This window comes from Trinickia sp. (assembly GCF_051953405.1).
Classification (GTDB): Bacteria; Pseudomonadota; Gammaproteobacteria; order Burkholderiales; family Burkholderiaceae; genus Trinickia.
Genome location: NZ_JBQCIV010000006.1, coordinates 57,672 through 115,342, shown reverse-complemented (window position 1 = coordinate 115,342; position 57,671 = coordinate 57,672). Strand labels below are relative to the sequence as shown.

The following is a 57,671-nucleotide window of genomic DNA, read 5'->3' as shown; positions in this document are numbered from 1 at the left end:
CGCGCCGAAGGCGGCGCCGATCAACAGCACCACCGGGGCGACGGCATAGATCGGCCAGTGCCAATGTTCGGCACACACGGCGCAGACGATCGTCGTGAAGGCCACCACCGCGCCGACCGACAAGTCGATCCCGCCCGACAGAATCACGAACGTCGTGCCGATCGCCACGATCAACAGGAACGAATTGTCGACCAAAAGGCCCAGCAAAACTTGGAGCGAGCCGAAGCCCGTATACATGAACGAGCCGAAGCCGAACAACGCGGCGAACAGGGCGATCGTGACGACGATCGGCAGCGTGCGGGGATCGAGAAGACGACGAATGAACGCGCTCATTGCACCTCCGGCCGGGCGCGAGTGGAGGAAGCGGACAGCCGCATGGCGAGACCGGCAAGCAGCTCGCGAGCGCGCGCCGATTGAATGACGCTGACCACGATCACGACGAACGCTTTGACGACGAGTGTCGCCTCGGGCGGCACGCCGATCGAGTAAGTGGTGTACGTGAGCGTCTGGATGATCAGCGCGCCGAGCACGGTGCCGGCCAGCGAGAACCGGCCGCCCATCAACGACGTACCGCCCAGGGTTACCGCGAGGATCGCATCGAGTTCGAGCAGCAGGCCGGCGTTGTTGCCGTCGGCGCTGCGTACGTTCGAACTCGTCAAGATGCCGGCGATGGCCGCGGACAACCCGCAAAACACATAAATACCGAACGTGATCGCGGTCGAGCGCAAGCCGACGAGCCGCGCCGCGACAGGGTTGACGCCGATCGAACGCACGAGCAGCCCGAGCGCCGTCCGATTGACGAGCAGCGACGTGGCGACGAAAACAGCCGCGGCGATCCAGACCGAGCACGGCACCATGGCGAGGTAGCCGTCGCCGAGGCGCAGATACCCGCGCGCGCCGATCGGAATGATTTGGCCGCCGGTCAGCAACTGCGCGACGCCGCGTCCGGCCACCATGAGAATCAGCGTCGCGATGATCGGCTGCATGCCGATGAGCGCCGCGAGCAGGCCGTTCCACGCACCGGCCAGCAGACCGACGCCGAGCGCCGCGGCGATCGCGAGGCCGACGTGGGTCGGATCGGCCGCGAGGATGATCGCTGCGGTCGCGCCCGCAATGGCGACGATGGTTCCCACGGAAATATCGATGCCGCGCGTCGCGATCACGAGCGTCATGCCGAGCGAGACGACGACGAGCGGCGCCGCGCGGTTCAAGATATCGATCGGCGCACCGAAGAAGTGGCCGTCGAGCACGGTGATCGCCAAGAAATCGTGCCGATGCACGACATCGAGGGCGAACAACAGCAGTAGCGTAACGACGGGCCACACCAGCGGATGGCGCGCGATCGCCTGCAAGGGGCGGGCGGTCATGATTGGCCTCCGGCGATGAGTCGGTAGACAGCTTGCTCGTCGAGCGCATCGCCCGAGAGTTCGGCCACTTTGCGGCGATCGCGCAGCACGGCGATGCGGTCGCTAATGCGCAGCACCTCCGGGATTTCCGAGGAAATCAGCAAGATGCCGAGCCCTTTCGCGCACAGCTTACCGACGTAATCCATGATTTCGAACTTCGCCGCGACGTCGATGCCGCGGGTGGGTTCGTCGAGTATCAGCATTTTCGGATCGGTGGCCAGCCACCGGGCGAGCAGCGCCTTTTGCTGATTGCCGCCCGAGAGCAGTTCGATCGGCTGCTCGATATCGCGTGCGCGAATACCGAGCGCTTTGACATAGTGTTCGGCAATCCGCCTTTCCTTGGCGCGCCCGAGCGGACGCCACCAGCCGCGCCGCGCTTGCAATGCGAGGATGATGTTTTCGCGCACCGACAACGCGCCGACGATGCCTTCCTTCTTGCGATCCTCGGGGCAATACGCGATCCCGTGCCGCACGGCATGCCGCGGCGAGCCGAGTTTGATCGGCTTGCCGCCGGCCGTGATCGTGCCGGTATCCGCGCGATCGGCGCCGAACAGCAGCCGCGCCGTTTCCGTGCGCCCGGAGCCGAGCAGCCCGGCCAGGCCGACGATACGGCCGGGTTCGAGCGTGAGATCGATCGGTTGGACGGCACCGCGCCGGCCCACGCCGCGCATGTCGAAGGCGCCGGCGGAGGCGGCCGCAGCATCGGCTTGCGCTTTCGAGGTGGTGCGTTCGCCGGCCACGGGCACATTGCCGACCATCTTGTGCACGAGTTCGTCGACGGGCAAATCCTTCGCCAGATATTCGCCTTCGCGTTCGCCGTTGCGCATGACGGTGATGCGATCGGAGATCGCATACGTCTGCTCAAGAAAGTGCGTGACGAAGAGAATCGCCATGCCCGAGGCTTTGAGCCGGCGAATCACTTCGAACAATTTGGCCACTTCGGAATCGTCGAGACTCGAAGTGGGTTCGTCGAGAATCAATACGCGCGCCTCGACGCTGACCGCTCGCGCGATCGCCACCATTTGTTGCACGGCGATCGGGTACGTATCGAGCGATTGCGTGACGTCGAGCGAGAGATTGAGTTGGTCGAGCGCCTTGCGGGCGCCCGCGTTGATGGCCTTCCAATCGATCGCTCCGCGGCGGCGCGGCTGGCGCCCCGCGAAGATGTTTTCCGCGACCGAAAGGTTGGGGCAGAGGTTGACTTCCTGATACAGCGTGCGGATGCCCGCGCCTTCTGCTTCGAGCGGCGCCGCGAAGCGAACGCTGCGGCCGTCGATGCGGATGTCGCCCGCATCGTGCGCATGCACGCCGGTCAGGACGTTGATCAGCGTCGATTTGCCGGCGCCGTTCTGGCCCATCAACGTGTGCACTTCGCCGGCGTACAGGCGAAAGTCGACACCCTTGAGCGCGTGAACGCCGGGAAACGACTTCGTCAGGCCTTGCGTTTCGAGTACGAGGGTGCCGGTCATGGGCGTCGCTCGCTTAGCAGTTGGCGGGGGGGCGGGATCAGTACTTACGCGTCGGCAGAACTTGCGCCGCCACGTTTTCCGGGAACACCGTTTCCTTCGTCACGATGCGCTTGGGCAGCGTCTTGCCGGCGACGATGTCCTTCACCGCGCTCATCAACTGCGGCCCCAGCAGCGGGCTGCATTCGACGTCGACATTGATCTTGCCCGCGATCATGGCTTGGAAGCCACCCTTGGTCGCGTCGAACGAAACGACCTTGGGATCCGTGCCCGGCTTCATGCCGGCTTCTTCCATGGCTTGAATCGCGCCGAGCGCCATGTCGTCGTTGTGAGCATAGACGACGTTGATCTGCTTGCCGTACGTCTTCGCGAACGCTTCCATCACTTGCTTGCCGCCGGCGAGCGTGAAGTCGCCGCTTTGCGAAGCGATGATCTTGAACTTCGGATCGTTCTTGATGATTTCCATGAGACCGGCATGGCGATCGTTCGCCGGCGCCGAGCCCACCGTGCCTTGCAGTTCGGCGATGTTGATCGGGCCCGGGTTGTTCTTGTATTCCTCTTCGAGCCAACGGCCCGCACGGCGGCCTTCTTCGAGGAAGTCGGAACCGATCATCGTCGTATAGAGCGACGTGTCCTTCACGTCGATCGCGCGGTCGGTCAGGATCACGGGAATCCCGGCCTTCTTAGCTTCCGTCAGTACCGGCTCCCAGCCCGATTCGACCACCGGGGAGAAGGCGATGACGTTCACTTTCTGAGCGATATACGAGCGAATCGCGCGGATCTGGTTCTCCTGCTTTTGCTGCGCATCGGAGAATTTCAGATTGATGCCGGCGTCTTTCGCCGCTTCCTTGACGGAGACCGTGTTTGCGGTCCGCCACGCGCTTTCGGCGCCGACCTGCGCGAAGCCGAGGGTGATCTTCTTGTCTTGTGCGTGGCCATCCACGACGAGCGACATGGCGAGTGCCGCTCCGAGAAATGCGTTCAGCGCCAACCGTACTGTACGTCCCATGCTTGTCTCCGTTTGTCTTTGGTGCGTGCTTGGTTTTGCTACTAAGAACGAACTACGTCACTTCACTTCGGTTCACTTCGAATTCCGTGCGCCGGACGCCCCTTGTGACGGGTTGTCGCGCTGTGTTGCCTTCCAAATAGCCATACTATAGGCACGGTGTAGACCCGAATCGATTGGCGTTTTCCCCAGCTTCGCGACTCCAATAGTCATGCTATTTCTATTTGGAATCTGGCAAGAAGCGGCCGGAAAGGCGTAAGATTGTGCCAACATGTGGGACGTCGCCGGGATATGTATGAGTTGAATCATCATCTTATGCGTCCGGCGGGCCTTGATGGTGGAAAATTCAATCGTTTTACTATATCTGCCTCAAGCAGGCATCGAGCAATGACAGACAAATCACGTAAGCTCCGCTCCGCCCAGTGGTTCGGCACGGCCGACAAGAACGGCTTCATGTACCGCAGCTGGATGAAGAACCAGGGCATCCCCGATCACGAATTTCAGGGTAAGCCGATCATCGGCATCTGCAACACGTGGTCGGAGCTGACGCCTTGCAATGCGCACTTCCGCAAGCTGGCGGAGCACGTCAAGCGCGGCGTGTTCGAGGCGGGCGGATTCCCGGTCGAATTTCCCGTGTTCTCGAACGGGGAATCGAACCTGCGCCCAACGGCGATGTTCACGCGCAACCTCGCTAGCATGGATGTCGAGGAATCGATTCGCGGCAACCCGATCGACGCCGTGGTGCTGTTGGCGGGGTGCGACAAGACCACGCCAGCGCTGCTGATGGGCGCGGCCAGTTGCGACGTGCCGGCGATCGTCGTGAGCGGCGGCCCCATGCTGAACGGCAAACACGAAGGGCGCGATATCGGCTCCGGTACGGTCGTGTGGCAGTTGAGCGAACAGGTGAAGGCCGGCCGCATCACGTTGCACGAGTTCATGGCCGCCGAGGCGGGGATGTCGCGCTCGGCCGGTACCTGCAACACAATGGGCACCGCATCGACCATGGCCTGTATGGCGGAAGCACTGGGCGTCACGCTGCCGCACAACGCCGCGATTCCGGCGGTCGATTCGCGCCGCTATGTCTTGGCGCATTTGTCGGGTATGCGGATCGTGGAGATGGCGTTGGAAGATGTCCGTCTGTCGAAGCTGCTGACGCGCGAGGCATTCGAAAATGCGATTCGCGCGAACGCGGCGATCGGCGGCTCGACCAATGCGGCGATCCATTTGAAAGCGATCGCCGGGCGCATCGGCGTGTCCCTCGACCTGGACGATTGGACGCGCGTGGGACGCGGGACGCCGACGCTCGTCGATCTGCAGCCGTCCGGGCGCTTCCTGATGGAAGAGTTCTATTACGCAGGCGGGCTGCCGGCCGTGCTGCGTCGTCTCGGCGAAGCGGGCTTGCTGCCGCATCCGGATGCGCTGACGGCCAATGGGCACTCGCTGTGGGAGAACTGCAAGGAAGCGCCGATCTATAACGATGAGGTCATCCGCCCGCTCGATAAGCCGCTCGTCTCCGACGGTGGGCTATGCGTGCTGCGCGGCAATTTGGCGCCGCGCGGCGCAGTGCTCAAGCCCTCGGCGGCCACCGCGTCGTTGCTCAAGCATCGCGGGCGCGCGGTCGTCTTCGAGAACTTCGACGACTATAAGGCGCGCATTGCGGACCCGGACCTCGATGTGACGGCCGATTCGGTGCTCGTCATGAAAAATTGCGGGCCGAAGGGCTACCCCGGCATGGCCGAGGTGGGCAACATGGGCTTGCCGCCGAAGGTGCTCGCGCAGGGCGTGACCGATATGGTGCGCATTTCGGACGCGCGCATGAGCGGGACCGCATACGGGACCGTGGTGCTGCACGTGGCGCCGGAAGCACGGGCGGGCGGGCCGCTTGCCGTGGTGCGCAACGGCGATTGGATCGAACTCGACTGCGAGTCGGGCCGCTTGCAGCTCGATATCGGCGAGGAAGAACTGGCGCAGCGCTTGGCGGCATGGCGCGAGACGAATGCGCAGCGCAATCCGGCCGACCTCAGCGGCTATCGCAATCTGTATGTCGACCATGTGCTGCAGGCGGACGAAGGATGCGACTTCGATTTCCTAGTGGGTTGCCGTGGAGCCGAGGTGCCGCCGCATTCGCATTGATCGAGACGATGGGCCCGGCCGGTTGGGCGGGCCCGATCGAATCGTCTAACGTTCGGCACGCGCGCCGATGACGAGGATAGTCTCGGCATCGGCTTTTGCGTTTTCCAGTTGGACGAGGCTCGCTTGCCGCGCCCCGAGCGGATCGCGATGCTCGATCGCCGTCAGGATCGCCCTGTGCCGCGGCAGCGACAAGGCATGTGTATCGGGGTGGCGGCTCGTCAGTTTGATCGATTCGCTCAATGCCATCGACATCATATTGCCGATGAAGGCGAGCATGTCGTTGTGCGTGGCAGCCATCACGGCGCGGTGGAACTCGAGATCGGGTTCGAGCAGTGCGTCCGACGTTTGCGCGTTTTCCATCTGCTCATAACAGCGACGAATACGCACGACATCCTCTTCCGTCGCATTCGTGGCGGCCAGTGCGGCCGCTGCCGGTTCGATAATGCGGCGTACCGTCAGCAACGAACGAAAGAACTCCCCCTCAGGCGTGACGCTGATCGTCCAGAACAGGACGTCCGGATCGAGCATGTGCCACTCTTCGCGCGGACGCACGACGCTGCCGACGCGCGGCTTCGATACGACGAGCCCTTTGGCGACGAGCACACGAGTCGCCTCGCGTAACACGGGGCGGCTAACGCCATACGATTCGCAAAGCGTGGGTTCGGGCGGCAGCCTATCGCCGGGAGCGAACTTGCCGCTGACGATCTCGATGCCGAGTTCCTGCACGATCCGCGCGTGCATGCTCTTGCGGTTCTTGAGATGTCGATAGTCCATAGGGAGGGGGTCATGTCGCCTTCGCGCCGACTCGGGCCGCGAAGTGTCTGCCAGCATAGCACAGGGGATATGCCCCTTACTATTGATCGATGCCTGGAATAAACCATCATTGTGCTCCGTTCGTTCTCATGTGGGGCATCGGAACGAGGATCGCGATAAAGCGCCGAATGTGGGAACGCAGTGCCGGCGCGTGACATCTATCGCGGCAAGACCCTCCCGTTCGCATCGCCGAACGGACAGCCGGTCCGTTTCCCGATAGGAGAAAAGCATGCCGAACCATAGCACTCTGAAATCCATGCCTAAGCTGGCCCTTGCGACCGCCTTGGCCGCGGCGGCAATGGGCGTTCAAGCGCAGGGCGCCGGAGCGCCCACCGACCCGCAGATCGCCGCGATCGTCGTCACCGCCAATCAGGTCGACATCGATGCCGGCAAGCTGGCGATGCAAAAGAGCGCAAGCAAAGAGGTCAAAGCCTTTGCCCAAACGATGGTGCGCGATCACACCGGCGTCAACCAAGCGGCGACCGATCTCGTGCACAAGCTGAACGTGACGCCCGAGCCGAACGCGACGAGCGAATCGCTGCAAAAAGGAGGCGACGATAACTTAGCCAAGTTGAAGGGATTGAGCGGCAAGGCCTTCGACAAGGCTTACATCGATCATGAAGTGGCCTACCATCAGGCTGTCATCGACGCGATGGACAAAACGCTGATTCCCGATGCGAGCAATGCCGAGTTGAAAGCACTGCTGGTGAAGGTTCGCCCGGCCTTCGTCGCGCACCTCGATCACGCCAAGCACCTGGATGCCGAACTCAATGACAGCGGCGGCTATTGAACACGGACGAGGCAAGCGAGCCGCGGCCATCGTGCTGTGCCTCGGCGCGTTGACCGCGCTTGCGCTGCCCGCGGAGGCGAAAACATGGACCGTCAAGATTGCCGGCATGCGGTTCGATCCTGCCACCGTGACCGTCGCGCGCGGCGACACGGTCGTGTGGTTCAACGAAGACCCGTTCCCGCACACGGTGACGTCGGCCGATGCCGGACGCTTCGATTCGCACGCGATCGCGCCCGGCGCTAGTTGGCAATATCGGGCGAAGACGCTCGGACGTTACGCCTATGCCTGTACGTTTCATCCGACGATGCAAGCGACGCTGGTCGTGAAGGGGAAACCATGAGTGTGGAGTCGACATCCCCCGGCCCCGCCTCGCGCGATTGGCAATATGCCGACGATCGCGCGCTGGCGGCAGCCGTCGGCGCGGGTGAGCGCGACGCGTTCGTGCACTTGATGCGCCGCTACAACCGGCGCTTGTATCGGCTCGCGCGGGCGACGCTGCGCAATGATGCCGACGCGCAAGACGCGCTGCAGGACGCCTATCTGGCGGCCTATCGCGGGATCGGTACGTTTCGTGGCGATGCGCAGTTGTCGACTTGGCTATCGCGGCTCGTGGCGAACGCCTGCTTGGCCCGGTTGCGGCGCGACGCGCGAAGACATGCGCGTGCGCCCATGGTGAGCGTATCGGCGAACGACGAACCGGATCGCGAGCTTATGGATTTGTCTCATGATGCATCGCCCGACGATGCCTTGATGCGCGCCCAGGTTCGCGCGTTGCTCGAACGCAAGCTCGATGCGCTACCCGAAGTTTTTCGCGTCGTATTCGTGCTGCGCTGTGTCGAGGAACTCAGCGTGGAGGAAACGGCACAGTCGCTCGGCATCCCCGAAGCGACGGTGCGGACGCGGCAGTTTCGCGCGCGCAGCCTACTGCGCGAATCGCTGGCGCAAGAACTCGATTTGGCCGAGCGGGACGTGTTCTCGTTCGACGGCGTGCGCTGCGACGGCATCGTTGCCGCCGTACTCGCTCGTCTGGATGCGGACGAAGGTTGACCCGTGTCTCCTTGAAGCGGTAAGCGAGCGTTGCGTGCCGCCGTGCCTACACCGTTTCGGCACGGCGTTTTTCGCCAGCGGCGCGCGAAATGCATGCTGCATTGTTTCGTTACGGCTGTTATAGAAGGTTCACGCTCGCGCTTCTCGATTTGTACTATCCTCGTTCGATCGATTTTCCGATGGGCCGGTATTCGCGGCGAATGGCCGTGAGTGCATGGCGGTGGAAAACGCGGTATCGAACGATGAACGAGGAAGCGATGGGTAAAGTCTTCAGCGCGTCGGCTTCGTCGCGCGGATTCACGGTCAAGGCGTATTCGGGCGACGGCTGCGCGATGCTCGCCTTCGATCTGGCGGATCACCTGACCGATAAGCTGGCGGGATTTTCGATTCGCCGCAAAGACGCAGGCGATCAGGGATGGACATGGCTCGGCAATCGGCTATCTTTCGCGGGCGACTACACGGCAAGCGGCGGCAAATTCTTTCCATCCAACGTCGCGCCGTTTCAGAAATTCTGGTGGCTCGATTTTCCGCCGGGCAACCCGCACGGAACGTTTGACTACGAAGTGATCGTCAAGCGTTTCGCCGAAGACAAATCGAGCCAACTCCAAGACGATCAAACTGTCACCGTCACGCTCGATGTCGGGCCCTTTGTTACGGGCGGGATCGAAGTGGCCTTTACGCGCGGCTATCTCTCGTCGCAGGCTTACGCGGACGAATTCGACAACAAATTGTACGAACCGAAGGTAACGGCCGGCGAGTGGAAGTTCGATTGGACGCCTTACGAGGCGCAATGGGCTTGGCTCGGCGCGCATGCACGCACGGCGATCGAAAGCTTCCTAACCGAGTGCTATCAGGACCCGCACGCTACAGTGGATGCGTTCGTCTATGACCTGAACGAGCCGGCGATCATCACGGCGTTGATCGAGCTGGCCAGTATGGGCAAGCTGCGATTGTTGGCCGACGACGCCACGTTGCACGGCGAGGGCACAGCTGCTGCGAAGGCCTTTTCCGACATCCAGTCGGCCGCCACGGAGGCGACCCGCGCCGGGTTCATGCGCGGAAAATTCAAGCGCTATCAGCACAACAAAGTGCTCGTCAAAAAGGTGGGCGGCGTCGCCCAGAAAGTGCTGACCGGCTCGACGAATTATTCGATCACAGGGCTCTACGTCAATGCGAATCACGTATTCGTGTTCGACGATGCAGCCGTGGCCGCGCAATACGAAGCGGCATTCGAGACTGCGCTCAACGACAAGCTGCAGGCCGCCGATTTCTATAAGCAAGCGATCTCGACACAAGAGTTCCCGATCGATCGCCCCGGGATGCCGCCCATCGTTGTGTCGTTCGCACCGCATCGCGACCCGCAGGTTGGGCTCAAGCGGCTCTTGAATGCGATCGACAGTGCCGACAGTTCGGTGATCTTCGCGGTTATGGATTTGAACGGGTCGGGCGAAGTGCTCAAAGCGCTGGCCCAACTGCACACGAATCAAAAAGTCTTTTCGTACGGCATTTCCGATTCGGTCGATCCCGCGGACGATACGATCGACGGGACCACCGTCTATACGCCCACGTCGATAGGTGGCGAACTCGTTTATTCGAAGGCCGATCCCGAACGGTTTCCGCCGCCGTTTTCGATGGAACGGGAGGTGCATGGGCCGGCCGCGCATATCGTTCATCACAAGTTCGTCGTCGTCGATTTCAACGGCACGAACCCCGTCGTGTTCGGCGGATCGTCGAACCTAGCCGAGGGCGGGGAAAGTTCGAACGGCGACAACCTGGTGGCGATCTACGATCGGGCGATCGCGACCGCGTTCGCCATCGAGGGCATACGGCTGGTCGATCACTACGCCTTCGCCGCCGCGCTGAAGAAAGCGGGCGCGAACCAGCAGCCGCTGCGCTTGAAGTACGACGGCGAGAAATGGTGGCTGCGGTATTACACAGCCGGCGACATTCGCGAGAAGGAACGGCAGCTCTTCAGTCGTTAGGCGGCGTTGTACGGCTACGGCTTACGGCTGCAGCGCCGCCAGCGTGTGCACGATTTCGACGTGGGAGACGGATGCCTCGGATGCCTGCGCTGCATCCGCTGCATCGGTACCCAGCCCCCGGGCCACGGCGAGCAGCGCCTGGCGCTGCGAGGCCGACTGCGCAGTCGAAAAATAGGCGATCCGGCCGCGCGCTTGGGCAGCGGCGGTCAAGCCGCCTTCCCGCAACAGCGCATCGACGCGCCGCGCGATGGCCGAGCCCGTCTCGATCAACGTGAAGCGTTCGCCGAATAAATGCCGGATACGGTGCGCCAGCAACACGAAATGCGTCGAACCGAGAATGACGGTATCGGCGCCTGCGTTCGCCATCGGCGTGAGATAGCGCAGGAGCAAATCGTCGACGATCGCTCCGCCGAGATGGCCTTGCTCGATTTGTTCCACGAGCCCGTGGCCGGCCTGGCAGACGAAGCGGCATTGCGATTCGTATTCGGCGATCAGCGTCTTGAACCGGTCGCTGCGCAACGTCGCGGCCGTGGCCAGGACGCCCACGACGCGGCTCGCCGTGGCGAGTGCCGCGGGTTTGATGCCGGGCTCGACGCCGACGATCGGGACCGGCACGGTGGCGCGCAAATAGCCAATAGCGTGCGTCGTCGCGGTGTTGCATGGGATGACGATCAGCTTCGCGCCGCGTTCGACGAGCCAATCGGCGATGGCCTTGCTGCGTTCGCGGATAAACGCATCCGTTTTCTCGCCGTAGGGAGCGTAGCCGGAATCGGCGACATACAGCATCGACTCGCTCGGCAGCCTTTCGCGCATTGCGTCGAGAACGGACAGGCCGCCCAGCCCTGAGTCGAAAAGGCCGATCGGCGCATGGTGGGTCGTCATCTGAATTTCCGAATGAAATCCGAAGCACGCGCGCGCGGCGCGGGCATAGAGCGCCGGACGGGCGGCGCAGCGATTCGACCGCCATGATACACAGAAGCGCGCGCACGCGTCCGTCGATTCGATCATCCTGCGATCGACTGACGCTCGCGGATGGGGGATTATCGATTGGCGTCCACGGCCCTAGCATGGGTCCTCCTGACGGTGTTGCCGGGTGTCGGCCACCTTTCGCCGCTCGAGGCGCCGACCGAGAGGGCGTCGCTGATCGACGGGTTGGTCGACGAACACTGCATACGCGCTATCTCGCCCCGTTGAGGGGCGTGCGGCAGGATTGAGCCGCACGCCCGTCGAAAACGCGATCAGTTGACTTTGGCCCACTCCGCGCGAATTAGTGCGCGGAACTCGATGTATTCCCAATCCGAGTCGGGCGTGAAATGCTTGATCTGATTGCCGTCGATGTAGTCGAAGTACTCCCAATGAATCGTGTCGTTGTCGGGGTATCGGTAGCACTGAATCGTTGCCGTCATGTGCCCCGGAGGATTGCGGTTCACTAATTTATGGACTTGGTAGTACTCGGGCGTCAGGTAGGTTACTTCGCCTTGGTGGAAGACCGCCTCCGTGAAAAAGGCAGTGACGCTCGGGCTGAGTTCGGGATACAACTCGACCCAGATGTCGCCGTGCAACACCTTAATGACGGCGCACGCCTCGCCGTGATCGTGAATCGGCGAATAGTGATTGCCTGGCCAGATTTCTAGAACGTAGGGGGAGCCCGGCGAGTCGCCCTTATTAGGGCCGATCGTGATCCGCAGATAGGTTTCGTTCGGGTCGTTGCTCCCGAATTCGGTGGCCTTTCGCTGCAGCTTTTCATAGCAGATGCAGCCCGGCGTAATGATGCTGTAGTTGATTGCCTCGGCGAAATCGGGGAAATCCGGTGTGTTGAGTTCGACGGCGGGGCCCGCGACGTTACCGTACAGCACTTGGCATGCGTCCGGCAGACTCGCTACAACCGTCGCTTCGTTGCGCGCGATCATATCGAGCGAAATTCGCTCGCTCGGCACTAGGACGGGCGGCGGGGCGAGTACCACCGGCAGCGGCCACAACAGGTGCGCGGCCGCGACCGGCAATGGGGTGCCAGCTTGGGTCGCCAGCCCGATGTAGCGTAACTGCTTGTAGTCTCCCGCCGCTTCGATCGCGGCTTGCTTGCGTGCCTCTCTGCGCGCTTTGGCGGTTGCCGCTGCCGGCAGCATCGGGGCGGGCGCGGGCGCGATCGGGAGGGGTGCCTCGAATACGACGAGCTGCGGCAGCATTTCGCCTTTGCCGAATCGAACTCGCGCGTTGAGGTAGTCCAGGCTCACCCAGTACGAAATGGCGATGCCGGGATCGAGCAACGCCTTCTTCGCTGCGGTTTCGGCGATGATGCCTTCGGAGCCCGTGCCATTGTCGCGGCGCAATGACGTTTTTTGCAGACCGACCTCCAGCACCAGCAACGTGCTGTTCACGTTCTTTTCCGAGCTCAGCACGATACGGAAAGGCCGATCGGTATTAAAGGTAAACGAAATCGTGCCTTGGCCATGCACGGGAAATTCATAGTTGGTAAAGGCGACGGGCCAGGCGGCGTCGAATGCGGCGCCAACCGGTTCCGAGGTGCGAGTGGGAAACAACTGTCGCAACGGAGCGCGAGTTTGCGGGACCAGCTTCATGGATTTGTCCTCCAAGTCTCATGAGGGTTCGGTGATTCGTGTCAGCCATGGTGCCGGTCTTGTGCATGCTTATGTTCGGCTCGGTCGGAAACGAAACGACGATGGCTTAAACCAGTATCGCAGTTGGATTGGTCAGCCGGTCCTGTCAGAAATGACGGTATGGGTTCCCCGGTTTGTCGATGACTATCCGTTGGTCTGGCGCGATATTGCCGTCGCGCGCGGTCAGACGTCCCCCGCGCACATCGTCCTTGCCCCTTTTTCGTGCCGCCAAAGCCGTGCTTGGGGTTAGAGGCGCCTAAGCTCATGCATCGCGCCATGCAACGTCATCGAGACGCGCCGGCGTGAGATGGGGAATATCGCTTTCCACAATACCGTGCCATTGCCAGAGGGCATCACGTGCATCGCGCTTTTATAGGTGTTTTATAGATTGGACCGGATATCGGTTATGATGCCTTTCGTTCTGGCGCGATTTTATACGGAAATCAAACCATGTCCTACATTCTTTATTACGCGCCGGGTGCGGCAAGTATGGCAGTGCATTGGATGTTGCTTGAGTTGGGCGTGCCCTTCGAAACCAGACTCGTCGAAATCGATTCCGGCGCTCAACACTGCGAGGAATATTTGCGTCTGAATCCAACGGGCCGCGTGCCGACGTTGGTTGTCGATGGCATACCCCGGCGGGAATCGGCCGCGTTATTGATGCTGCTCGCTGAACGGCATCTCGAGGCGGGGCTGGCGCCGGCTCAGAGTGCGCCCGCACGCGGCGAGTGGTACGAAATGATGGTTTATCTGGCCAATTCCGTGTTGCCGGCAATGCGCAACTGGTTCTATGCGGAAGAGGATGGCGATCCGAAGTACGCGGATGCGGTGAAAGCGTTTTCACGCGAGCAAATTGAAGGATCGATGGAATACCTTGATGGTTTGCTCAGCGACGGTCGCTCCCATCTGATGGGCAATCAATTGAGTACGGCGGATCTGCTCGCCGTGATTCTTATGCGTTGGACTAGAAATATGCCGCGCCCAGCAACGTCCTGGCCCAATCTTGCTCGGTATATCCATAGACTTCGTGCGATGCCGACGTTTTTGGAACTCAATGCACGCGAGGGATTGACGGAGTGGATGAATCCTCGAACGAGATGACGGCAACGCGCTGTCCATTGGCGATGCGTCTGTTTGTGACCGCCGAAATAGAAGTGGCGTTCGGTCCCGCCATGCGTTCAGAATTAGGGGGCATCGGCAACCGTTACCCCTCCGCCACCGCCAGCACCTGCTCCCGAAGGATCGTTTCTCCGATCGTCGATGCAAGATCGGGATTCGCATAGAGCCCGGCGAAGATGACGACGACGAGCTGCATCTCGGGCACAACATAGAGCCGCTGCCCGCCATAGCCAAGCGCTCCGATCCAATCGACCTGTTTGCCGTCCACGAGCAACCGTCCGAGCCACCAGTGGAATGCGTACGACACGGGACCGTTTGCTCGAACATGGTCCGCCGTGCTCTCGCGTACCCAAGCGCAAGACACAATCCGCCGGCCTGCCCACGCGCCGCCGTCGAGCATCAACTGACCGAACTTCGCGACGTCCGGCGCACGCATGCGTAGGCCCGACGTCGCATTAGGCGTCCCGTCCGGGTGGCGGAGCCACTCGACATCGGCAATGCCCAGCGGTTCGAACAATACCTCGGAAGCGATAACGTCGAGCGGTCGGCCGGCGCTGCGTTCGACGAATTCGGCGAGCAAGGTCGTGAGTCCGCCGTTGTAGCAAAAGAGGCCGCCCGGCGTATGCACGGCCGGTTGGTCGAGCACGAAGCGGCTCCTGTCGGTCGCATCGTTCATCCGCCGCTCGTTATTACGAGGATCGGAGTAGGGCAAAGCCTCGTTCCAGGCAAGTCCCGCGGACATCGTCAATAGATGCCTCAGCGTGAGTGCGCTCGCCGCTGTGGCTTGCAGGTCGCCGTATTCGGGAAAGACCGATAGGACAGGCACATCGACATGCCGAATCCAACCCCTGTCGATCGCGATACCGACGATAAGCGAGACGACGCTCTTCGTGATCGAGCGCAAGTCATGCTTCGTCGACGCATCGTACGAGACGAGACCCAGCGGCTCGCCGTAACGCTCATCTTCACCGCGAAAATAGCGTTCATCGGCGACGCGCCCGTGGCGGTGGACGACGATCGCGTGCACATTCGCTTCGGTGTGGGCTTCGTACCGCGCTGCACTACCTTCCATGCGCTTCTCCGACGGGCCAAGATGCCGCGCGCTACTGCGCCTCGAAACCTCGCCGCGAATATACCGTGACGCTCAGCAAACCTCGAACCGATACGCCAACGTGACCGGCGCGGCGGGGTCGAGCGCCACAGCCGTCGCCACGCCCTGTGCATTGATCGGATTCGCGGCAAGCGAGGCCTGACAGCCCAATTCGAACGCCCCGGCGATCGGCTCGACGCCCACGCACAAATTGCGTCCATTCCACGGCGCGTAACGTCGCCCGCGGTTGCTGATCCATAGCAGCAGCGACGGCAGCACCGTTGCATCCCATTTGAGCCGATAGGCGACGCCGGCCGCATCGTCGGTCATCGTGACGCGCCCATCCACGCCGCAAAGCTGAAGGATCTCCTCGGTATCTTCCGCAAGCGGAAGACGATCGAACGCCGCATGCCCGCCCGCGCCGAGCGGTACATGGTCCAGCCTTGAAAATTGTGCCCCTGCGCGCGCCCGCGATACGCCGGGCTCCGGGCCACCCGGGTGAACCATGCCGAAGGCGAACGCGCCAGGATCGATGCGCAGCGCACCTGCGAGCGAAGGCAATGCAAGGTTCGGATGCAGCCCAAGCGGGCGCGAGGTCTGACGCCGCGCCTCGATATGCAGCGCAAAATCGATGGCGGGCGCGGCGAGATCGGCACGGATCACGCGCGTCACCCGAGCAATCGCAGACGACGCGGGGTAATCGATCGCAATGCGGATTTCGTCGGCGCGCTGCGCGACGAGTTTCCATTCGCCGATCGCGCCGTAGCCGTGCAGCAGATCGTCGCTGCCCTCCGTTTCGGGATCGAAGTGGGCGGCTGAATCGGATAAGGCAGCCCGCCACGGTTCGCCGACCTGCTCCGGCCGATAGGGCACGCCGAACGGCACGCAGGGAAACTCGCTGCGCATGTGCGCAACCAACCCCTGCGCGCCGGCGGCATCGGCCGCCTCCAGCCAAGGCACTTCATAGAATGGCCGAACCCGACGGCCAGCATGTTTAAACTCGACGTTGCCGAGCATGCCGCCCTTCGCATAGACGGCGAGCGAGCCGTGGGGCCATTCGAGATGCCAACGTTCGTTCATGGTTATCGGTGAGGTTCGATGAGACAGGCAGCGCGACGACGTTCGCGTTCGCCTCGTTCAATTTTCTTCTTCGATCCAGCAGGTTTCGTGGCGAGCCAGCAGCGCGCTCGCGGCGGCCGGCCCCCAGGTGCCCGCGGCATACGGCTTCGGGACTGCATCGGGCGAGCGCCAGGCATCGAGGATCGGCGCCACCCAGCGCCATGCGGCCTCCTGCTCGTCGCGACGCACGAAGAGCGCGAGACGCCCGGCGATGACGTCGAGCAGCAGGCGTTGATACGCTTCCATGCGGTCCTGCTGGAAGAACTGGTCGAATGCGAGATCGAGAAAAACGCCGCGCAGGTTCATCCCCATGCCGGGCTGCTTCGCAAGCGCATTCAAGCGGATCGATTCGTTCGGCTGCAAACGGATCGTCAGGCGATTCGAGCCCGAACGCAGCGGCTGCGCGCCGAGGGCGGAATGGGGCACCGGGCGGAAGTTGACGACGATCTCGGCCACCCGTCCGGCAAGCCGTTTGCCCGTGCGCAGAAAGAACGGCACGCCGGCCCACCGCCAGTTTTCCACTTCGACTTTCAACGCAACGAACGTTTCCGTCGTGCTGCCTGGCCGTACGCCGGGCTCGCCGAGGTAGCCGTTCACGGGTAATCCGTCGATCGCCCCGGCGTGATACTGGCCGCGCACGACGTTGCGCCGGATGTCTTCTGCGCCAAGCGGTTTGAGCGAGCGCAGCACGCGCAGCTTCTCGCCGCGGACGGCATCGGCATCCATCGATTGCGGCGGCTCCATCGCGATGATCGAAAGCAATTGCAGCAGATGGTTCTGAACCATATCGCGCAGTGTGCCGGTTTGATCGTAGAAGCTGCCGCGCGCCTCGACGCCGAGCTGTTCGGCCACGGTAATCTGGATGCTTTCCACCCATTCGCGACGCCACAGCGGCTCGAACAGCGAATTGCCGAAGCGCAGCGCGAACAGATTCTGCACGGCCTCTTTGCCGAGGTAGTGATCGATGCGATAAATCTGGTCTTCGGCGAAGATGCTGCCGACGGCATCGTTGATCGCATTCGACGAAGCCAAATCGTAGCCGAGCGGCTTTTCGAGCACGACGCGTGCGCCGTCGGTCAACCCGGCCGCGGCTAAACCTTCGCAAATCGGCACGAACAGCGAAGGCCCCGTTGCCAGGTAGAAGATCCGCGTACCTTGCAGCGAATCGCGCATCTCCCGCAAGGCGGCGAATGCGTCGGGTTGGCTCGCGTCGAGTTGCAGATAGTCGAGGCGCGCGCGAAACGCTTCCCACTGCGCGTCGCTCGAGCGCGCGGTAGCGATGTGCGGCCGCACGTGCTCGTCGGCCCAGCGCAGATACGCGTTGCGATCGAGCGGCGTGTGGGCCACGGCGAGAATGCGGCCGTCGGGGCCGAGCGAGCCATCGCAATGCGCCGCGTGCAGCGCGGGCAAAATCTTGCGCAGCGCGAGATCGCCCGTGCCGCCGAACAGCACGAACGAGAACGGACTGCTCGCGGCGGGTTTCGCTCGTTTGCTCATGATTGCCGAGGGCCCGGCGCGGCGGGTATGGCGCGGCGTGCTTTAAAGCGGTTGATCAAATTGTTCGTCGAGCTATCGTGCGTATCGATCGTGCCCGGCGCCGCGATCTCGCGCTCGATCTCGACCGCCAGCCGCTTGCCGAGCTCGACACCCCACTGGTCGAACGAGTTGATCTGCCAGAGCGCCCCTTGCACGAACACCTTGTGTTCGTAGAGCGCGATCAGCGCGCCGAGCGTCGCCGGTTCGAGCCGATCGACGCACAGCGTATTCGTCGGCCGATTACCCTCGAAGTGACGATGGGGGGCGGCGGGAGACGGCGAACCGTTCATCAACGCTTCGGTCTGCGCGAAGCAGTTCGCAAGCAAGATGGCGTGGTGCGTATCGAGCGAATGGTGCGGCTGCATGCAGGCAATGAAATCGGCCGGGATCAGCGCGCTGCCCTGGTGCAGCAATTGGAAGAACGCATGCTGGCCGTTCGTGCCGGGTTCGCCCCAAATCACGGGGCCCGTTGCATAGTCGACGCGTTCGCCGCTCAGCGTGACGGTTTTACCGTTGCTCTCCATGTCGAGCTGCTGTAAGTACGCCGGCAGCCGATGAAGATAGCGATCATAGGGCGCGACGAGGTGGCTCGCCGCGCCGAAAAAATTCGTGTACCACACGCCGATCAGTGCGAGCAGCGCGGGCAGGTTGCGTTCGAGCGGTGCGGTGGCGAAATGCCGATCCATCGCGTGCGCACCCGCGAGCAGCGAGGCAAACGCATCGGCGCCGATGTAGAGCGCGATCGGTAGACCGATGGCGGACCACAGCGAATATCGGCCGCCTACCCAGTCCCAAAACGCGAACATATTGTCGGTGTCGATGCCGAATGCGCGGACTGCTTCCGCGTTGGTCGAGACCGCGACGAAATGCCGAGCGACGGCGGATTCGGCGGCGCCGCTCGCGAGCAGCCAAGCGCGCGCGGTATGCGCGTTCTGCAGCGTTTCGCGCGTCGTGAAGGTTTTCGAGGCGACGATGAAGAGCGTTGTCGCCGGATCGACCGCGCGCAGCACTTCATCGATATCGGCGCCGTCGACGTTCGAGACGAAATGCATCCGCAAGCGCGCGTGACCGTACGGCCGCAACGCTTCGCAGACCATGCGCGGGCCGAGATCCGAACCCCCGATCCCGATGTTGACGATATCCGTGATGGCGCGGCCCGTATGGCCGTGCCAAGCTCCGTCGCGCACGGCATCGGCGAAGCGGTGCATGTGGGCGAGGACTGTGTGTACCTGCGGCACGACGTCGATCCCATCGACAAAGATCGACGTGTCGGCCGGTGCGCGCAACGCGATATGCAGCACCGGCCGGCCTTCCGTCGTGTTGATCCGCTCGCCCTTGAACATCGCGTCGCGCCGCGTCTCCACGCCGGCTTCGCGCGCGAGCCCCGTCAACAGCGAGATCGTTTCGTCGGTCAGCAGGTTCTTCGAGAAATCGGCGAAGAGCCCTGCCGCTTCGAGCGAGAAACGATCGGCTCGCGACGCGTCCGCGTCGAAGAGGGCGCGGATGGACGTGCCCGAAAGCGCGTCGCGATGGCGCGCGAGCGCCTGCCAAGCGGGAGACTGTGTGAGCTTCGACATCGTGTTCATTTGAGCGAGTGGAAGAACGAAAAAGATGCCCTTAGCGCGGCGACGACCAGCCCTTATAGCTGCCGACGTTTTGACGCGTCACGAGCGTGGAAGGCAACAGCGTGGTGGGGTTCGCGGGCGGGTGGCCGTTCATGATGCCGTAGCCCACTTCGACGGCCTTTTGCGCCATCGCCCACGGATCTTGACTGGCGGATGCCTGAACGAGCGTATCGGTCTTCAGCGCCGTCTCGATATCGGGCGCGCCGTCGACGGACGTGATGACGATGCCGCTGCGCTTGAGCTGTTTGGCCGCGAGATCGCTGCCGATGGCTTGCGGGTCGTTGATCGCGAACACGCCGTTGATGACCGGGAAGCGCGTCAGATAGCCCTGCATCGCGTTCATGCCGCCTTCGCGCGAGCCCTTGCCGTCCTGATCGAACGACAACAGCTTGATGCCGGGCGCCTTCGCGAGCACCGTCTTGCAGCCGTTCACGCGGTCGATCACGGCCGACACTTGCGGGCCGTTTTCGATGATCACGTTGCCCTTGCCGTTCAGCTTGTCCACGAGGTACTGACAGGAGATTTCGCCTGCCTGCACGTTGTTCGTCTGCACCGTTGCGTTCGCGCCGGCGGCGGCCACGTCCACCGCGACGACGGCAATGCCGGCAGCCTCGGCCTTCTTCACGGCGGGTTCGATCGCCTTCGGATCGGCCGCGTTGATCAGAATCATGTCGACGTGCGCCGAGATGAAGTTGTCGATCTGCGTGAACTGCTTGTTCAAGTCGTAATCGGCCGAGACCGAGGTGACCTTCGCGTTCGGGTTGATCTGCTTCGCTTTCGCTTCCGCACCCTTCACGATCGTGACGAAGTAGGGGTTGCCGAGCGAGCCGACCGTGATACCGATCGACTTCAGGGGCTTATCGGCCGCGTGCGCCGCGGACGAAGCGATGCCCACTGCGAGGGCGATGGCGGTCAGTGCGGCCTTGGACTTGAACATGTTTATGTCTCCGTGATGGTCCATGTTGTCGAATCGACGGCGGGCGGACCGGGCCCGCGACGGTTTGGTGTCGAAGCGAATCGGGGTGAAACGAATGAAGCCGGTGTGAACCTGCGCTCGCGAGCGACACCGCTAGCGTGTCGCCGCGCCGAGCGGTGTTACGTCCGCGCCGAGCCGCGCTGGCGGTAGCGATCGAGTGCGACCGCACCGATGATGACGAGGCCCTTGATGATGTACTGCCAGATGTCCGATACGCCGAGCAGCACGAGGCCGTTCGTGAGGACAGCGATAATCAATGCGCCGATCAACGTGCCGACGATGGAGCCAACGCCGCCGACGAAGCTCGTGCCGCCGAGAATGACCGCGGCGATCGCATCGAGTTCGTAGGACTGGCCCATTTGCAGCCCATTTGCCGCATACAGGCGCGCCGCGGACATGACTGCACCGAGGCCGGCGAGCAGGCCCGAGACCGCGTACACAAAGAGTTCGATTGCCCAGACTTTGACGCCGGCTAGGCGTGCGGCCTCGGGGTTGCCGCCCACCGAGTAGACGCGCAGGCCCAACACGGTGCGGCGCAAGACGAACCACGAGCAGGCCACAACCGCCAGCGCGATGATGACGAGCCAGGGAATACCGAGGATCGAGCCGTTGCCGATAAAGGCGAACGGCAGCTGCGGATTGAACACGGTCGTATCGTTGCCGAGCAGGCGCGCAACGCCGCGCACGGCCGTCAATGCGCCCAAGGTGACGATAAAGGGCGGCAGCCGCAGCAGCGCGATCAGCGTGCCGTTGATCGCGCCGAACGCAAGACCCACGGCGAGCGCGGCGGGCACGCCGAGCCAGCCCCAATGGGGAATATTCGAGGCGAGCATCGCGGCGACGGCCGCGGCTGCGAGGACCGAGCCGACGGACAGATCGATGCCGCCCGTCAGGATGACGAACGTCATGCCCGCCGCGAGCACGATGTTGATCGATGCTTGCTGCGTCACGATCGACAAGTTCTGCAGGCTGAAGAACGAATCGGTCATGAGGCCGAAGCCGATGCACAGCAGCACGAGTACGGGCAGCATGCCCGCGGTACGCAACAGCGACTGCAGGCGTTGGCGATGATCGGCCGCGGCGTGCGCTTCTCGCTTCGCGTCGGTAGGCTCGCCCGCGACGGCAGCGGTGCCTTGTGGTCGGGTCGGGTTCGACATGTCGTTCTCCTCAATGTTCGCCATGATCTGGCCTTGAAGGGTTAAGGCGGCTCGGGCGCGCCTTAGGCGGCCTCGCCGAGCGCGGGCTGCGAGCCCGTGGCCAATTCGATGATGGCTTCCTGACTGATGGCCTTGCCGGAATGGCCGCCAAGCTCCCCGGCGATTTCGCCCTCGCGCATGACGAGCACGCGATCGGCCACGCCGATGACCTCGGGCAATTCGCTCGAGATCACGATCACGCCGACGCCGGCCTTCGCGAGGTCGTTGATGATTCGATAGATCTCGGACTTCGCACCGATGTCGACGCCGCGCGTGGGCTCGTCGAGGATCAGCACACGCGGCGCGGTTTCGAGCAATCGCGAGAGCAGCACCTTCTGCTGATTGCCGCCCGAGAGTGCGCCCACGTTCACGTTCGCATGGGGCACGCGGATCGACAGCGAGCGAATCGCGTCGCGCGCGCGCTCGGCCCCTTTCGCTAGGTCGAGCACGCCGAGGCGCGCGTCGCGATTGCAGACCGACACGTTGATGTTGTCGCGCACGCTCATGTCGAGAAACAGGCCCTGACGCTTGCGATCCTCGGTGAGATAGACGAGCCCGGCGTCGATCGCTTCGCGCGGCGAGCGCATCGGCAGCACCCGCCCATCGATCCGAATCTCGCCGCGCGTGCGCGGCTCGGCGCCAAAAACCAGGCGGGCCAGTTCCGTACGCCCCGCGCCCACGAGCCCCGCGATGCCGAGCACTTCGCCCGCATGCAGATCGAAGCTGCAGCCGGCTACGCGCCCGCCATCGGCCACGTCGCGCACGCTGAGCACGACGTGGCCCGGATCGTAGGGGGCGTGCTGCTTCTTATAGAAGCCGGATAGATCGCGCCCGACCATCATCTTCACGAGGGAATCGGCGGAGAGCGCGTCGCGCGCGAGCGTGCCGACGTAGGCGCCGTCGCGCAGCACCGACACACGGTCGGACAACTCGTAGATCTCCGCCATCCGGTGGCTGATATAGATGATCGCGAGACCTTCCGCACGCAGTTGGCGAATCAACTGAAAGAGCCGATCCGTTTCGCGCGACGACAGCGGGGTGGTGGGCTCGTCCATCACGAGGATGCGCGCCCGAGTATGGACGGCGCGTGCGATCTCGACGAGCTGTTGTTCGGCGATCGACAGGGTGCCGACGATCGTTTCCGGACCGAAGCTCGCGCCTAGGCGCTTGAGCACTTCCTCGGAGTCGCGCGCCATGCCGGCCCGATCGACGAGGCCGAAGCGCTTGCCGCCGCGGCGCAGCTCGCGGCCTGCGTGGATGTTCTCGGCGACGCTCAGGTTCGGCGCGAGGCTCAGTTCCTGATAGATGACGGCGATGCCGAGTGCCTTGGCGGCGAGCGGGCCATCGATCGTGACCGCCTGGCCGTCGACGACGATTTGGCCGCCCGGATCGGCTTGGTAGGCGCCCGACAGAATCTTCATGAGCGTGGATTTGCCGGCGCCGTTCTCGCCCATCAGCGAGTGAATCTCGCCGGCGTGAACGTCGAGACGGACATTGTCCAGCGCGCGCACGCCGGGGAACGTCTTGCTGATGTCGCGCATCTGCAGCAACGGACGGCTCGTCTCAGTGTGGGACATGATTGACCTCCTGCGCTTGGGCGTCGGCGCCTTTGAGAATGCCGGCGCGCGGCGAGAAATTGAAGAACATCGGAAGCGAGGCGGCGCCGATCGCGCCGGCGTCGGGGCCGAACGAGCCACGCATGAGTTCGGGGGCGCCGCGCGCTTCGGGCGCGCCGAGCGCGAGCGCGGCACGCAGGCGCGCCATCACGGTATCGATGAGCCCGGCGTCGATATCGGCATCGATGACGACGACAGGCGCATCCGTCACACACAACATGGCGCGGACAGTGGGGACGAGCGCATCGATGCAATCGTCGATCCATGCGTCGACGGCGGGAATGGCGCGCGCGACGCACGCTTCCAAGTCCGCGCGCGTATCGGCTGTCTCGCCGCAGTAGCGCAGATGGCGTGCGAGCGCGTTCAGCGATGCGCGCGCGAGCAGGATGTCCCAGGCGCCGGACGGCTGCGGGGCCGACGGCAGACGGCTCGGGGGCACCGGCATGACGCCGATGTCGCCGGCGTTGTTGTTGGCGCCGCGCAGGCAATCGCCGTCGATCGCGATACCGCCGCCGATGGCCGGCCCGAGAAACAGGTAGATGAAATCGCTCGCCTGCCGCCCGCAGCCGTAGAACAGTTCGGCAATCGCCGCGGCGTTGCCGTCGTTTTCGCTGAAGACGGGCAGTGGCACGATCGAAGCGAGTTCGCTGGCGAAGTCGACGTCGTGCCACGCATCGAATGCGTTCGGCGACAGGCCCAGTTCGCGGAGCCAGCAGCCGAGATTGAACGGTTGGGCAACGCCGATCCCCGTGAGCCGTTCGCGTTCGGCCGATGACAGGCGATCGAGCAGGGCGCGGATGTCCTCGCCGACGAGGGCGAGCACCTTCGCGGGGGCCGGCAGCGTCATATCGTGGCTGCGACGCGCCAGGACTTCACCGGCGAAATTGACGAGAACCGTTTCGATCCCGCCGCGATCGAGGCGTACGCCGATCCCGAATGCACCTTGCGGGGCCAATTGCAGCAGCGAGGCGGGCTGTCCGCGCAGCCCTTGGACGCGGCGTCCGGTCGATTCGATGAGGCCCGCTTGTTCGAGCGACGCGATGATGCTGCCGACCGACGTGCTCGTCAGATTCGCCGAGCGCGCGAGGTCCGCCTTCGATGCGGGTTGCATGCGCCGCAGCGCCTGCAGCAGCAGCCGCTCGTTGTAACGGCGCAGGTTGGCCGAATTGCTGCCACGGCCCACGTGGGGATGCCTCACCTGTCTCCTCCGGCCGACGAATGACCTTCGTCGTGAATAAATAAATCAAGTGGATTTATTTAATCCCTAACGTCGCCGAGATGGAATGAGGGTTTGTACTAGGGGTAATCGTATTTTTCGCGCAACACTCTGAGCCGCGCCGCGAGCGTGGGCACGTTGCCAACCGACCACGCGCTCTTCATCGGCATGCGGATCGGCACGATCGTGCTGGTCGTCACGCTGACCTACCTCCGTGTCTTGGCGCACGGCCCGATCGTCGAACGCCTCGCAGCGTCTCCGGAGCGACGCATGGATTTTTACGAATCTTTTATATCGTCACCGTCACTCTTTTCGCGGTGTTTACCGCGGGCCGTCTACGCTTCTACCTATGTCCGATTCGCCCATTACCATCGTTCTGATTGAAGATGACAACCCTATCCGCCGGTTCGTCCAAGTATCGCTGCAAGATACCGATATGCGCGTCCTCGATGCCGCCTGTGGGAGGCGAGGTTTGGCCTTGGCAGCGAGCGTAAGGCCGCACCTCGTCATCTTGGATCTCGGGCTGCCAGACATGGATGGCGCGGAAGTGATCCGGCAGCTACGCGATTGGTCGTCGATTCCGGTCATCGTGCTTTCTGCGCGCACGCGCGAGGACGAGAAGGTAGCCGCTTTGGATGCCGGCGCTGACGATTATTTGACGAAGCCCCTCAGCGTTGCTGAACTCCTGGCCCGCATTCGTGCACACTTGCGCAGACAAAGTCGCAACACGGCAGGTAACGCCGAGACATCGAAGATCTGCTTCGGCAATGTGACCGTCGACCTCGAGCTTCGCCGCGTCGAGCGTGAGGGGCACTCGGTGCATCTGACTCCCATCGAATATCGCTTACTCGTGTCGCTGATCCGTCATGCTGGCCGTGTGCTAACTCACCGGCAATTGCTGCAGGAGGTCTGGGGGCCGGCGCGCACGGAGAGGTCGCATTACCTGCGCATCTACATGGGCCACCTACGCCGTAAGCTCGAGCGCGATGCGGCGCAGCCCGAGCATATTGTGACCGAGACAGGCGTCGGCTATCGACTCGTTGGCGTCAAGTAGATTGCGAAGAATCCTTGATAACTTTTTTATAGCGCGCGGCAATAGTTTTCGGCATCTTGATGCGCGCTTTGCTGAAATGGAGATGTAAGCAACGACGCTTTGAGGTGGGCAATTGTTAAAGCTGATGATTCCGATTTTGTGCCGCGAGGGTGCTCCGGAGGCTGCACGGCACGCCGCGTTCCTTTTCTCGGAGCAATGCGTGTCTGAGGTCGAACTGATTGAGGTGCTGGAGCAGGTAGATCAAGGTCGCGCCGCCGCGTTCCATTCGCGCGCCGAGCTGCGCCGTCGTGAAAAGCGATCGATGCTCGAGGGACTGATGCGCACGCGAGCCATTCTCGACGACGCCAGCGTGCCCTATACGTTCAAGCGCGTGTTCGGGCCGCGAGAGCGCTCGATTGCCGAGCATGCCAAAAGCGATCATGCGGACATCGTGGTGCTCGACGGCGCAAGCCTTGGTTTGTTTCGTCGGTGGGACACGTTCGTCAAGCTATGGCGGCTCTGCTCCAAGCCCGTGACAATGATTCATTGAGCCGGACGAATCAGATGCTCGCCAGATCGTTCAATGGCGGTGGCGCTTCGCTCGAGATCGAGGCCGATCGTGCGGTGTCTCCTACCCTCGTCGAGAGGAATGTCCGGGGTGCTTCGAGGGAAGATGCGGCGGCCCATGGGGTCTTGATGTCGATCTGTGTCGAAACCGTCCAACTTGCTTGCGTTCGATGTCTTTTGCATCGGCTGTTGGGCCCGGACATCGACATCTACACTGTGGCGATCGACAACAGAAAAAGCCGGGCGTGTCTTCAGATCGAGATTGCCGCGTCACATGTCGCGCAAGCGATGTCGCTGATCATGCAGGGCTTGCCCAAGGCCGAGTTCGGCGCGATTCGCCGTTCACCACGGGCGCCGATGCACTGAACGGTAAAGGCGAGATCACACCTTCCTTGATCCGGTATTGGACGCAGCGTGGCTCCGCGTCGTTGAAAGGACGGTCTCGGGCCTGCGCCCGCAATGAATTCGTTGTTCGCTAGCATCCACATCCCGCCCGCCGTGACAGCCAGCGCGTATTGCACGGCACCTATAAAACGATTTCAAATGTTGGATAGCGACGGAATCGGCCCATTACGCTGGGCAGTCCGGCGCGCATGCGAAGTCGAATGGATCCGGCAATCCAATGCAAGCGCCCCTCGTCGGAATTCGAGTGTGATCTGCCTGTGAGTCAAGTAATATTTTCGACCTGTAATGAAATGCGTAAAAAGTACCTCTCGCATTGATAAATGTAAAAGTCCGTATAAACTCCGCACTCGGAATATTTTCGTTGTACCATGCGTCGGGCATTGATAATGCGTGTCGCATTGGCATCGAGTGCGAGAAATGAAAGCCGCTTGGAAAAAGCGAATTTCACACATTTGTCTTATTGCCGCGCTGTTCGCTTACAAAGCGTCGACAGTCGAAATATTCCTCTTGTTCGAATGTTTCGATCCGCGCGGCCGTTCCGCCGTCGTTCCCTATGCGGCGCGCGGACCGTTAATCATCTCGATCGAGGAGAGCAACGGATGGCTGAAGACGGGCAAGTGGTGGCTTTTGAACTAAACGATAAAAAACCGGAATCGTTGGCGCTCGACTACCGAGCCATCGATCATATCGCGCTGGCGGTGGCCGATCTGGAAGGCGCGGTCGATCTATTCACGCATGTCCTAGGGTTCAAACTCGTCAGGCGCCGCAATATAAAAGGCGCGCGCACCGGGATGGTGGCGGCCGAGCTGGAGAGCGGCGGCACGAAGTTCGTGCTGTGCCAAGGCACCGAGCCCGAATCTCAGGTTTCCCGGCTCGTTTCCGCCCATGGGCCCGGCGTCGCCCATATCGCACTCGAAGTCGACGATGTCGCCCGCACGGTCGAAACGCTCACCGCGCGAGGCATGCGCTTCGACACCTCCGTCATTCACGGTCCGGGCCTCACGCAAGCTTTCACGTCGAGAGATCCGAATACCGGCATGAGCTTCGAGCTGATTAAGCGTCAAGGCGAGGAAGGTTTCGTCGATAGCAACATCCAATCCTTGTTCGATCAACTCGAGCAATCCAACGCCTATTAGTCCCGTTGCGGGCGGTGTCGCGCACACGATCGTGCTGCGCATATTGACGAATCGCCGGATCTGGGCGATGGGTATTTATTCGTCTTCGATATATCGTTAAAAACGAAATAGGGAGAGGCATGAGATGTCGACCGACGCATTGGCTCGATCGTCGCGGCTTTCCGTGATGAATTTTTTAAACGAGGCGGCAAATCGCTTTCCGAACGCCATTTCGTTCGCTTCCGGGCGCCCCGCCGAATCGTTCTTTTCAATGGAACACTGGCTGAATTCCGTTCCGGTGTTTCTGGATCATATGGCGAAGGTCGACGGATGCGCGACTTCGCACGCGGCGAAGCGGCTCGCGCAATATGGACCGACGGCGGGAATCGTCGCCGGATTGATTGCGGCGCAATTGCGCGCCGACGAGCGTATCGAATGCGATCCGGAGCAGGTTGTCGTCACAGCGGGGTGCCAAGAAGCGCTTTCGCTCGTCATCCCGGCACTCTGCCCGGCGCCGGGCGATGTCATGCTCGCGCGTAACCCGACTTATATCGGCGTGACCGGCGTCGCCGATTTTGCCGGGATCGAGATTGTGCCCGTGGAGCCCGCCGGCGATGAAGATTGGGCCTGCACGCTCGCGCGCGTGACCGCAAAGCTGCGCCGCGCGGGCAAAGCCCCTCGCGGCCTGTATCTGACGCCCGAATTCGACAACCCGACCGGTACCGTGCTGACCGAGGCGCAGCGGCGCTCGATTATCGCCGGCTGCGGCGAACATCGAATCGTGCTCCTCGAGGACAACCCGTACGGGATGTTCCGGTTCGAAGGCGTCGCCCCGCCGCCGATGGCGGTGCTCGACGATGCGGGCTGCGTCGTCTACCTCGCCACTTACTCGAAAACGCTCTGTCCAGCCGTGCGGGTGGGCGCGGCGGTCGTGCCGAAGCGGCTGTTCGGCAGTGCGGACGCCGCCGAGCGGTTTCGCGTCGAATTGTGCGAGCGCAAGAGTTTCGTGACGGTGAACACGAGCCAAGTCACCCAGGCCCTGGTGGGAGGCGTCTTGCTGCGCGAAGGCGGATCGCTGCGGGCGATCGTCGAGGGGCCGCGCATGCATTACCGCCGCAATCGCGACGCCCTGTTGCGAGCGCTCGATCGAGCGTTCGGCACCCAGGGCGACACAGTCCAATGGAATCGCCCGAACGGCGGCTTCTTTCTCGGCTTGTCGCTGCCGTTCGATTTCGCGCAGGCGCAAACGGCCCAATGCGCGCGCGAGCATGGCGTCATCGTCATGCCCATGACGTTCTTTTCGCTCGACGGCACGCACCGCCGCGAAATACGCCTCGCGTTCAGCAACACCGACGAGCGCGAGATCGAAGCGGGGGTGGAGCGGTTCGCGCGCTATGTCGAGACACAAGCGAGCCTGACGCACTGACATGCCGCTGCGTGGGCCTTGCCGGACGCACTTCACTTCGCTCGGACCGATCGTTGGACGATTGTCGGATCGATTCGCCATCGACCTTTGTTCGCCTCATACGCGCCATCATGTGCAAAACCCTCATCATCGACAACTTCGACTCGTTCACTTACAACATCTTTCAGCAGATGGGCGAGGCGTGCGGCGTCGAGCCTACCGTCGTGCTGAACACCACGCCGCTCGAGCAGGTCGACTTCGACTTTTACGACTGCATCATCGTCTCGCCGGGGCCGGGCACGCCGGCCATCGACACCGATGTGGGCATCAGCGCCCGCGTGATACGCGAGGCGCGGCTTCCCGTGCTCGGTGTGTGTCTCGGTCACCAAATCATTGCCCATGAACATGGCATGGAAGTGGGGCTGGCGCCCGAACCGATGCACGGCCGCGTGAGCGTCATCCGGCATGACGGGCGTGGCATTTTTCAGGGCTTACCGCCCGCGCTTTCGGTGGTGCGTTATCACTCTCTCGTCGTCAAGGAAGTGACGGGGCCGTTCGAGCTGGCGGCCTGGGGCGACGACGGCGTGATTCATAGCATACGTCACCGCACGCGGCCGTTGCACGGCGTCCAGTTCCACCCCGAATCGATCTGCACTGAAGCGGGTATCGCGCTGTTTCGCAATTTCCGCGACATCGCCCTCGCACACAAGAATCGCCGCGCCGCTTGAATGCGAACGCGAGTCGGCCGGGTGTGACACTGCTTCTTCCGGGAAATCCACGATGAACCCTTTCGAACTCGAAGTCATGAAGCTGCAAGGGCGTGCCGGCGATGCGGCGGCGCTGTTCGAGCGCATCTTCGCACCTGCGGGCACGTGCGCCGCCTTCTTGCTGGAGAGCAGCCTCGTCGTCCCGGGCTTCTCTCGTTTCACCTTCATGGGCGACGCGCATGGCCGGCACGGCGAGCGCATCGCCTACGACGTGCGCACCCGCGTGGCGACGGTATCTGCCCATGACGGCACGCATACCGCCTGCACCGAAAGCATTTTCGATTTTCTAGCGGCCAGGCTCGCGCGTCGTACCGTGCGCTATGAAGCGCAGCTACCGTTCGGCTTCGATCTCGGTTATGCGGGCGTGTTCGGGTACGAGGTCAAGGCCGAGACGATCGGCACGCACTCGCATCGTTCGACGGTGGCCGATGCGGCGTTCATTTTCGCCACGCGCATGCTTGTCATCGATCACGTTGCCGATGAAATCTACTTGCTTCATCTCGTCGACGACGACGCTTCCCGACAGCAGGCGCAAGCCTGGTTCCAGTCGGCCCAAGCGTCGATCGCCGCGCAAGCGCAGGCGAGCGAAGACGGCCGCGCATCGGCAGGAAGCGCAAACGAAGATGCAAACGCAAACGCCCAGGTTCGACGCCCTTTGATGCTGGCCGAGGTGCAAGCGTGGATCGCAACGCACGCCGAAATCCGTCATCCGCGCGACCGCTACATCAAGAAGATCGGCGAAGCGTTACGCGAAATCGTGCATGGCGAAAGTTACGAAATTTGCCTGACGAACGCGATCCGCTTTCCGTTTCCCGAGCCGCCGTTCGCACTGTACCGCGCCATGCGCGCGCTTTCGCCGGCGCCACACGCGGCTTATTTCAACGTCGGCGAGTTTGCGCTCGTGAGCGCCTCGCCCGAGCGCTTTCTCTGCGTCGATCGCGCGCGTATCGCCGAGGCCAAGCCGATCAAGGGGACACGCCCGCGCGGACGGACACCCGATGAAGATGCGGCTCTCGCTCAGGAACTGAGCGCGAGCGAAAAGGATCGCGCCGAGAATCTGATGATCGTCGATCTCTTGCGTAACGACTTGGGGCAAGTGTGCGAACTGGGTTCGGTGCACGTTCCGAAGCTCTTCGATGTCGAAACCTACTCGCATGTTCATCAACTCGTATCGACCGTGCGCGGGAGATTGAAGGCCGACGTCTCGGCCATCGACTGTATTCGCGCGACATTTCCCGGCGGTTCGATGACGGGGGCGCCGAAGAAACGCACGATGGAGATCATCGATCGGCTCGAACAGGGCCCGCGCGGCATCTATTCGGGGGCGCTCGGCTGGTTCGGTCTGTCCGGCGCGTGCGATTTCAGCATCGTGATCCGGTCGGTGACGATCAGCGACGGCACGGCGCAATTGGGTGTCGGCGGCGCAATCACCGCATTGTCCGATCCCGATGAGGAATTTAACGAGACCATCGTGAAAGCGCGCGGCGTGGTCGAAGCGGTCGAACATTTACGCGCCGGCCGGCGTTGATTGCGGCCCGAGCCTCTTTCCTTCATTCCTGTCGACCGAGCAGCGCGTCGCGTCCGGTATCGCGCGAGCGCTCGCCTGCATGAGGAACACGCATGATCCGCAGCTCGTTGCTTTCGGAAGCTTTTCCGCTCACTACCGCCCAGCGCGAAATTTGGCTCGACCAACTCGTTCATGGCGATGCCCCTGTCTATAAAATCGGCGGCTATACCGAAATCGAAGGACCTGTCGACGCCGAACGGTTCGAGCAAGCGGTCAATCTCTTGATCGAACGGCACGATGCGCTGCGTATCGTGCTGCTGCCGTCCACCGACGACGATGGCTTCCCGCGGCAAGCGATCGCAAACGCGGTAAAAGTGGACGTGCCGCTGCGAGACTTCTCCGCTTGCGAAAACCCTCGGGCGCAGGCGTGCGCGTGGGCTGCACAGCAATTGCAGGCACCGTTTCCGTTGAACGGCGAGGCGCCGTTGTTCCGTTTCGAGCTGATGAAGCTGAGCGACGGCAACTACTTTTTTACCGTCAACTTTCATCATTTGATCGTAGACGGATGGGCGATCGGGGTGCTCGTCGATTCCTTGTGCCGTATTTATACGGCATTGAACGAGCAGGCGGCGCTTCCGCCGGCGGCGCCCTCGTACCGGGAATTCGTCGAACGCGACGGCACGTATCGCGCCTCGCCTCAATTCGAACGGCAGCGCACCTACTGGTTCGACAAGTACCGCTCGGTCCCCGATCCGTTGTTCGCGAGACACGACATCGGCCAGCCGGAGGGCGCCGCCTCGCCGAGCGGACACCATGCTGCCCAACTCCCGCGGGCGTTCTACGAGCGCATCGTCGCGTTCGCACGGGAGCGCGGCGCCACGGCGTTCCACGTCATCCTAGCCGCGCTGCAGCTCTACTACGCGCGGACGAAGCAACGCGATGAAATCGTGGTCGGCGTTCCGGTGTTGAACCGGCCGAATGCGCGTCTGAAGGACATGGCCGGTATGTGCGTGGGCGTGAGCGCGGTCCGCTTGCCGTTCGACGGCAGCCTGACGTTCGATGCGCTGCTGCAGTCGGTCGGGCGGGCGCTCAAGCAAGACTATCGATATCAGGGGTTCCCGCTGAGCGAACTCAATCGTGCCGTCGAGCTATGGAAATCGCAGCGCGCGCAAGTGTTCGACGTGTCCGTCTCGTACGAACGCGACGATTACGATTTGCGCTTCGGCGAGGGGCGGGCGCGCATGTACATGCTGTCGAACGGGCACGAGCAAATGCCGCTCATGCTGCATATCCGCGAGAATCCTCACGACGATTGTGCATGGATCCACTTCATGTACAACCTCGCCTGGCTCGACGCCGGCGAGATAGAGGCGACGGCCGAGCGCTTGCTCGGGTTGCTCGAACAGGGGCTGGCCGAACCGCTGCGACCGGTCGAACAATTTGCGCTGACGACACCGGCCGAGCGGCGCACGCTCGCGCAATGGAGCGAGGCGAAAGCGGCGTTCCCTGCGAACGAAACGCTTCACGCGCGCTTCGAGCGGATCGCTGCGCGCCAACCGGACGCGGTGGCGCTGACATTCGTCGGTCGTTCGCTGACTTACGCGGAGCTGAACGCGCGTGCCAACCGGCTAGCGCGGCATCTGGTGTCCCTCGGCGTAGGCGCCGACGATCGCGTGGCGATTTGCGCCGAGCGCGGCATCGAGACGATCGTCGGCTTGCTCGCGATTCTGAAGGCGGGGGCCGGCTATGTACCGCTCGATCCGGCCTATCCGCCCGAACGCCTTGCCTGGATGTTGGACGATTGCGCACCCGTTGCCGTGCTCGTCCAGGCCGCGACACGCGAGCCGGTATCGTCCGCCAACGTCAAGGTGCCGGTGCTCGATCTGGACGATGAACGGTATCGGTCGGGGCCGTCGGCGCTGGCCGGCAACCTCGATGCGGGGAACCACGGCGCCGATCGGCTCGCTTACGTCATCTACACGTCCGGTTCCACGGGGCAACCCAAAGGCGTGATGATCGAGCACCGGAACGTCGTGCGCTTGTTCGACGCGACGGGCGCTTGGTTCGGGTTCGGTGCCGACGACGTTTGGGCCTTGTTCCATTCGTTCGCCTTCGATTTTTCGGTCTGGGAGATATGGGGCGCGCTGCTGCAGGGCGGGCGATTGGTTATCGTCCCCTATCTGGTTAGCCGGTCTCCCGGCGAGTGTTATGCCCTGCTGTGCGAGGAGGGCGTCACGGTCCTCAATCAAACGCCCACCGCGTTCCGGCAACTGATCGCGGCGCAGGGCGAGAACGCGCGTCGCCATCGCTTGCGCACGGTCGTCTTCGGCGGCGAGGCGCTCGAAGTGTCGATGTTGACGCCGTGGTTCGAGCGGGACGTCAATGTCGATACGCAACTCGTCAATATGTACGGCATCACCGAGACGACCGTCCATGTGACGTACCGGCCGATCGGCCCGGAAGACGTCGACGGCGGCGAGCGGCCTGCCGCCAATTCGGTAGGTACGCCCATCCCGGACTTGCAGGTTCATGTGTTGGACGCGCAGATGCGGCCGGTCCCAATCGGGGTGGAGGGCGAGCTATACGTCGGAGGAGCCGGCGTCGCACGCGGCTATTTGAATCGTCCCGCGCTGACCGAGGCCAGATTCGTGCGTCATCCGTTCGATGCCGCTTCGAGCGCGCGGCTCTATCGCAGCGGCGATGTGGGGCGTTGGCTGGCCGACGGCAGCCTCGAATATCTGGGGCGGAACGACGATCAAGTCAAAGTACGCGGCTTTCGGATCGAACTGGGGGAGATCGAAGCAGCCTTGGCGCAGGCCGAGGGTGTGTCCGAGGCGATCGTGCTCGCGCGCGAAGACCGGGCGGGCGACAAGCGGCTCGTCGCCTATTACATCGGCTCGCATCGCGAGCCCGCGGCATTGCGTGAACACGCGCGATCCCGCATGCCCGATTACATGATCCCGAGCGCCTATGTGCACCTCGAGCGCTTTCCATTGACGCCAAACGGCAAACTGGATCGGCGAGCGTTGCCGGCGCCGTCGGACGACGAGCTTCGATCGAGCGGCTATGAAGCGCCGCAAGGCGAACGCGAGCAAGCCCTTGCTCGGATATGGGCCGACGTGCTGCGCGTGGAGCGCGTGGGCCGCCACGATCACTTCTTCGAGCTGGGCGGGCACTCGTTGCTGGCTGTCAGCCTGATCGAACGGATGCGACGGGAAGGGTTGCGCGCCGACATCCGCGTGCTGTTCGGCCAGCCGACGCTGGCGGCCCTCGCCGCGGCCGTCGGCACCGCCACGGCACCTGAGGCGGCCGATAGCCGCATTCCCGAGGGCTGCACGCGAATCACGGCGGAGATGCTGCCGCTCGCCGGGCTAGAGCAAGCCGCGATCGATCGGATCGCGGCGCGCGTGCCGGGCGGCAGCGCCAATATCCAAGACATCTATCCGCTCGCGCCGCTACAGCAAGGCATCCTGTATCACCATCTGACGGCCGCCGAAGGCGACCCGTACCTCATTCGCGTCGTGCTCGGTATCGATAGCCGGGCCCGATTGGACGCGTTGATCGCGGCGTTGCAGGAAGTCGTTGCGCGGCACGATGTCTTGCGCACCCTCTTCATTTGGGAAGGGCTCGACGAGCCGATGCAAGTCGTATTGCGGCATGCCAGCCTGCAAACCGAAGAGGTGATTCTCTCGGGCGATAGCGATAGCGATAGCGGGGGCGATGGCGAGAGCGCATCGGAGCAGTTGAAAGCGCGCTTCGATCCGCGGCGGGTGCGGTTCGATCTGGCCCGTGCGCCGTTGATGAAGATCGCCTATGCGCGCTCGCTGGATAGCGACACGTGGTATGCCGTCTTGCTGTTTCACCATTTGATCGACGATGCCACGTCGCTGCGGTTGTTGCGTCGAGAAGTGGCGCGCATCATGCGCGGCGACGGCCACGCGTTGCCTCCACAGCTTGCGTATCGTCGCTATGTGGAACAGACGCGCGCTCGCGCCGACGAGACATTTCATGCTGCGTTCTTCCGCGAGATGTTGGCGGATGTGACGGAACCTACGCTGCCGTTCGGTATCGCCGACGTGCGCGGCGACGGTCATGGCGTGCGCGAGGCGACACGCATCCTGCCGCCGGCCTCGACCGCACGCGTGCGCCGTCATGCAAAGGCGCTGGGCGTGAGCGTCGCCAGTCTCCATCACCTGGCCTGGGCACGCGTGGTGGGGGCGCTGTCGGGCCGCGACGACGTCGTCTTCGGCACCGTGCTGATGGGGCGTTTGCTCTCGGGCGGCGACGTCGAACGTGCGATGGGCATGTTCATCAATACCTTGCCGGTTCGGATCGACGTTGGATCATTGCCGGTGCGCGACGCCGTGAGGGCTGTGCATGCGCGCTTGAGTGCGCTGCTGTCGCACGAGCAGGCGACGCTCGCGCTTGCACAGCGATGCAGCGGGGTGCAGGCTCCGCTCCCGCTGTTCGGTGCGTTGCTCAACTTTCGGCACGGCGATGCCGATTCCGGCACGGACGCGTCCGGATCGCCGCTCGATTGGGAAGGCATCGATATCCTCGATTTCGTCGAGCGCACGAATTACCCGCTCGTCATGTCCGTCGACGATCGGGGCGACGCGTTCTCATTGACGGCACAGGCGGCTGAAGGGATCGACGCTGCGCGCGTGTGCGGCTATCTTCTACAAACGCTCGATGGGCTGTGCGATGCGCTCGAATCGGCACCGGGCTCGGCCACGCACGCGTTGCCGGTGCTGCCGGCCGAAGAACGCGAACGGTTGCTCGATGCGTTCAATGCGACTGCCATGCCGTATCCGCAAGGGGAGACGGTGCATGGGCTGATCGAATGCCAGGCGCGGCGTACGCCCGATGCGATCGCGATCCGCTACGAAGCCCAAAGCTACACGTATCGAATGCTCGATGAACGCGCCAACGCGCTGGCTCATCGTCTGGCCGAATGTGGCGTGACGGCCGGCGCGCGCGTGGCGATCTGCGTCGAGCGAAGCCCCGAGATGGTCGTCGGGCTGTTGGCGATTCTGAAGGCCGGGGGCGCTTATATACCCTTGGACCCGGCTTATCCGCAAGAGCGGCTGTCCTACATGCTCGATGACAGCCAGCCCGCGGTCTTGTTGATCCAGCCGCAGACCGCGAACGTGTTCGCGGATGCCGCCGTGCCGACGCTCGATATTAGCGGCTTCGGCGAGCGCGGGTTTCCGATCTCGGCTGCGATGGCGGTGCCGCCGATCGTGCCGGGCCTAGGCGCCCACGATCTCGCGTACATCATTTATACGTCGGGATCGACGGGCCGTCCCAAGGGGGTGATGAACGAACATCATGCTGTCGTCAACCGGCTGCGATGGATGAAGGACGCGCTCGACGTTCGCGCTGACGACGTGGTTTTGCAGAAAACGCCGTTCAGCTTCGACGTCTCGGTCTGGGAGTTCTTTCTGCCGCTGCTAGCCGGCGCGCAATTGGTCCTAGCCCGCCCTCAGGGGCACAAGGATCCTATCTATCTATGCGAGGCGATCGAACGCGAGCGCGTCACGATCGCGCACTTCGTGCCGTCGATGCTGCAAGCGTTCCTGGAGAGCGCGCGGGCCGCGCGATGCACGAGCCTGTCTCATGTCGTGTGCAGCGGGGAAGCGCTGCCGGGGCATCTGCTGCGGCGTTGTCACGAGGTCTTGCCTGCCGGCACGGTTCATAACCTTTATGGCCCAACCGAAGCGGCCGTGGACGTCACGGCGTGGACGGCCGCAGGCGCAGGCGCAGGCGAACGATCGAGCTTCGCCGAGCATCCGCCTATCGGCCGGCCGATCAGCAATACGAGGATCTATCTGCTCGATGCGCACGGTCATCCGGTGCCGGAGGGTATCGCGGGCGAAATTCACATCGGCGGTGCGCAGGTCGCGCGCGGGTATTGGAATCGGCCCGAGTTGACGGCGGAAAAATTCGTCGACGATCCCTTTGCAACCATGCCGGGTGCCCGTATGTATCGCACCGGCGACCTGGGCCGATGGCTGCCCGACGGCCATATCGCGTACGTCGGCCGCAACGACGACCAAGTCAAGATTCGGGGTTTTCGAATCGAACTGGGCGAGATTCAAGCGCGACTGTCGGAGGTCGCGGGCGTCGATGGGGCCGTCGTCGTGGCGCGCGAGGAGGCGGGTGGCGACAAGCGGCTCGTGGCCTATGTGACCGGCACGGCGACGGACACGGACACGCTACGCGCATCGCTCGCCGAGCGCCTGCCCGACTACATGGTGCCGTCGGCCTACGTGCGGCTCGACGCGTTCCCATTGACGCCGAACGGCAAGCTCGACCGCGCGGCACTGCCGGCGCCCGAGCGCGCCGCCTACGGGCACGTGCGCTACGAAGCGCCGCGCGAAGGCCGCGAGCAGACCTTGGCGTCGATCTGGGCGTCATTGCTGAAGGTGGATCGGATCGGCCGGCACGACAACTTTTTCGAACTCGGCGGCCATTCGCTGCTGTTGATCGCGCTGATCGAGCGGATGCGGCGGGTGGGCCTGCATGCGCAAATCCGGCTGCTCTTTTCGGCGCCGACGCTCGCCGAACTGGCCGAGCATGTCACCACGGCCAGCCCGGAACCGGCGATCCCGCCGAATCTCGTTCCGGCGGGTGCGCAGCGCATTACGCCCGCCATGCTTACGCTCGTCGATCTTTCGCAGGCGGCGATCGATTCGATCGTGGCCCAGGTGCCCGGCGGCGCGTCGAACGTTCAAGACATCTATCCGCTTGCCCCGCTTCAGGAGGGGATCCTCTACCATCATTTATCGACAACGAAAGGCGATCCCTACCTGAGCCAAGGGACGTTCTGCTTCGAGCGCCGCGCACTGCTCGACGATTTCGTCGCGGCGCTCGAACGTGTCATCGCGCGGCACGACGTGTTGCGAACCGGCTTCGTCTGGGAAGGGCTCGAGGCGCCGGTGCAAGTGGTGTGGCGGCATGCGCCGCTCGAGGTGCACTCGCTCGCGCTCGCACCGGCCGACGGCGATGTCGTCGCCGCGCTGCGGTCGCACTTCGATACCCGCCATACGCGAATCGATGTCAGGCGTCCCGCGCTGCTGCGCGTGGCTTTCGCCTATGAAAAAACTCGCCGGCGATGGGTGGCGCTTTTGATGTTCCACCACCTCGTGCTCGACCACGCGGCGCTCGCGGTGGTGCAAGAGGAACTGCAGGCCCTGCTGGCCGATCCGGCTGCGCAACTGCCGCACCCCATGCCTTACCGGAACTACGTGGCTCAAGCGAAGCTCGGAATCGGCGCAGCCGAGCATGAGGCTTTTTTCCGGCACATGCTGGGCGACGTGGACGAGCCGACGCTACCGTACGGCCGGGCCGAAGTGCTGGGCGATGGCGGCGCCGTCGTGGAACATCGGCTGGCCGTGCCGTCGGCGCTGGCGGAACGGATACGCGCTCAAGCGCGCGCGCTCGATGCCAGCGCGGCCAGCCTGATTCATGCGGCCTGGGGGCGCGTGCTGTCGGTGCTCGGCGGCCCCACGGATACCGTCGTGTTCGGGACCGTGCTGTTCGGCCGCTTTCAAAACCGCAGCGATACCGCGCGGGCGGTCGGCTTGTTCATCAATACATTGCCGTTGCGCGTCGATGTCGGCGCGTCCGACGTGCGCGCAGCGGTCAAGTCGACGGCGAGCCGGCTCGCCTCGATGCTCGAGCACGAACATGCTTCGCTCGCGCTCGCGCAGCGGTGTAGCGGCGTGCCCGCATCGTCGCCGCTCTTCGGCGCCTTGCTGAACTATCGCCATAGCCAAACGCCGACGCCGGCCGATGCGAAGCCATCCGAGCGGCGCGGGATCGAGATGATCGATGCGCACGAACGGACCAACTACCCGCTCGTGTTGTCGGTGGACGATTGGGGCGACGGATTGTCGATGACGGTACAGGCCGTCGACGGCATCGATGCCGCGCGCGTGTCCGGCTATATGGCGCAAGCCCTTGCGAGCCTGTGCGACGCACTCGAGCATGCGCCGCCAACCCCGATGCACGCGTTGGCGATTTTGCCCGAGCACGAGCGGCACGCGCTGCTGGGCGGCTTCAACGCAACGGCGACGCGCTATCCGCAGGACGGCACCGTGCGTGCGCTGTTCGAACGCGCGGCCTGCCGGACACCGGACGCCGTGGCGCTGCGCTACGAGAATCGGGCGTACCGCTATCGCGAGTTGGACGCTGGCGCGAACCGTCTCGCACAACGCCTGATCGCGCAGGGCGTGACGCGAGACGCGCGCGTCGCGATCTGCGTCGAACGCAGTCCGGAAATGATCGTTGCGCTGCTGGCGGTCATCAAGGCTGGCGGCGCCTATGTTCCCATGGATCCGAGCTATCCCGCTGCACGGCTGCGCTACATGCTGGACGATAGCGGTCCCGTGGCCCTGCTCGTTCATGCCCGCACGGCAGATCGCTTCGATGCCGTGTGCGTGCCCACGATCGATATCGACAACGTCCTGGGTAGGGAGGAGGCGACGCTTTTGGCTTCCGTGCCTTCCGCGCCCTCTGTGTCGATCGATCTGCCCGAACCGGCGGCTTGCGACTTGGTCTACGTGATCTATACGTCGGGCTCTACGGGACAGCCGAAAGGCGTGATGGTCGAGCATCGCCATTTGCTGAATCTGGTGCAATGGCACATCGCCGAGTTTTCCCTGCAACCGGGGGATTGCACCACGGCCATGGCCGGCGTGGGCTTCGATGCGGCCGCATGGGAGATTTGGCCGACGCTATGCAGCGGAGCCACCTTGCTCCTACCGCCCGCGGCGACGGCCGGCGATCCGGAAAAACTCCTCGATTGGTGGCGTGAGCAGCCGGTCGACGTCAGCTTCCTCGTCACCCCGCTCGCCGAACTCGCGTATGCCACCGGGCGCGGCAATCCCGGCGTTCGAACGGTCCTGGTGGGCGGGGAACGGTTGAAGCGCCCGCTCGATGGGCTCGCGCGAGGGCAGGTGGTCGTCAACAACTACGGCCCGACCGAGGCGACCGTCGTCGCCACCTCCGGCGCCGTGTGCTTCGACGATGCCGTCGTCGGGATTGGCCGTCCGATCGCCAACACGTTCGTCTATATCCTCGATGCCCGAGGCGAGCCGACGCCGATCGGGATTGCAGGCGAAATCCATATCGGCGGCGGACAGGTGGCGCGCGGCTACCTGAATCGCCCCGAACTGACCGAGGAAAAGTTTGTCGCCGACCCCTTCGGGTCCGCGCCAGCGGCCAGGATGTACCGAACTGGCGATCTGGGCCGATGGTTGCCCGATGGCACGATCGAATATCTGGGGCGTAACGACGATCAAGTCAAAATCCGCGGCTTCCGCGTCGAACTGGGCGAGATCGAAGCCGTATTGAGCGCGGTGGAGGGCGTGGGCGAAGTGGCCGTCATCGTGCGTGAGGATCTGCCCGGCGAGCTGCGCATCGTGGCGTATTACACGGGCGGGGGCGGGATCGAACGCGAACCGGCCATGCGCGATGTCGCGCTGCGCGATCTGCCTCGCCATATGGTGCCCAACGCGTTCGTCGCGATCCCCGCGTTGCCGCTGACGGCCAACGGCAAACTCGACCGCAAGGCGCTGCCCGCGCCGGGCGCGAGCGAGGCCGCCATGCAAAACTTCGCGCCGCCCGTCACCGAGGTGGAGCAGACGCTAGCGCGTGTGTGGGCGGCGATGCTCGGCGTCGAGCGAGTCGGCCGGTACGACAACTTTTTCGAACTGGGCGGGCATTCGCTGCTCGCGGTTTCCCTGATCGAACGGTTGCGGCAGGCGGGTTTGAACACCGAGGTCAGTGCACTGTTCGCCGCACCCACGCTCCGTGCGCTGGCCGAAGATATCGAGTCCGCATGCGGCGGCCGCGGTGCCCGAGACGCCGCCATACCGCCGAATCTGATCCCGGACGCCGCCGAACATATTGCTCCGGAGATGCTGACGCTCGTGACGCTGGCGGAGCGAGAGATCGAGTCCATCGTCGCTAGCGTGCCGGGTGGGGCGCAGAACGTTCAGGACATCTACCCGCTGCTGCCATTGCAAGAGGGCGTGCTCTATCACCATCTGAGTGCCGAACGCGGCGACGCCTATTTGCTGCAAGCGCGTTTCGCGTGCGACGACCTCGCCGCGCTCGAACGCTTCATCGCTGCATTGCAAGCGACGATCGATCGCCACGACGTGTTGCGGACGTCCATTGCCTGGGAGGGCTTGCGCGAACCGGTACAGGTGGTCCATCGCCGTGCGGCGCTGCCCGTGCACGAGGTGTCGCTCGACGCGGGCGACGGCGACATTCATGCCCAACTCGCGCAACGAGTCGATCCGCGACACTACCGGTTGGACCTGCGTCTAGCGCCCGCGATGGCGCTGCATGTCGCGTGCGATCCGGCGTCGGGGCGGTGGCTCGGCGTGCTGCTGTTCCATCACATCGTGCTCGATCATACGGGCATCGAAATCCTGTTGACCGAGGTTCGCGCTCAGTTGCTCGGTGATGCGGGCAGCTTGCCCCCGCCGTCGCCGCTGCGCGAGTATGTCGCGCGCGCACGCCTTGACGCCGACGAGCGCGACGACGAAGCGTTCTTCAAGCAAATGCTTGCCGATGTCGACGAACCGACCTTGCCGTACGGTCTCGTCGATGTCGGCAACGACGATGGGTCCGTCCGCGAGGCGCGACGTCGCTTGGATGCCGATCTATCGAGCCGGCTGCGCCGGTTGGCGCGTGCCCTTGGCGTCACGGTGGCCAGTGTGTTCCATCTGGCTTGGGCACAAGTACTGGGGCGCTTGTCGGGGCGGGAAGACGTCGTGTTCGGTACCGTGCTGCTCGGGCGATGGCAAGCGCGCGCCGACGTGGAGCGAGCGCTCGGTTTATTCATCAACACGCTGCCGATCCGGATCGAACTAGGGGACACGGCGGTACGCGATGCCATCCGACAGACGCATCGTCGATTGTCCGACTTGTTGGGCCACGAGCACGCATCGCTCGCGCTCGCGCAGCGGTGCGGCGCCATCGCTCCGCCGATGCCGCTATTCAGCGCGCTGCTCAATTTCCGTCATAGCGCGCCGCGCGGTTCCTCGACGCAGACGGAGCAGGGCGCCTGGCAAGGCATCCATATTTTCGACGGGGAGGAACGGACCAACTACCCCTGCGCGCTGAGCGTCGACGACCTGCGCGATGCATTCGAACTGACGGCGCAGCTCGCGCCGGGCCAGGATCCGGCGCGCCTGTGCGGCTATGTCGAACACGCGCTGCACGCGCTTGCGGACGCATTGGAAGGCCAACGCCAATATCGTCCCGATACGCCGATGCGGGAACTACCGATCCTCTCGGAGAAGGCGTGCGCGCAACTGCTGACGGATTGGAACGCGACCGAACGTGCTTTCCCGCGCGACGAGGCCGTGCACATCCTGTTCGAACGGATGGCCTTGCACTCGCCCGAGGCGCCGGCCGTTATCGACACTGGCGCCACACTGACCTACGCGCAACTGAACCGATGCGCCGACCGGCTCGCCCGCACCCTGATCGATTCGGGCATTCGACCGGGCGATCGCTTGGCGCTGCTGCTCGATCGATCGGCGGCGCTGATCGTCGCGCAGCTCGCCGCACTCAAATGCGGGGCGACTTATGTGCCGCTGGATCGCAACGCGCCTGCGCAGCGTCAGTGCTACATGCTGAGCGATTGCGGTGCGACGTGTGTGCTGACAAGGGAAGGGGCTGAACTGCCCGCGCAAGCCCGTGCGGCGCGAATCGACATCGACGTCGGCGCGCTACTGAAGGCAAGCGGCGACACCACGCTGGCACTCGATGCGGGTTCCGTATCCGAACGAATGCCGGCACCGGCGTACATCATGTACACGTCGGGGTCGACGGGCGAGCCGAAAGGCGTCGTCATTGCGCACCGCGGCATCAATCGGCTGGTCTTGAACAACGGCTACGCGTCGTTCGGCCCGAACGACAAGATCGCCTTCACCTCGAACCCGGCGTTCGATGCCAGCACGATGGAAGTATGGGGCGCGCTGCTCAACGGTGCGTGCCTCGTGGTCGTACCGCACGACGTGCTGCTGTCGCCTCCCGATCTGGCGGCATTGCTGCGCGCCGAGGGCGTCACCGTGCTCCATCTCGTTGCCGGCCTGCTGAGCGCGCACGTGGAGGCACTGGCCGACGTGTTCCCGACGTTGCGCTATCTGCTGACGGGCGGGGATGCGGCCGACGTCCGTTCGATTCGACGGATCTTGCACGATAGCCCGCCGCAACACTTTATCCATTGCTACGGCCCGACCGAATCGACGACGTTTTCGACGACGTACGAACTGAACGCGCGGCATGCCGACGACCGGATCGTGCCCATCGGCCGCCCGATCGCGAACACGCGCGTCTATCTGCTCGACGCCTCGCGCCGGCCGGTGCCCGTGGGCGTCGCCGGAGAGATCTACGTGGGCGGCGATGGCCTCGCACTCGGCTATTTGAATCGAGACGAATTGACAGCCGAGCGCTTCGTGCCCGATCCATTCTCGCCGGTGCCTAACGCCCGCATGTATCGGACAGGCGACCTGGGACGATATCGCGCGGACGGCAATATCGAATACCTGGGACGTAACGACGCTCAAGTGAAAATCCGCGGCTTCCGGGTCGAGCCCGGCGAGGTGCAAGCCAAGTTGACGGCCCACGGCTTGCGCGAAGCGATCGTGCTCGCGCACAGGGATGCGGCCGGCGACAATCGCCTCGTGGCGTACTACGTCGGCACCCCGTGCGATGTCGGCACGCTGCAAACCGAACTGCGGGCGAGCCTGCCCGATTACATGGTGCCGTCCGCGTTCGTCGCGCTGGAGCGGATACCGGTGACGCTCAACGGCAAGGTCGATCGCCGCGCGCTGCCGGTCCCAGGTTTCGAGGCGGACGCAGCCGCGTCCTACGAGGCACCTGTCGGCGAACTCGAGCGTGCGCTCGCACAAGTGTGGGCCGACTTGCTCGACGTGCCTCGCGTGGGCCGGCACGACAATTTCTTTGCGCTCGGCGGTCATTCGCTGCTTGCGGTGCGGGCGATCGGCAGACTGCGTGCCGTGTTCGGCGCGGCCGCCACCTTGCGGGCGTTGTTCGAGGCGAAGGATCTCGCGGCGTTTGCTGCCCACCTCGGCGCGCATGGGATACCGGGCGAAAGCGACGCGCCCGCGGACGCCGCCGACGAATCTGGACAGACCGGCGTGCCGACGATAGAAGGTCGTACCGGACCGTTACCGCTTTCCTACGTGCAAGAACGGTTGTGGCTCATTCAGCAACGCGACGGCGGAAGCGCCTACAACATGCATGGGGCACTCGCGTTCGACGGACCGCTCTCGCTGGACGCGCTACGCGCCGCCGTCGATGCGCTCGTCGCGCGGCACGAACCGCTGCGCACGCGCTTCGATTTCGATGCCGACACCGATAGTCCGGTGCAGATCGTCGATCCCCCTCGGCCCCTACCCATCGCGTTCGACGAGGCTAGCGAAGCCCAACTGCCCGCCGCGCTCGCCCAGCACGCAGGCAAGCCGTTCGATCTGAAGCAAGGGCCGGTGTTCACCGTCCGCGTATGGCGTGTGACGCCGATCCGTCATGTCGTGTCGCTGTCGATGCATCACATCGTGTCCGACGGGTGGTCGCTAAGCGTGCTGATCCGCGATCTGCGTGCGCTATATGCCGCGCATACGGACCAGACCGTAGCGGCCACGTCGCAGGTGCTGCCGCCGCTGCCGATTCAATATGCCGATTACGCTCGGCAGCAACGGCTGCGTGACATGGCGCGCGAGCGTCGCTACTGGACCGACGTGCTGCGCGGCTACGATAGGCCGATCGATCTCGGCACGGACGATTCGGCGCCGAGTGCCAAGCCGGGTGCGCTCGGACAGATACATCGCCGGGTTCCCCACGCGTTGGCCAGTTCGATCGCTCATTTGAGCGCCGCGCACCGCACCAGCGTATTCACACTGTTCCTCGTGACGTTCGCGATCGCCTGCAAGCGCCGCACGGGACGCGACGATCTATGCATCGGCACGACGACGGCCGGGCGCGACGCACCGGAACTCGAAGCGCTCGTCGGCTTCTTCGTCAACATCTTGCCATTGCGGTTGGATTTGTCGGGCGACCCGACCGGTCGAGCGTTGATCGAACAGGGCCGCGACGTCGTGCTCGGCGCCTTGGAACACCAGGCGCTGCCGTTCGAACGCATGCTCGCGCTCGTCCCCGAAATGCGGCAGACGGACGGACGCTCGCCGGTGCCGATCATGCTGCGCCATCAGAGCGTGCCTGCGGTCGATTTGCGCGACTGGAGCAACGGGCTCAGCGTCGAGAGTCTGCCGCAGACGGTCGATCGACCGGCGCAATCCGCGCTCGATATCGAACTCTTTGGTCAACACGCCGATTTGACCATCGTCGCGAATTTCGACCGAGCACGATTCCGTGCCGAAGACGTCGAACTCCTGCTCGGGGTATGGCTGGATCTTCTCGAACGACTGGTGGGCTCGCCCGATGCACGACTCTCGACACTGAGCCGATCGACGCCGGCCGAGGTCCGGTTCCTCGCGTGCGCGAGCGGACCGAGCAGCAAATTCGAAGCAGCCGGGATCGTCGATCTATTCGCAAGGCAGGTTGCCGCACGGCCGCATGCAACAGCATGCCTCTTCGAGGGGGAGCGTTCGACGTACGTGCAGCTCGATCGCCGCGCCGACGCGATCGCTCATGCGCTGCAGGCCAAGGGGGTCGGGCCGGGTGAACGGATCGTGCTCCATCATCCGCGCTCCCCCGATTTTCTGGCGGCGGTGTTGGCATGCTTCAAATTGAACTGCGCCTACGTGCCGATCGATCCGTCGTATCCGCCGGCGTATGTCGCGCGGACGTTGCTCGACGCACAGCCCGCTATCGTGTTGACGACACCTGCGCTGGCCGCCGCGCACGCACAGGCGGCAGCCCAGCTGCTGGTGCTCGAGCCGCAAGCATCGGTGGGCGAGACGGCAACGTTCGAAGCGCGGCCCGCGCGGCTGAGCGATATCGCCTATATCGCCTACACATCGGGTTCGACCGGCGAGCCGAAAGGCGTGGTGGTCGAGCATCGTCAGGTGCTGAACTGCTTGCAGGCGCTATGGACGCGAACCCCCTTCGCGCCGGACGAGATCGTCGGACAGAAGACGTCGATGTCGTTTGTGCCGTCGATCAAGGAAATGCTCTCGGGGCTACTCGTCGGCATCCCGCAGGCGATCTTGCCCGACATCGTCGTCAAGGATGCCCCGGCCTTTGCTCAGGCCGTTCACGACTATCGCATCACGCGCTTGAACCTCGTGCCGTCGCATCTCGCCGTGCTGCTCGACTATGCGGATCGGCTGAAAAGCGTACGTCACGTGACCACGGCCGGAGAGCCGTTGAACCGGCGCGTGTACGAGCGCTTCGCTCAATGCATGCCATGGGCGCAACTGCACAACAACTACGGCTGTAGCGAGCTGAACGATATCAGCTACGCATCGGGCTCGGCGCTCGCCGGCACGACCGCCACGGTAGTGTCCGGTCGCCCGATCGCGAATACCCGCGTGCACGTGCTCGACGATGCCTTGATGCCCGTCGCGGTCGGCGCCGTCGGCAAGCTGTATGTGGAAGGCGCGAGCGTCGGTCCGGGGTACTGGCGACGGCCGGATCTGACGGCCGAGCGCTACGTCGAGCACCCGAACGGCACTCGGATGATGCGGACGGGCGACATTGGACGCTGGCTGCCCGACGGGCAATTGCTGCATCTCGGCAGGGAAGACTTCCAGATCAAAGTGCGCGGGCAGCGCGTCGAATTGCCCGCAGTCGAACACGCCTTAGCCGCGCATCCGGCCATCACGGCCGCCGCGGCGACGGGCCGCGAGGTGGACGGCGCGATCCGGCTCGTCGCATTTTGTGCGATTCGGCCGGGCATGCCGTTCGACGCCAACGCGTTGCATGCTTGGCTGCTCGATCGCGTTCCCGCCCATATGGTGCCGAGCCGCTTCGTGCGAATCGAATCGATGCCGAAGCTGCCGAACGGCAAGCTCGACCGGCTCGCTTTGGCAGCGATCGATATCGGTGCCGCAGCGGCGCAGACCGACGCGGCCGCCGAGGAGCCGCAAGGGCCGATCGAAACGACGATCGCAACACACTGGTGCGAGGCTTTGGGTATCGAACGGATCGGGCGGCGCGAGAATTTCTTCGCGCTCGGCGGCGATTCGTTGATGGCCGCGCAGGTCATGGCGCGCCTCGGGAAAACGCTGCACGTGCGGCTCACCGTACGCAGCCTATTCGACACGCGTACCGTGCAAGCGCTGGCGCGTCTCGTCCAAGCGGAGCGGGCCAGAGCGCAAGGGGGCGCCCCGAGCGGCAACGAAGGAACCGGACCCGAGGCCGATTTCGTTGCATTCAACACGGCGGGCACGCGCCGTCCGCTGTTCTTGATGCATACGCTACAGGGCTATTCGTGGTACTTCGGCCATTTGGCCGAGCACATCGATCCCGACATTCCCGTGTATGGCTTGCCGCCGACGCGTCTTGGTGTCGAACCGCCGCGAACGATGGAGGCGATCTCCGCACGCGCGATCGGCATCATGAAGCGCATTCAACCCATCGGCCCGTATCGTCTCGCGGGATGGTCCTTCGGCGGGCTGATCGCCTACGAAATCGCGACGCAGCTGACGGCACAGGGCGACGAGATCGAATTTCTCGGGCTCTTCGATACGACCTTGCCGGCGCATTCGACGCGCGGCGATGCCGATCGGGCCGCCGTGCTGGCGTTGTATTCATTCGCGGTGAATAACTTCACCGACTTCGATCCGGCGACGATCGCGTTCGAAGGCGTCTCAAGTGCCGCGGAACTGATCGAGCTGATCGTGCAGGCCATCGAGCAGCGCAGGCAGAGCAGTCGGCCGCTGTGGCACCTGTCTTACGAGTCGGCCGACGAAAACCGCCAATTTCTCGAACGATTGGTGGCGCATGGGCTGGCGATGAACCGCTGGAAGCCGAAGCCGATCGACGCACGCGCATGTGTCTTCGCCGCTCAAGACACCTCGATCACGCCGCTGGAAGGGCACCCGACGCTGCCCGCACGGTTGGGTTGGGATGCCGTCCTGGACTCCGCGCGTATCGACGTCGTGACGATCCCGGGCGATCACGAGACGATCGTCAAGTTCCACGCCGACGTACTCGGACGGGCAATTTGCGAGCAGTTGGCGATGGGCAGCATTGTCGAATAACGAAACCGAAACGCCATCATGAGCGAGGAGAAGCAAGATGATCGCAAGAGTGAGCAGCAGGGAATTTTCGAGCGATTTTTTCGAGCAAGGTAGGCCCGCGATCGTCACCGACGCATTGACGGGCTGGCAAGTGGGGACGCGCTGGACGCCGGAGGCGCTGGCGCGTGTCGCGACGAATCGACGAATCGTATCTAGCCGCGCACAAGACGGACGCTATCGGTTCGCTCCATCCGACGACGGGGCGCGCTCGAACGTGTTCGACAACCGTGAAATGGAATTCGGCGAAGCCGCGCGGCGGCTCCTGGACCCCGATGACGGCGACCCGCTTTACGTGATGCAGCAATCGATCCCGGACAAGCTGCCCGAACTGCTCGACGATGTCGTCATTCCGTCGTGGATCGCCCAAGAACGCCCGGCGATCAACCTATGGTTCGGCCGCCGCACGGCCACGCAGCTTCACTTCGACAATTCGAACAACTTTTTCGCGCAGCTGTACGGCACCAAGGAATTCACGCTGTTCGCGCCGAGCGATAGCGAGCATCTTTATCCCTATCACCATGACTCGGCCACCTCGCATTTGTCGAACGTGGACCTCGACAATCCCGCACTGGATCGTCATCCGCATTTCGCGCGGGCACAGGCCGATCGCTTTGCGATGCAGCCCGGCGAGCTACTGTTTTTGCCGGCGTTTTGGTGGCATCACGTGCGATCGCCTGGCGTGGCGGTCTCGGTCAATTTCTGGTGGGCGCCGCGATGGAGGCAGATTGTCGCCGCGCACAATGCCATGCGCGCGTTGCCGAACTTGTATGCCGTCGATCGGCTGAAGACATTCGAGCGGATGGTCTTGACGCCCGAGCGGCTGGACTTGGTCGCCGGCGCCGAACGCTTTCTCGCGAATGGCCGGACGTGGGGCGCATGCGTACTGACATTGGCCGCACTCGACGAATGGATCGGTCGCCAGCCGGCGTTGAGCGCGATAGCGCGGCCGGCAGGATGCCGTTTGAGCGCGCTTGCCGAGGAGCTACGGCCGATCGCCGAACATGCTGCTGCGTGCGAAGACGGCGCAGCGGGGCTTCGATCCGTGCTGCGGGACGGCACGCGGCTAGCCGAGGCGGTGGCGCGGCAATATGGCGACGAGACGGTGGATGCCTTAGCGGTCGCCGCATTCTTGCAAGCCGTCGAATCGTTGCGCGATTCGTCTCGTGGCGGCGTATCTTCGGCGCTACCGAGCGCGGAACGCATACCTTCATGAACGCATCGGCACCGGTTTCCACGCCCGTCCCGGCGCGAGCCGCGTTCGCCTTCATCTTCGCCACCGCGCTGCTCAATGCGGTTTCGTTCGGGATCGTCCTGCCGGTATTACCGAACTTGATCAAGGCATTCACGCAGGGCGACACTTCGCGCGCCGCGCAGTGGTGCACGTTGTTCAGCGTGGCGTGGGGCGCCATGCAGTTTGTCTGCGGGCCCGCGCTGGGCGCGCTGTCCGATCGCATCGGGCGCCGGCCCGTGTTGTTGATTTCGTTGTGCGGACTGGCATCGGACTTCTTCATCATGGCGCTCGCGCCGAGCCTCGTTTGGCTGCTGGTCGGGCGGATCGTCAACGGGATGACGTCCGCCAGTTTTGCGACGGCCAACGCGTATATCGCCGATGTCACCGCGCCGGAGGACCGGGCGAGCGCGTTCGGGCGCATCGGGGCGGCGTTGAGCCTGGGCTTTCTGGCCGGCCCGGCAGTGGGGGGATTGCTGGCGAGTATCGATCTGCGCGTCCCGTTCTACGTGGCCGGCGTGGTGACGGCGCTCAATGCGTTATACGGTGCGTTCGTCTTGCCCGAATCGCTGCAGCCGGCGCATCGGGCCGCACGGCTCGATCCGCGCAAGCTGAACCCTTTCGGCGCCTTTCGGCTGTTGCGCGAGCACGGCGATTTGCGCGTGCTGTTCGTGCTCTGCGCACTGTTCACGTTGGCCTGGATGGTCGGGCCGTCGATTTTCGTGCTTTACGGCGGCTACCGCTATGGCTGGAGCGCGGCCGCGGTCGGCTGCGTGATGATGTTGAGCGGGGGCATCGGGGCCATCGTGCAGACCGGGGTCGTCGGTCCGGTTGTCGCGCGCGTGGGCGAACGCCGCGCGGCCGCGATCGGCGCGGCGGCTGCAATGCTCGGTTATGCAGGCTTCGGTTGCGCCGCGGCCGGGTGGCAATATCTGCTTGCCGTTCCCTTCTTCGCGCTGCACAACGTATTCATGCCTGCGGTACAGGGCTTGCTCACGCGTCGTGTCGGCGAAAGCGAACAAGCGCGGTTGCAAGGGCTCGTTCAGGCGGTGCAGGGCGCCGCGTCCGTCATCGGGCCGTTGGCGTTCGGCCTCGTGTTCGCATGGTCGACGCGTTCGGGCGCCGCGCCGGGGCTCTCGGGATGTCCTTTTTGGGCCGCTTCGGCGATGATGGCGCTCGTGTTGCTTGGATTGCTTGGATTGCGCCTGGTGCCCAGGGGTGGCTAACGGCATGCCACACGATGGTACGTCACGTTGGATAACGATAGGTCATCTAGGCGCTCGAGGGGATCGAGGGCCGCGCCGAACTTTGTCGTATGCTTGCACCTGTCCCCACGGCTCTTGTCCCGATGAAGCGACCTTCATTCACGACACAGCTCGTCGCGCTATGGGCACTGGTGGCCGCGCTGTGCGCCATGCTCGTCGCCACCGTTTGGTTCATGGCCATGTCGGCCGAGAGCCAGCAGATCGCCGGCGCGCGGCAGCAAGCCGCGGCCGCCTGTGAAGCGGCGGCTTCGCGCTACGCTCTCTCGCTCTCCTTGTCGGGGCCGCCCGGCAATACGGACGTCATGCGCGCCGCGCTGGATACCGTGCTCGCGCAAGCGAAGGGCGTCGAGGGCGGGTTTTGGACCGCCGCCCCAAGCCGCGCCGCGTCGGATCAAGGGGCCCCGCCGGCGGGGAGCGGCCCAACGTCTAACGGATTCCTCGCCTACGCCTTTCCAACGTACGAAGGCAGCGGCATCAAACGCGACGTTCCGCAAGCCGAAACGCCGCTGATTGTGCGGACCGTGCAGGTGGCCGCGGCCAGGGGCACCGCGGTGACCGACGTCATCCGCAACGGACCCGAGGCGGTCGTCGCTGCAGCCTGTCCGGTCCATGTCGAACCGGGCGTATTGGCATGGATGCTGACGCGCGCGCGTCCCCCGCTCGGGCCGCACGGCCAACTGCTCGCCGCGGGATTGGCCGTCGTGCTCGCCGTCATTCTTGTGGTCGCCATCGTCATTGCGCTCGCGTTGCGTCGCTGGCGCCGCGATCTTGCGCGACTCGAAGCGGCGCTGTCGTCGGAACACGCTAGCGGGCACAACGTCCGCCTACCTCGCGTCGGCGAGCCCGAACTGGACGGGATCGTCGATGCATTGAACCGCTATGCCGCGCGTGCCGATTTACTGCGGCAACAAGCCGGCGATCTCCGAGACAAACTTGCCGGCGCCGAGCGATTCAGCGCGTTGGGCAAGCTGGCTGCGCAAGTCGCTCACGAGATACGCAATCCGGCGGGCGCGATGCGGCTCAAAGCGGAAAACGCATTGGCGGGCGATAGCGAGCGGCGCGAGAGCGCGCTTCGCTTCATTCTCGATCAGATCGGACGGATCGAAACGCAGATCGCCAGTCTTCTCGCGCTGACGCAGCCCATTACCATCCGGCCGCAAGCCGTGAATTTGGCGCAATGGCTGGCGGACGCGATCGATTCGCACGATGAGTTGGCGCGTCGGCGCGGTGTGCGGCTGGCGCTCGTCGCGAAGCTCGATGAGCCGGCCGGCTCCCCGCCGCCGTTGCCGGCATTCGATGCCGATCAGCTCCGGCGTGCGCTCGACAACTTGCTGGTCAATGCGCTGCGCCACGCGAGCGAAGGGGGCAACGTCACCGTAACCGTGCGGCGCGACGATACGGCGGAGCCATTCGCTTTACGCATCGAAGTATTCGACGACGGGCCTGGCGTACCGGCGGATCAGCGCGATCGTATATTCGAGCCGTTCGTCACGGGCCGCCCCGACGGATCCGGTCTCGGGCTTGCCGTCGTTCGCGAGGTGGCGGTGGCACACGGCGGCCGTGCCTATCTTGACGATCCGCCCAACGGCGGCGCATGTTTCGTGATCGAGGTCCCATGGCAACCCTGTTCGTAGTGGACGACGACGACGCCTTCCGCGAGGGGCTGGCGGAAACGCTGTCCGATCTCGGGCATCGCGTCGTACAAGCCGTATCGGGCGAAGCGGCCCTGGACGCGCTGCGTAGCGGGCAGCAAGCCGATTGCATCTTTCTCGACTTCCGGCTGCCGGGGCTCGACGGTCTCGGCGTGCTTGACGAGTTGCGCGGGGACGCTGCATTGCAGGCGATACCGGTCGTCATGCTGACGGCCCATGCCACCAGCGACAACACGATCGGCGCCATGCGGCTCGGCGCGTTCGAGCATCTGACAAAACCCGTTGGGCGCGCCGATATTGCCGCGTTGCTGGAGCGCGTGTTCTGCGCCAGCCAACCGCTTGCGGCTCGCTCCGATCAAGCGTCGTTCGCGGAAGCGTCCGGCTCGGACCGACCTAGGCTGCTCGGCGTGAGCGAAGCTGCGCGGGCGGTCCAAAAGCGCCTGGGCCGCGCGGCCGCAACCGATGCGACGGTGCTTGTCACGGGCGAGACGGGAACCGGCAAGGAGGTTGCCGCGCGGGTGCTGCATGAGGCGTCCCGGCGCCGCGACGGTCCGTTCGTCGCCGTGAACTGCGCGGCGATTCCGCACGAGCTGCTCGAGAGCGAACTGTTCGGCCATGGCAAGGGCGCGTTCACCGGCGCCGTGGCCGAGCGATCGGGCCGTATCGTCGAAGCGAACGGCGGCACCCTGTTTCTCGACGAAATCGGGGACATGCCGCCCGCGATGCAGGCCAAGCTCCTGCGCGTGCTGCAAGACCGGCAGGTCACCCCGCTCGGAACGACGCGAACGGTGGCGGTGGATGTGCGCGTGGTGGCCGCGACGCATCGCGATCTGAATGCGATGGTCGGGGCAGGCGAATTCCGCCAGGACTTGCTCTACCGCCTGAACGTCATTCCTTTGCAATTGCCCCCGCTGCGCGAACGCATCGCCGATATTCTGCCGCTGGCCGAGCACTTCCTGACGGCTGCGACAAAGGGCACGCATCGCCCGATGCATCTTTCCGCCGAGGCGCAACGGCGCCTGATCGGCCATCCATGGCCGGGCAACGTGCGAGAACTGAAGAACGCCATCGATCGCGTCTGTTCGCTTGCACCGGGGCCGACGATTACGGGCGACGACTTCGCCTTCCTCGAAGGGCCTTCGCCGGCTGACGCGCAATCGGCGCTGCCGGCCGACTTTGCCGATCTTTCGCTGCCCGAGGCGATCGAGCGCATCGAACGCGCGATGATCGTTCGTGCGCTGGCGCTGGCCAACGGTAATCGCGCCGATGCCGCTCGCCGGCTCGGCATCAGCCGGCAGTCGCTCTACACGAAGCTGGCGAGCCTCGGGCTCGCGTAGCGCGCGCCGTCAACGAACGCGACACCGCGTGTCAAGCAACCGGACGCTTGCGGCGCCGGGCCCCTCGCGCATTCCTTGTGCCGTCGTGCCGTGGCAGATGGCATAACCATTGCAATGATTGCAGCGCAGCCTCTTTCCCAACCTTAGGAGAACGAACATGCACTGGATCGATCCCGCATGCCTGCCCGAAACGAAGGGCAGGGTCACGCAGTTTCTGCTCAACCCGCACGGCGAGCCCGACGGATGCATTTTGGACGGCGGCAGGCAAGTCCACTTCCCGCCGCACCTCGGCGCGCGGATTGTGGCGCGCGTGGCACCCGGCGACATCGTGACCGTTCGAGGTGTCAAGCCGCGCGCGGCGGACATGATCGCGGCCGTATCGATCGGCGTGGCCGGCGGCGAAACGATGGTCGACGAAGGCCCCGATCACGAATCCGAAAAGCGGCACGAGAAGCGGCACGAAAAGCGGCACGAGAAAGCGGCAGGGGAGCCGGCACCGATGGATATTGTCGGGACGGTCGCGATGTCGCTGCATGGTCCCAAGGGCGAGCTACGCGGCGCGCTGCTCGAGGACGGGACCTCGCTTCGCATGCCGCCGCACGCGGCCGCCGAACTTGCGGAGTATCTGACGCAGGGCGCTTCGGTCCACGCTTGGGGGCACGGCGTGAAGAACGCGGATGGCTGCACCGTGGAGGTCGATGAAATCGCGTACGCGGCAGATCTCGAGGCGCAGCGGGAGACGCAACCCGCACCGCAGGCCTAATTCGGCGGTCCATCGAGAAACGACTGCGCGGACCGATGCAAGGCGGGGGGGCGCCGATGCCACCCCCCCGCGCGTCGCTCGACATGCCGCTCGAGCCCAACGAAAACGGGAGAAAGCGATGAACGCCGGGGCGCACGATGCCATGCCCGCCGAGGTGCGCCGCGCGCCTTCGGCTACCAGCCTGCGAGCGCTCGATGCGCTGAATTTCCTCATGGCCGATGTGCGCGACGGCATTGGGCCGTTTCTCGCCGTTTTCTTGAAAGGCACTCGGCATTGGTCGTCGAGCGATATCGGACTGGCGATGGGGGCGAGCGGCTTGGCTGCCGCGCTAAGCCAGCTTCCCGCGGGAATGCTGGTAGATGCCACGCGCGCCAAGCGTGCCGTCATTGCGGTGTCGGCAGCCTTCATTGCGGCCGGTTGCCTCGTGATTGCGCACGGCCAGACGCTGCTCCCTGTCCTGTTGACGCAGACGGCGCTGGCGCTGATCTCGGCCGTCGTCGGGCCGTGCCTGGCCGCATTGAGCCTCGGTGTGGTGGGACACCGCATGCTGGCTGCGCGCGTGAGCCGCAACGAGGGCTTCAACCATGGCGGCAACTTGGTCGCCGCCTTGCTGGCCGGCACGTTCGGACAATACGCGGGGGCCGAGTGGATGTTCTACCTCGTTTGCCTATTCGCCGCGGCAAGTGCACTGGCCGTCATGATGATCCGGCCGAGCGACATCGACCATGAGTTGGCGCGCGGCGGCGAATCGTTGCGCGCGGCGGACGGTACAGGCCGGCCGATACCGCTCGGCGAAGTGCTTCGACAGCGGGATCTCAAGATCTTCCTTGCTACCGTCGTGCTCTTTCATTTCGGCAACGCCGCCATGCTGCCGCTCGCGGGGCAGATGATCGCGAAGGCGGCGCCCGGCCGCGATGTCGTCGCGCTCGGCGCGTGCGTGATCGCCGCCCAGCTTGTCATGATGGCGGTGGCCGCGGCGGTGGGCCGTGCCCTTCGCGCGGGCGTGGGCCGCCGGAAGATCTTTCTCGTGGCGCTGGCCGTGCTCCCCATCCGCGGCGTGTTATTCGCGCTCACGGCGAACCCCTACGCCGTCGTCGCCATTCAGCTATTGGACGGCGTCTCCGCCGGCATATTCGGGGTGATCGCCACGGTCATCGCATCGGACCTCATGCGAGGTACCGGCCGCTTCAGCTTTGCGCAGGGCGCGACCTCGCTTGCGGTCGGCACAGGGGCCGGGCTGAGCAATCTGACCAGCGGTTTCATTGTGGACCGGTTCGGCTTTGCAGCCGGGTTTCTCTCGCTCGCGGCGGTGGCTGCCATCGCATTCATCGGCTTCGCGCTCTTGATGCCGGAGACGGGCAGACACGAGGAATCGGCCACCGTGCCGCCGGGGCAACGCGGCTCACGCGCTCGGGGCCGCGGCGTTCGACGCTCGTTGTCCTGACCCACGTAGGGGTATCGGCTCGATAGGGTAAAGGTGTCGCGCATCGACATTGGCCAGGCTTGCACACCCGAGCAAGGCAAGCGTACGGTCGATTTCGTCTTTGACGATTTCGATGACGCGCGATGCACCGGCTTCGCCCGCCACCGCCAACCCATATAGTGTGGCTCGCCCGAGCAATACCGCATCGGCGCCCAGCGCGATGGCCTTGACCACATCCGAGCCACGGCGAATTCCGCTGTCGAGCAGTAGCGCGCCTCCGGCGGCGCAGGCCGCCTTGACCGCCGGCAGGACGTCGAGCGTAGCTGCCGCGTCGTCGAGTTGGCGCGCGCCATGATTGGAAACGATCACGCCATCGGCGCCCAACTCGAGACAACGCAATGCATCGTCCGCACGCAAGATTCCTTTGACGAGAAGCCGGTGCGGCCATCGATCTCGCAGGCGGATCAGGTCGTCCCACGCGAAACTGGCGTCCATCTGCCGGCGCAGCAGGGCCGCGCGCGCTTCGATGCTGGCGCTGCTGCTCGATTCGATGTTGGCGAGCGTGGGCACGCCGCCGTTGCGCAGCAGTGCATACGTCCATCGCGGGTGAGCGAGGGCATCGAGACAGGCGTCCGGGGTGAAGCGCAGCGGCAGCCCAAAACCGTTGCGCAGATCGCGTTCGCGCTTGCCGTTCAAGGTGACGTCCACCGTGGCGACAAGCGTGCGATAGCCGGCTCGCGCCGCTCGATCCACGAGGCTATCCGCCAAATCGCGGTGCAGGACGTAAAGCTGATACCAGAGTTCGCCGCCTGCTTCGCCGGCTAGCCGCTCGAGCGAAATGTTGGCCGCCGTCGACATGACGAACGGAATACCCGCGCGCCGGGCGGCACGCGCGAGTGCGATGTCGCCGTTTGGCCAGACCAGCGAGTTCATTCCGGTTGGCGCGATGAGCAGCGGAGCGGCGATCGTTTGCCCGAGCAGGTGGGTCGACATGTCGCGCTTGCTGACATCGACGAGCCGCTGCGGCAGGAAGGCCACGCGCTCGAACGCTGCACGATTGCGGCGCAAACCGCGCTCGTCCTCGGCGCCGCCGTCGACGTAATCGAAAATCCGGCGCGGCAGCCGGCGGCGGGCGAGGGTGCGGAACTCATCGACGTTGATCGGGGATCGCATGGTTTTTTATCCGCGCACGGAAAGA

The 57,671-nt window shown here is 64.1% G+C and carries 37 protein-coding genes and 1 pseudogene (2 of these 38 cut by a window edge); 21 read left to right on the top strand and 17 right to left on the bottom strand.

Translation table 11 applies throughout. From position 1 onward, the window contains the following. The 4 genes in view from yjfF to ACTHN9_RS00910 are tightly spaced (at most 37 nt apart) and all read right to left on the bottom strand, a layout consistent with a single transcriptional unit that may run on beyond the window. A protein-coding gene (yjfF, locus tag ACTHN9_RS00925; RefSeq protein ID WP_440534869.1) for a galactofuranose ABC transporter, permease protein YjfF crosses the window boundary here: on the bottom strand, nucleotides 1–333 show its beginning. Its footprint begins 777 nt before the window's first position; only the first 333 of its 1,110 coding nucleotides appear in the window; the start codon lies at nucleotides 331–333; its stop codon lies off the left edge, out of view. Then, nucleotides 330–1,367, bottom strand: a complete 1,038-nt coding sequence (locus ACTHN9_RS00920) for an ABC transporter permease (protein WP_440534868.1) — start codon at nucleotides 1,365–1,367, stop codon at nucleotides 330–332. Before ACTHN9_RS00920 ends, yjfF begins: the two co-directional genes overlap by 4 nt. Further along, nucleotides 1,364–2,875: a sugar ABC transporter ATP-binding protein gene (locus tag ACTHN9_RS00915; RefSeq protein ID WP_440534867.1), complete on the bottom strand. Its 1,512-nt coding sequence runs from the start codon at nucleotides 2,873–2,875 to the stop codon at nucleotides 1,364–1,366. The genes ACTHN9_RS00920 and ACTHN9_RS00915 overlap by 4 nt, the downstream gene beginning before the upstream one ends. 37 nt (nucleotides 2,876–2,912) lie before the next feature. After that, the gene (locus ACTHN9_RS00910; RefSeq protein ID WP_440534912.1) at nucleotides 2,913–3,827 is read right to left on the bottom strand and encodes an ABC transporter substrate-binding protein; all 915 of its coding nucleotides are present in this window, start codon (nucleotides 3,825–3,827) and stop codon (nucleotides 2,913–2,915) included. A 438-nt stretch (nucleotides 3,828–4,265) separates the two neighbouring features. On the opposite strand from ACTHN9_RS00910, the gene ACTHN9_RS00905 reads away from it, so the two are divergent. Beyond that, nucleotides 4,266–6,011, top strand: a complete 1,746-nt coding sequence (locus ACTHN9_RS00905) for an IlvD/Edd family dehydratase (RefSeq protein WP_440534866.1) — start codon at nucleotides 4,266–4,268, stop codon at nucleotides 6,009–6,011. Between the two features lie 45 nt (nucleotides 6,012–6,056). Here the strand turns inward: ACTHN9_RS00905 and ACTHN9_RS00900 are convergent, their stop codons facing one another. Next, the gene (locus tag ACTHN9_RS00900; protein WP_440534865.1) at nucleotides 6,057–6,785 is read right to left on the bottom strand and encodes a FadR/GntR family transcriptional regulator; all 729 of its coding nucleotides are present in this window, start codon (nucleotides 6,783–6,785) and stop codon (nucleotides 6,057–6,059) included. A gap of 268 nt (nucleotides 6,786–7,053) precedes the next feature. Here ACTHN9_RS00900 and ACTHN9_RS00895 point away from each other — a divergent pair, with 268 nt between their 5' ends. The 4 genes from ACTHN9_RS00895 (at nucleotide 7,054) to ACTHN9_RS00880 (ending at nucleotide 10,643) form a co-directional block, all read left to right on the top strand. Then, nucleotides 7,054–7,614 (top strand): DUF4142 domain-containing protein, encoded by a 561-nt coding sequence (locus tag ACTHN9_RS00895; protein WP_440534864.1) that lies wholly within the window; start codon nucleotides 7,054–7,056, stop codon nucleotides 7,612–7,614. Further along, nucleotides 7,595–7,954 carry a cupredoxin domain-containing protein gene (locus ACTHN9_RS00890; protein ID WP_440534863.1) on the top strand — a complete coding sequence of 120 codons (360 nt, stop codon included), beginning with the start codon at nucleotides 7,595–7,597 and terminating at the stop codon, nucleotides 7,952–7,954. Before ACTHN9_RS00895 ends, ACTHN9_RS00890 begins: the two co-directional genes overlap by 20 nt. Continuing rightward, nucleotides 7,951–8,661 (top strand): RNA polymerase sigma factor, encoded by a 711-nt coding sequence (locus ACTHN9_RS00885; protein WP_440534862.1) that lies wholly within the window; start codon nucleotides 7,951–7,953, stop codon nucleotides 8,659–8,661. Before ACTHN9_RS00890 ends, ACTHN9_RS00885 begins: the two co-directional genes overlap by 4 nt. A gap of 257 nt (nucleotides 8,662–8,918) precedes the next feature. Continuing rightward, nucleotides 8,919–10,643, top strand: coding sequence for a phospholipase D-like domain-containing protein (locus tag ACTHN9_RS00880; RefSeq protein WP_440534861.1), 1,725 nt, complete (start codon nucleotides 8,919–8,921; stop codon nucleotides 10,641–10,643). A 21-nt stretch (nucleotides 10,644–10,664) separates the two neighbouring features. Here the strand turns inward: ACTHN9_RS00880 and murI are convergent, their stop codons facing one another. After that, on the bottom strand, nucleotides 10,665–11,525 hold the full coding sequence (gene murI, locus ACTHN9_RS00875) for a glutamate racemase (RefSeq protein WP_440534860.1): 861 nt from the start codon (nucleotides 11,523–11,525) through the stop codon (nucleotides 10,665–10,667). 356 nt (nucleotides 11,526–11,881) lie between these two features. Continuing rightward, nucleotides 11,882–13,222: a hypothetical protein gene (locus ACTHN9_RS00870; protein ID WP_440534859.1), complete on the bottom strand. Its 1,341-nt coding sequence runs from the start codon at nucleotides 13,220–13,222 to the stop codon at nucleotides 11,882–11,884. Between the two features lie 489 nt (nucleotides 13,223–13,711). Between ACTHN9_RS00870 and ACTHN9_RS00865 the strand changes: the two genes are divergently transcribed. Next, nucleotides 13,712–14,362: a glutathione S-transferase family protein gene (locus ACTHN9_RS00865; RefSeq protein WP_440534858.1), complete on the top strand. Its 651-nt coding sequence runs from the start codon at nucleotides 13,712–13,714 to the stop codon at nucleotides 14,360–14,362. 103 nt (nucleotides 14,363–14,465) lie between these two features. Here the strand turns inward: ACTHN9_RS00865 and ACTHN9_RS00860 are convergent, their stop codons facing one another. The 8 genes and pseudogenes from ACTHN9_RS00860 to ACTHN9_RS00825 all read right to left on the bottom strand — a co-directional run bounded on the left by ACTHN9_RS00860 (nucleotide 14,466) and on the right by ACTHN9_RS00825 (nucleotide 24,736). After that, nucleotides 14,466–15,452, bottom strand: coding sequence for a serine hydrolase domain-containing protein (locus ACTHN9_RS00860; protein WP_440534857.1), 987 nt, complete (start codon nucleotides 15,450–15,452; stop codon nucleotides 14,466–14,468). A 72-nt stretch (nucleotides 15,453–15,524) separates the two neighbouring features. Then, the gene (locus tag ACTHN9_RS00855) at nucleotides 15,525–16,550 is read right to left on the bottom strand and encodes a hypothetical protein (protein ID WP_440534856.1); all 1,026 of its coding nucleotides are present in this window, start codon (nucleotides 16,548–16,550) and stop codon (nucleotides 15,525–15,527) included. A gap of 57 nt (nucleotides 16,551–16,607) precedes the next feature. After that, on the bottom strand, nucleotides 16,608–18,086 hold the full coding sequence (gene zwf, locus ACTHN9_RS00850; RefSeq protein WP_440534855.1) for a glucose-6-phosphate dehydrogenase: 1,479 nt from the start codon (nucleotides 18,084–18,086) through the stop codon (nucleotides 16,608–16,610). Then, nucleotides 18,083–19,711, bottom strand: coding sequence for a glucose-6-phosphate isomerase (pgi, locus tag ACTHN9_RS00845; protein ID WP_440534854.1), 1,629 nt, complete (start codon nucleotides 19,709–19,711; stop codon nucleotides 18,083–18,085). The genes zwf and pgi overlap by 4 nt, the downstream gene beginning before the upstream one ends. Before the next feature lie 31 nt (nucleotides 19,712–19,742). After that, on the bottom strand, nucleotides 19,743–20,687 hold the full coding sequence (locus tag ACTHN9_RS00840; protein WP_440534853.1) for an ABC transporter substrate-binding protein: 945 nt from the start codon (nucleotides 20,685–20,687) through the stop codon (nucleotides 19,743–19,745). Between the two features lie 158 nt (nucleotides 20,688–20,845). Further along, nucleotides 20,846–21,805: pseudogene (locus ACTHN9_RS00835) on the bottom strand (ABC transporter permease subunit); the annotation flags it as partial. A 140-nt stretch (nucleotides 21,806–21,945) separates the two neighbouring features. Continuing rightward, nucleotides 21,946–23,499, bottom strand: coding sequence for a sugar ABC transporter ATP-binding protein (locus ACTHN9_RS00830; RefSeq protein WP_440534852.1), 1,554 nt, complete (start codon nucleotides 23,497–23,499; stop codon nucleotides 21,946–21,948). After that, the gene (locus ACTHN9_RS00825) at nucleotides 23,486–24,736 is read right to left on the bottom strand and encodes an ROK family transcriptional regulator (RefSeq protein WP_440534851.1); all 1,251 of its coding nucleotides are present in this window, start codon (nucleotides 24,734–24,736) and stop codon (nucleotides 23,486–23,488) included. The genes ACTHN9_RS00830 and ACTHN9_RS00825 overlap by 14 nt, the downstream gene beginning before the upstream one ends. 186 nt (nucleotides 24,737–24,922) lie before the next feature. Here ACTHN9_RS00825 and ACTHN9_RS00820 point away from each other — a divergent pair, with 186 nt between their 5' ends. The 15 genes from ACTHN9_RS00820 to ACTHN9_RS00750 all read left to right on the top strand — a co-directional run bounded on the left by ACTHN9_RS00820 (nucleotide 24,923) and on the right by ACTHN9_RS00750 (nucleotide 56,494). Next, entirely contained in the window at nucleotides 24,923–25,138 is a 216-nt protein-coding gene (locus ACTHN9_RS00820; RefSeq protein ID WP_440534911.1) for a hypothetical protein, read from the top strand. Next, nucleotides 25,104–25,808, top strand: a complete 705-nt coding sequence (locus ACTHN9_RS00815) for a response regulator (RefSeq protein WP_440534850.1) — start codon at nucleotides 25,104–25,106, stop codon at nucleotides 25,806–25,808. The genes ACTHN9_RS00820 and ACTHN9_RS00815 overlap by 35 nt, the downstream gene beginning before the upstream one ends. A 112-nt stretch (nucleotides 25,809–25,920) precedes the next feature. Further along, nucleotides 25,921–26,337 carry a universal stress protein gene (locus tag ACTHN9_RS00810; RefSeq protein WP_440534849.1) on the top strand — a complete coding sequence of 139 codons (417 nt, stop codon included), beginning with the start codon at nucleotides 25,921–25,923 and terminating at the stop codon, nucleotides 26,335–26,337. A gap of 14 nt (nucleotides 26,338–26,351) precedes the next feature. Beyond that, a complete protein-coding gene (locus ACTHN9_RS00805; protein ID WP_440534848.1) occupies nucleotides 26,352–26,720 on the top strand; it encodes a hypothetical protein in 369 nt (122 codons plus the stop codon). A 638-nt stretch (nucleotides 26,721–27,358) separates the two neighbouring features. Further along, nucleotides 27,359–27,895, top strand: coding sequence for a VOC family protein (locus ACTHN9_RS00800; protein ID WP_440534847.1), 537 nt, complete (start codon nucleotides 27,359–27,361; stop codon nucleotides 27,893–27,895). 250 nt (nucleotides 27,896–28,145) lie between these two features. Then, on the top strand, nucleotides 28,146–29,300 hold the full coding sequence (locus ACTHN9_RS00795) for a PLP-dependent aminotransferase family protein (RefSeq protein WP_440534846.1): 1,155 nt from the start codon (nucleotides 28,146–28,148) through the stop codon (nucleotides 29,298–29,300). 110 nt (nucleotides 29,301–29,410) lie between these two features. Further along, a complete protein-coding gene (locus ACTHN9_RS00790) occupies nucleotides 29,411–30,007 on the top strand; it encodes an anthranilate synthase component II (RefSeq protein WP_440534845.1) in 597 nt (198 codons plus the stop codon). 52 nt (nucleotides 30,008–30,059) lie between these two features. Next, nucleotides 30,060–31,574 carry an aminodeoxychorismate synthase component I gene (gene pabB / locus ACTHN9_RS00785; RefSeq protein ID WP_440534844.1) on the top strand — a complete coding sequence of 505 codons (1,515 nt, stop codon included), beginning with the start codon at nucleotides 30,060–30,062 and terminating at the stop codon, nucleotides 31,572–31,574. 92 nt (nucleotides 31,575–31,666) lie between these two features. Then, nucleotides 31,667–48,766 (top strand): amino acid adenylation domain-containing protein, encoded by a 17,100-nt coding sequence (locus ACTHN9_RS00780; RefSeq protein WP_440534843.1) that lies wholly within the window; start codon nucleotides 31,667–31,669, stop codon nucleotides 48,764–48,766. 37 nt (nucleotides 48,767–48,803) lie between these two features. Then, on the top strand, nucleotides 48,804–50,018 hold the full coding sequence (locus ACTHN9_RS00775) for a cupin-like domain-containing protein (RefSeq protein WP_440534842.1): 1,215 nt from the start codon (nucleotides 48,804–48,806) through the stop codon (nucleotides 50,016–50,018). Next, the gene (locus ACTHN9_RS00770) at nucleotides 50,015–51,259 is read left to right on the top strand and encodes a TCR/Tet family MFS transporter (RefSeq protein WP_440534841.1); all 1,245 of its coding nucleotides are present in this window, start codon (nucleotides 50,015–50,017) and stop codon (nucleotides 51,257–51,259) included. The genes ACTHN9_RS00775 and ACTHN9_RS00770 overlap by 4 nt, the downstream gene beginning before the upstream one ends. Before the next feature lie 122 nt (nucleotides 51,260–51,381). Then, nucleotides 51,382–52,932 (top strand): sensor histidine kinase, encoded by a 1,551-nt coding sequence (locus tag ACTHN9_RS00765; RefSeq protein WP_440534840.1) that lies wholly within the window; start codon nucleotides 51,382–51,384, stop codon nucleotides 52,930–52,932. Next, nucleotides 52,914–54,287, top strand: a complete 1,374-nt coding sequence (locus ACTHN9_RS00760) for a sigma-54-dependent transcriptional regulator (RefSeq protein ID WP_440534839.1) — start codon at nucleotides 52,914–52,916, stop codon at nucleotides 54,285–54,287. Before ACTHN9_RS00765 ends, ACTHN9_RS00760 begins: the two co-directional genes overlap by 19 nt. A 157-nt stretch (nucleotides 54,288–54,444) precedes the next feature. Further along, nucleotides 54,445–55,050, top strand: coding sequence for a hypothetical protein (locus ACTHN9_RS00755; protein WP_440534838.1), 606 nt, complete (start codon nucleotides 54,445–54,447; stop codon nucleotides 55,048–55,050). A 118-nt stretch (nucleotides 55,051–55,168) separates the two neighbouring features. Then, complete coding sequence (locus ACTHN9_RS00750; protein ID WP_440534837.1) at nucleotides 55,169–56,494, top strand: MFS transporter; 1,326 nt, start codon at nucleotides 55,169–55,171, stop codon at nucleotides 56,492–56,494. Here the strand turns inward: ACTHN9_RS00750 and ACTHN9_RS00745 are convergent. After that, entirely contained in the window at nucleotides 56,453–57,646 is a 1,194-nt protein-coding gene (locus ACTHN9_RS00745) for an alpha-hydroxy-acid oxidizing protein (protein ID WP_440534836.1), read from the bottom strand. The two genes, ACTHN9_RS00750 and ACTHN9_RS00745, sit on opposite strands and share 42 nt — an antisense overlap. A gap of 6 nt (nucleotides 57,647–57,652) precedes the next feature. Beyond that, nucleotides 57,653–57,671, bottom strand: partial view of a HoxN/HupN/NixA family nickel/cobalt transporter gene (locus ACTHN9_RS00740; protein ID WP_440534835.1) — the final stretch only. 1,037 nt of this gene lie beyond the right edge of the window; the window shows 19 of its 1,056 coding nt (coding positions 1,038–1,056); its start codon lies beyond the right edge, outside the window; it ends in the stop codon at nucleotides 57,653–57,655.

Bases quoted from the DNA above. Each gene is read 5' to 3' on its own strand.
- ACTHN9_RS00860 (WP_440534857.1), bottom strand. From the start codon at position 15,452: ATGGAAGGTAGTGCAGCGCGGTACGAAGCCCACACCGAAGCGAATGTG.
- ACTHN9_RS00920 (WP_440534868.1), bottom strand. From the start codon at position 1,367: ATGACCGCCCGCCCCTTGCAGGCGATCGCGCGCCATCCGCTGGTGTGG.
- ACTHN9_RS00900 (WP_440534865.1), bottom strand. From the start codon at position 6,785: ATGGACTATCGACATCTCAAGAACCGCAAGAGCATGCACGCGCGGATC.
- ACTHN9_RS00805 (WP_440534848.1), top strand. From the start codon at position 26,352: ATGCTCGCCAGATCGTTCAATGGCGGTGGCGCTTCGCTCGAGATCGAG.
- ACTHN9_RS00890 (WP_440534863.1), top strand. From the start codon at position 7,595: ATGACAGCGGCGGCTATTGAACACGGACGAGGCAAGCGAGCCGCGGCC.
- ACTHN9_RS00780 (WP_440534843.1), top strand. From the start codon at position 31,667: ATGATCCGCAGCTCGTTGCTTTCGGAAGCTTTTCCGCTCACTACCGCC.
- pabB (WP_440534844.1), top strand. From the start codon at position 30,060: ATGAACCCTTTCGAACTCGAAGTCATGAAGCTGCAAGGGCGTGCCGGC.
- ACTHN9_RS00820 (WP_440534911.1), top strand. From the start codon at position 24,923: ATGCGGATCGGCACGATCGTGCTGGTCGTCACGCTGACCTACCTCCGT.
- ACTHN9_RS00765 (WP_440534840.1), top strand. From the start codon at position 51,382: ATGAAGCGACCTTCATTCACGACACAGCTCGTCGCGCTATGGGCACTG.
- ACTHN9_RS00800 (WP_440534847.1), top strand. From the start codon at position 27,359: ATGGCTGAAGACGGGCAAGTGGTGGCTTTTGAACTAAACGATAAAAAA.
- ACTHN9_RS00870 (WP_440534859.1), bottom strand. From the start codon at position 13,222: ATGAAGCTGGTCCCGCAAACTCGCGCTCCGTTGCGACAGTTGTTTCCC.
- ACTHN9_RS00750 (WP_440534837.1), top strand. From the start codon at position 55,169: ATGAACGCCGGGGCGCACGATGCCATGCCCGCCGAGGTGCGCCGCGCG.
- ACTHN9_RS00830 (WP_440534852.1), bottom strand. From the start codon at position 23,499: ATGTCCCACACTGAGACGAGCCGTCCGTTGCTGCAGATGCGCGACATC.
- zwf (WP_440534855.1), bottom strand. From the start codon at position 18,086: ATGAGCAAACGAGCGAAACCCGCCGCGAGCAGTCCGTTCTCGTTCGTG.
- ACTHN9_RS00855 (WP_440534856.1), bottom strand. From the start codon at position 16,550: ATGAACGAACGTTGGCATCTCGAATGGCCCCACGGCTCGCTCGCCGTC.
- ACTHN9_RS00775 (WP_440534842.1), top strand. From the start codon at position 48,804: ATGATCGCAAGAGTGAGCAGCAGGGAATTTTCGAGCGATTTTTTCGAG.
- ACTHN9_RS00885 (WP_440534862.1), top strand. From the start codon at position 7,951: ATGAGTGTGGAGTCGACATCCCCCGGCCCCGCCTCGCGCGATTGGCAA.
- murI (WP_440534860.1), bottom strand. From the start codon at position 11,525: ATGACGACCCACCATGCGCCGATCGGCCTTTTCGACTCAGGGCTGGGC.
- ACTHN9_RS00755 (WP_440534838.1), top strand. From the start codon at position 54,445: ATGCACTGGATCGATCCCGCATGCCTGCCCGAAACGAAGGGCAGGGTC.
- ACTHN9_RS00905 (WP_440534866.1), top strand. From the start codon at position 4,266: ATGACAGACAAATCACGTAAGCTCCGCTCCGCCCAGTGGTTCGGCACG.
- ACTHN9_RS00795 (WP_440534846.1), top strand. From the start codon at position 28,146: ATGGAACACTGGCTGAATTCCGTTCCGGTGTTTCTGGATCATATGGCG.
- ACTHN9_RS00915 (WP_440534867.1), bottom strand. From the start codon at position 2,875: ATGACCGGCACCCTCGTACTCGAAACGCAAGGCCTGACGAAGTCGTTT.
- ACTHN9_RS00895 (WP_440534864.1), top strand. From the start codon at position 7,054: ATGCCGAACCATAGCACTCTGAAATCCATGCCTAAGCTGGCCCTTGCG.
- ACTHN9_RS00910 (WP_440534912.1), bottom strand. From the start codon at position 3,827: ATGTCGCTCGTCGTGGATGGCCACGCACAAGACAAGAAGATCACCCTC.
- ACTHN9_RS00840 (WP_440534853.1), bottom strand. From the start codon at position 20,687: ATGTTCAAGTCCAAGGCCGCACTGACCGCCATCGCCCTCGCAGTGGGC.
- ACTHN9_RS00770 (WP_440534841.1), top strand. From the start codon at position 50,015: ATGAACGCATCGGCACCGGTTTCCACGCCCGTCCCGGCGCGAGCCGCG.
- ACTHN9_RS00745 (WP_440534836.1), bottom strand. From the start codon at position 57,646: ATGCGATCCCCGATCAACGTCGATGAGTTCCGCACCCTCGCCCGCCGC.
- ACTHN9_RS00815 (WP_440534850.1), top strand. From the start codon at position 25,104: ATGTCCGATTCGCCCATTACCATCGTTCTGATTGAAGATGACAACCCT.
- ACTHN9_RS00865 (WP_440534858.1), top strand. From the start codon at position 13,712: ATGTCCTACATTCTTTATTACGCGCCGGGTGCGGCAAGTATGGCAGTG.
- ACTHN9_RS00790 (WP_440534845.1), top strand. From the start codon at position 29,411: ATGTGCAAAACCCTCATCATCGACAACTTCGACTCGTTCACTTACAAC.
- ACTHN9_RS00880 (WP_440534861.1), top strand. From the start codon at position 8,919: ATGGGTAAAGTCTTCAGCGCGTCGGCTTCGTCGCGCGGATTCACGGTC.
- pgi (WP_440534854.1), bottom strand. From the start codon at position 19,711: ATGAACACGATGTCGAAGCTCACACAGTCTCCCGCTTGGCAGGCGCTC.
- ACTHN9_RS00760 (WP_440534839.1), top strand. From the start codon at position 52,914: ATGGCAACCCTGTTCGTAGTGGACGACGACGACGCCTTCCGCGAGGGG.